This is a genomic window from Streptomyces sp. NPDC050147 (genome assembly GCF_040660195.1).
Taxonomy (GTDB): domain Bacteria; phylum Actinomycetota; class Actinomycetes; order Streptomycetales; family Streptomycetaceae; genus Streptomyces.
Genome location: NZ_JBFALJ010000008.1, coordinates 1 through 57,540, shown reverse-complemented (window position 1 = coordinate 57,540; position 57,540 = coordinate 1). Strand labels below are relative to the sequence as shown.

At 70.9% G+C, this 57,540-nt stretch carries 49 protein-coding genes (1 of these 49 only partly in view); 22 read left to right on the top strand and 27 right to left on the bottom strand.

The features are described 5' to 3' along the window. The 3 genes from AB0I94_RS14850 to sph form a co-directional block, all read left to right on the top strand. Positions 1-269, top strand: the end of a protein-coding gene (locus tag AB0I94_RS14850) for a Cmx/CmrA family chloramphenicol efflux MFS transporter (protein WP_363309955.1). The gene continues 937 nt to the left of window position 1, outside the view; only the last 269 of its 1,206 coding nucleotides appear in the window; the start codon falls outside the window, past its left edge; it ends in the stop codon at positions 267-269. 71 nt (positions 270-340) lie between these two features. After that, the gene (locus AB0I94_RS14845; protein WP_363309954.1) at positions 341-919 is read left to right on the top strand and encodes a TetR/AcrR family transcriptional regulator; all 579 of its coding nucleotides are present in this window, start codon (positions 341-343) and stop codon (positions 917-919) included. A 211-nt stretch (positions 920-1,130) separates the two neighbouring features. Beyond that, positions 1,131-2,126 (top strand): sphingomyelin phosphodiesterase, encoded by a 996-nt coding sequence (gene sph / locus AB0I94_RS14840; protein WP_363309953.1) that lies wholly within the window; start codon positions 1,131-1,133, stop codon positions 2,124-2,126. Positions 2,127-2,181: 55 nt separating this feature from the next. Here sph and AB0I94_RS14835 read toward each other — a convergent pair whose 3' ends face one another. Then, positions 2,182-3,546: an alkaline phosphatase PhoX gene (locus AB0I94_RS14835; RefSeq protein ID WP_363309952.1), complete on the bottom strand. Its 1,365-nt coding sequence runs from the start codon at positions 3,544-3,546 to the stop codon at positions 2,182-2,184. A gap of 94 nt (positions 3,547-3,640) precedes the next feature. Next, positions 3,641-4,735 (bottom strand): cell division protein ZapE, encoded by a 1,095-nt coding sequence (zapE, locus tag AB0I94_RS14830; RefSeq protein WP_363309951.1) that lies wholly within the window; start codon positions 4,733-4,735, stop codon positions 3,641-3,643. Positions 4,736-4,772: 37 nt separating this feature from the next. On the opposite strand from zapE, the gene AB0I94_RS14825 reads away from it, so the two are divergent. From AB0I94_RS14825 to msrB, 4 genes are all read left to right on the top strand, one after another. Then, positions 4,773-5,537, top strand: coding sequence for a pyrimidine reductase family protein (locus tag AB0I94_RS14825; RefSeq protein WP_363309950.1), 765 nt, complete (start codon positions 4,773-4,775; stop codon positions 5,535-5,537). Positions 5,538-5,682: 145 nt separating this feature from the next. Beyond that, positions 5,683-6,156, top strand: a complete 474-nt coding sequence (locus tag AB0I94_RS14820) for an indole-3-glycerol phosphate synthase (RefSeq protein ID WP_363309948.1) — start codon at positions 5,683-5,685, stop codon at positions 6,154-6,156. A 148-nt stretch (positions 6,157-6,304) separates the two neighbouring features. Continuing rightward, a complete protein-coding gene (murC, locus tag AB0I94_RS14815; protein WP_363309947.1) occupies positions 6,305-7,699 on the top strand; it encodes a UDP-N-acetylmuramate--L-alanine ligase in 1,395 nt (464 codons plus the stop codon). Positions 7,700-7,712: 13 nt separating this feature from the next. Next, positions 7,713-8,120 carry a peptide-methionine (R)-S-oxide reductase MsrB gene (msrB, locus tag AB0I94_RS14810; protein ID WP_363309946.1) on the top strand — a complete coding sequence of 136 codons (408 nt, stop codon included), beginning with the start codon at positions 7,713-7,715 and terminating at the stop codon, positions 8,118-8,120. A gap of 76 nt (positions 8,121-8,196) precedes the next feature. On the opposite strand, the gene AB0I94_RS14805 is transcribed toward msrB, so the two are convergent. The 3 genes from AB0I94_RS14805 to AB0I94_RS14795 form a co-directional block, all read right to left on the bottom strand. Further along, a complete protein-coding gene (locus tag AB0I94_RS14805; protein ID WP_363309944.1) occupies positions 8,197-9,525 on the bottom strand; it encodes a M28 family metallopeptidase in 1,329 nt (442 codons plus the stop codon). 228 nt (positions 9,526-9,753) lie between these two features. Continuing rightward, the gene (locus AB0I94_RS14800; protein WP_363309943.1) at positions 9,754-10,215 is read right to left on the bottom strand and encodes a hypothetical protein; all 462 of its coding nucleotides are present in this window, start codon (positions 10,213-10,215) and stop codon (positions 9,754-9,756) included. A gap of 91 nt (positions 10,216-10,306) precedes the next feature. After that, positions 10,307-10,717 carry an organic hydroperoxide resistance protein gene (locus tag AB0I94_RS14795; RefSeq protein WP_363309942.1) on the bottom strand — a complete coding sequence of 137 codons (411 nt, stop codon included), beginning with the start codon at positions 10,715-10,717 and terminating at the stop codon, positions 10,307-10,309. Positions 10,718-10,841: 124 nt separating this feature from the next. Between AB0I94_RS14795 and AB0I94_RS14790 the strand changes: the two genes are divergently transcribed. Next, positions 10,842-11,363 carry a MarR family transcriptional regulator gene (locus AB0I94_RS14790; RefSeq protein WP_363309940.1) on the top strand — a complete coding sequence of 174 codons (522 nt, stop codon included), beginning with the start codon at positions 10,842-10,844 and terminating at the stop codon, positions 11,361-11,363. 22 nt (positions 11,364-11,385) lie between these two features. Here AB0I94_RS14790 and AB0I94_RS14785 read toward each other — a convergent pair whose 3' ends face one another. The 6 genes from AB0I94_RS14785 to AB0I94_RS14760 all read right to left on the bottom strand — a co-directional run bounded on the left by AB0I94_RS14785 (position 11,386) and on the right by AB0I94_RS14760 (position 17,789). Beyond that, positions 11,386-12,387, bottom strand: coding sequence for an ABC transporter substrate-binding protein (locus AB0I94_RS14785; protein ID WP_363309939.1), 1,002 nt, complete (start codon positions 12,385-12,387; stop codon positions 11,386-11,388). Positions 12,388-12,477: 90 nt separating this feature from the next. Then, complete coding sequence (locus AB0I94_RS14780) at positions 12,478-13,257, bottom strand: ABC transporter ATP-binding protein (RefSeq protein WP_363309938.1); 780 nt, start codon at positions 13,255-13,257, stop codon at positions 12,478-12,480. Between the two features lies 1 nt (position 13,258). Beyond that, on the bottom strand, positions 13,259-14,398 hold the full coding sequence (locus AB0I94_RS14775) for an iron ABC transporter permease (RefSeq protein WP_363309937.1): 1,140 nt from the start codon (positions 14,396-14,398) through the stop codon (positions 13,259-13,261). Between the two features lie 180 nt (positions 14,399-14,578). Continuing rightward, the gene (locus AB0I94_RS14770) at positions 14,579-15,943 is read right to left on the bottom strand and encodes an MFS transporter (RefSeq protein ID WP_363309936.1); all 1,365 of its coding nucleotides are present in this window, start codon (positions 15,941-15,943) and stop codon (positions 14,579-14,581) included. Further along, on the bottom strand, positions 15,940-16,767 hold the full coding sequence (locus AB0I94_RS14765) for a DUF364 domain-containing protein (RefSeq protein WP_363309935.1): 828 nt from the start codon (positions 16,765-16,767) through the stop codon (positions 15,940-15,942). The genes AB0I94_RS14770 and AB0I94_RS14765 overlap by 4 nt, the downstream gene beginning before the upstream one ends. Before the next feature lie 32 nt (positions 16,768-16,799). Next, the gene (locus AB0I94_RS14760; protein ID WP_363309934.1) at positions 16,800-17,789 is read right to left on the bottom strand and encodes a pyridoxal-phosphate dependent enzyme; all 990 of its coding nucleotides are present in this window, start codon (positions 17,787-17,789) and stop codon (positions 16,800-16,802) included. Positions 17,790-17,924: 135 nt separating this feature from the next. Here AB0I94_RS14760 and AB0I94_RS14755 point away from each other — a divergent pair, with 135 nt between their 5' ends. Beyond that, positions 17,925-18,875, top strand: coding sequence for a kinase (locus AB0I94_RS14755; RefSeq protein ID WP_363310140.1), 951 nt, complete (start codon positions 17,925-17,927; stop codon positions 18,873-18,875). Here the strand turns inward: AB0I94_RS14755 and rbsD are convergent. From rbsD to AB0I94_RS14710, 9 genes are all read right to left on the bottom strand, one after another. Next, positions 18,872-19,261: a D-ribose pyranase gene (gene rbsD / locus AB0I94_RS14750; protein WP_363309933.1), complete on the bottom strand. Its 390-nt coding sequence runs from the start codon at positions 19,259-19,261 to the stop codon at positions 18,872-18,874. The genes AB0I94_RS14755 and rbsD overlap by 4 nt on opposite strands. Further along, on the bottom strand, positions 19,258-20,253 hold the full coding sequence (locus AB0I94_RS14745; protein WP_363309932.1) for a ribokinase: 996 nt from the start codon (positions 20,251-20,253) through the stop codon (positions 19,258-19,260). Before AB0I94_RS14745 ends, rbsD begins: the two co-directional genes overlap by 4 nt. A 54-nt stretch (positions 20,254-20,307) precedes the next feature. Then, a complete protein-coding gene (locus AB0I94_RS14740) occupies positions 20,308-22,254 on the bottom strand; it encodes a substrate-binding domain-containing protein (protein ID WP_363309931.1) in 1,947 nt (648 codons plus the stop codon). Continuing rightward, complete coding sequence (locus tag AB0I94_RS14735; RefSeq protein WP_363309930.1) at positions 22,244-23,815, bottom strand: sugar ABC transporter ATP-binding protein; 1,572 nt, start codon at positions 23,813-23,815, stop codon at positions 22,244-22,246. The genes AB0I94_RS14740 and AB0I94_RS14735 overlap by 11 nt, the downstream gene beginning before the upstream one ends. Next, a complete protein-coding gene (locus AB0I94_RS14730; RefSeq protein ID WP_363309929.1) occupies positions 23,812-24,828 on the bottom strand; it encodes a LacI family DNA-binding transcriptional regulator in 1,017 nt (338 codons plus the stop codon). Before AB0I94_RS14730 ends, AB0I94_RS14735 begins: the two co-directional genes overlap by 4 nt. Before the next feature lie 196 nt (positions 24,829-25,024). Next, positions 25,025-26,299 (bottom strand): DUF1266 domain-containing protein, encoded by a 1,275-nt coding sequence (locus AB0I94_RS14725; protein WP_363309928.1) that lies wholly within the window; start codon positions 26,297-26,299, stop codon positions 25,025-25,027. 76 nt (positions 26,300-26,375) lie between these two features. Continuing rightward, complete coding sequence (locus AB0I94_RS14720) at positions 26,376-27,665, bottom strand: cytochrome P450 (protein WP_363309927.1); 1,290 nt, start codon at positions 27,663-27,665, stop codon at positions 26,376-26,378. Next, positions 27,662-28,567: an alpha/beta hydrolase gene (locus AB0I94_RS14715; protein ID WP_363309926.1), complete on the bottom strand. Its 906-nt coding sequence runs from the start codon at positions 28,565-28,567 to the stop codon at positions 27,662-27,664. The genes AB0I94_RS14720 and AB0I94_RS14715 overlap by 4 nt, the downstream gene beginning before the upstream one ends. A 277-nt stretch (positions 28,568-28,844) precedes the next feature. Then, positions 28,845-30,065, bottom strand: coding sequence for a hypothetical protein (locus tag AB0I94_RS14710; RefSeq protein WP_363309925.1), 1,221 nt, complete (start codon positions 30,063-30,065; stop codon positions 28,845-28,847). Between the two features lie 276 nt (positions 30,066-30,341). On the opposite strand from AB0I94_RS14710, the gene phsA reads away from it, so the two are divergent. The 3 genes from phsA to AB0I94_RS14695 all read left to right on the top strand — a co-directional run bounded on the left by phsA (position 30,342) and on the right by AB0I94_RS14695 (position 34,490). Then, a complete protein-coding gene (gene phsA / locus AB0I94_RS14705) occupies positions 30,342-32,255 on the top strand; it encodes an O-aminophenol oxidase PhsA (protein ID WP_363309924.1) in 1,914 nt (637 codons plus the stop codon). Positions 32,256-32,361: 106 nt separating this feature from the next. Continuing rightward, the gene (locus AB0I94_RS14700; RefSeq protein ID WP_363309923.1) at positions 32,362-33,156 is read left to right on the top strand and encodes a S1C family serine protease; all 795 of its coding nucleotides are present in this window, start codon (positions 32,362-32,364) and stop codon (positions 33,154-33,156) included. Between the two features lie 209 nt (positions 33,157-33,365). Next, a complete protein-coding gene (locus tag AB0I94_RS14695) occupies positions 33,366-34,490 on the top strand; it encodes an aminopeptidase P family protein (protein ID WP_363309922.1) in 1,125 nt (374 codons plus the stop codon). Positions 34,491-34,519: 29 nt separating this feature from the next. On the opposite strand, the gene treZ is transcribed toward AB0I94_RS14695, so the two are convergent. Continuing rightward, a complete protein-coding gene (gene treZ / locus AB0I94_RS14690) occupies positions 34,520-36,265 on the bottom strand; it encodes a malto-oligosyltrehalose trehalohydrolase (protein WP_363310139.1) in 1,746 nt (581 codons plus the stop codon). 162 nt (positions 36,266-36,427) lie between these two features. Between treZ and AB0I94_RS14685 the strand changes: the two genes are divergently transcribed. Next, on the top strand, positions 36,428-36,979 hold the full coding sequence (locus AB0I94_RS14685; RefSeq protein ID WP_363309921.1) for a DUF1707 and FHA domain-containing protein: 552 nt from the start codon (positions 36,428-36,430) through the stop codon (positions 36,977-36,979). Positions 36,980-37,017: 38 nt separating this feature from the next. On the opposite strand, the gene AB0I94_RS14680 is transcribed toward AB0I94_RS14685, so the two are convergent. Both AB0I94_RS14680 and treY read right to left on the bottom strand, forming a co-directional pair. Continuing rightward, positions 37,018-38,268: a M14 family zinc carboxypeptidase gene (locus tag AB0I94_RS14680; RefSeq protein WP_363309920.1), complete on the bottom strand. Its 1,251-nt coding sequence runs from the start codon at positions 38,266-38,268 to the stop codon at positions 37,018-37,020. 246 nt (positions 38,269-38,514) lie between these two features. Continuing rightward, on the bottom strand, positions 38,515-40,941 hold the full coding sequence (gene treY, locus AB0I94_RS14675) for a malto-oligosyltrehalose synthase (RefSeq protein WP_363309918.1): 2,427 nt from the start codon (positions 40,939-40,941) through the stop codon (positions 38,515-38,517). An 81-nt stretch (positions 40,942-41,022) separates the two neighbouring features. Between treY and AB0I94_RS14670 the strand changes: the two genes are divergently transcribed. Beyond that, on the top strand, positions 41,023-42,345 hold the full coding sequence (locus tag AB0I94_RS14670) for an MFS transporter (protein WP_363309917.1): 1,323 nt from the start codon (positions 41,023-41,025) through the stop codon (positions 42,343-42,345). On the opposite strand, the gene glgX is transcribed toward AB0I94_RS14670, so the two are convergent. After that, positions 42,320-44,428: a glycogen debranching protein GlgX gene (glgX, locus tag AB0I94_RS14665; RefSeq protein WP_363309916.1), complete on the bottom strand. Its 2,109-nt coding sequence runs from the start codon at positions 44,426-44,428 to the stop codon at positions 42,320-42,322. The genes AB0I94_RS14670 and glgX overlap by 26 nt on opposite strands. 157 nt (positions 44,429-44,585) lie before the next feature. On the opposite strand from glgX, the gene AB0I94_RS14660 reads away from it, so the two are divergent. From AB0I94_RS14660 to AB0I94_RS14645, 4 genes are all read left to right on the top strand, one after another. Further along, positions 44,586-45,371, top strand: a complete 786-nt coding sequence (locus AB0I94_RS14660; protein WP_363309915.1) for a Tat pathway signal sequence domain protein — start codon at positions 44,586-44,588, stop codon at positions 45,369-45,371. A 64-nt stretch (positions 45,372-45,435) separates the two neighbouring features. Further along, positions 45,436-46,752, top strand: coding sequence for a copper amine oxidase (locus tag AB0I94_RS14655; RefSeq protein ID WP_363309914.1), 1,317 nt, complete (start codon positions 45,436-45,438; stop codon positions 46,750-46,752). 102 nt (positions 46,753-46,854) lie between these two features. Then, on the top strand, positions 46,855-48,096 hold the full coding sequence (locus AB0I94_RS14650; protein ID WP_363309913.1) for an SAV2148 family HEPN domain-containing protein: 1,242 nt from the start codon (positions 46,855-46,857) through the stop codon (positions 48,094-48,096). A gap of 125 nt (positions 48,097-48,221) precedes the next feature. Next, on the top strand, positions 48,222-48,947 hold the full coding sequence (locus AB0I94_RS14645; RefSeq protein WP_363309911.1) for a 3'-5' exonuclease: 726 nt from the start codon (positions 48,222-48,224) through the stop codon (positions 48,945-48,947). A gap of 21 nt (positions 48,948-48,968) precedes the next feature. On the opposite strand, the gene AB0I94_RS14640 is transcribed toward AB0I94_RS14645, so the two are convergent. Further along, positions 48,969-49,823 carry an aminoglycoside phosphotransferase family protein gene (locus AB0I94_RS14640; protein WP_363309910.1) on the bottom strand — a complete coding sequence of 285 codons (855 nt, stop codon included), beginning with the start codon at positions 49,821-49,823 and terminating at the stop codon, positions 48,969-48,971. 181 nt (positions 49,824-50,004) lie between these two features. Between AB0I94_RS14640 and AB0I94_RS14635 the strand changes: the two genes are divergently transcribed. Genes AB0I94_RS14635 through AB0I94_RS14625 form a run of 3 tightly spaced genes read left to right on the top strand, consistent with a single transcriptional unit; the run spans position 50,005 to position 53,056 of the window. Continuing rightward, positions 50,005-50,928, top strand: coding sequence for a sugar ABC transporter permease (locus tag AB0I94_RS14635; protein WP_363309909.1), 924 nt, complete (start codon positions 50,005-50,007; stop codon positions 50,926-50,928). Further along, entirely contained in the window at positions 50,925-51,767 is an 843-nt protein-coding gene (locus tag AB0I94_RS14630) for a carbohydrate ABC transporter permease (RefSeq protein ID WP_363309908.1), read from the top strand. The genes AB0I94_RS14635 and AB0I94_RS14630 overlap by 4 nt, the downstream gene beginning before the upstream one ends. Next, complete coding sequence (locus AB0I94_RS14625) at positions 51,767-53,056, top strand: sugar ABC transporter substrate-binding protein (protein ID WP_363309907.1); 1,290 nt, start codon at positions 51,767-51,769, stop codon at positions 53,054-53,056. Before AB0I94_RS14630 ends, AB0I94_RS14625 begins: the two co-directional genes overlap by 1 nt. Here AB0I94_RS14625 and AB0I94_RS14620 read toward each other — a convergent pair. Beyond that, entirely contained in the window at positions 53,037-53,795 is a 759-nt protein-coding gene (locus AB0I94_RS14620; protein WP_363309906.1) for a response regulator transcription factor, read from the bottom strand. The two genes, AB0I94_RS14625 and AB0I94_RS14620, sit on opposite strands and share 20 nt — an antisense overlap. Continuing rightward, a complete protein-coding gene (locus tag AB0I94_RS14615) occupies positions 53,795-54,934 on the bottom strand; it encodes a sensor histidine kinase (protein ID WP_363309905.1) in 1,140 nt (379 codons plus the stop codon). Before AB0I94_RS14615 ends, AB0I94_RS14620 begins: the two co-directional genes overlap by 1 nt. A 281-nt stretch (positions 54,935-55,215) precedes the next feature. Between AB0I94_RS14615 and AB0I94_RS14610 the strand changes: the two genes are divergently transcribed. Beyond that, a complete protein-coding gene (locus AB0I94_RS14610; RefSeq protein WP_363309904.1) occupies positions 55,216-57,441 on the top strand; it encodes an MMPL family transporter in 2,226 nt (741 codons plus the stop codon). Positions 57,442-57,540 lie beyond the last annotated feature (99 nt).

Here is a 57,540-nt window from a genome sequence, read left to right as displayed (position 1 = left end):
GGGTGTTCACCCTCGCCCCGGCCGCCCCGACGCTGGTGGGCGCCACCAGTACGGCCGCGTTCAACGTCGGCAACACCCTGGCCCCGCTCTTCGGTGGCCTGGCCGTCGACGCCGGGTTCGGCTACGCCTCCGTGGCCTGGGTCGGCGCCGCGCTCGCCACCGCGGGGACGGTGACCGTGCTCTGGGCGTGGCGGCTCCAGCGGGCGGAGCGGGGCGGCGTGACGGGGCCCTTGGAACACACACCAGCCCCTATGGCGCCGGCCCGATGAGACAGGCAGGAGAGGCGAGTCGTGGCCGCCGCATTTTGTACGCGTATTCCAAAACCCGTACTGTGGGGTCCATGGCCAGGCCACGAGAGTTCGACGAGGACCGCGTCGTCACCGCCGCCATGGAAACGTTCTGGCGGCACGGCTACGAGGGCACCTCGACGCGCGCGCTGTGCGACAGCACCGGCCTGGGGCCCTCCAGTCTCTACAACACCTTCGGCGGCAAGCGGCAGCTCTATCTGCGCGCACTGCGGCGCTACCACGAGACCAAGACCGCCGAGCAGGTCGCGATCCTGCGGGGCGACGGCACGGCCAAGGAGCGGCTGCGGCACATGATGGTCCATGCCGTGGACGCCGATCTCGACGAGGCGGACGGGCGCGGCTGCTTCGCGATCAGCGCCGCCGTCGAGATCGCCGGGCTCGACCCGGAGGTCAAGGAAGCGGTGCGGCGCAACTTCGACCGGGTGGAGGAGGAGCTGCGCGCGGTCGTGGCCGCCGGCAGGCGCACGGGTGAGCTCCGGTCGACGGCCGACGCGCGGACCGTGGCCCGCCGGGTGCAGAGCACGTACTACGGGCTGCGTGTACTCGCCCGCGTGCAGGACGACCGGCAGGCGCTGCTCGACACGGTGGAGAACACGCTCGCCGACCTGTGATCGCCAGGACGCCCCGAGCGGTTCACGTCCCGGCGGGTCGCACAAAATCGTCGCGTTCCCGACGCGGGTTCTTTGTTCACGTGACGTATCCCCAGAAGTAATCGCGGCTGATTGGATGTGCGGCGCCCCATCAGCCACACCGCACGTGCAACGCGTACATCGCGCACATCACGCGCATTTCCTCAACAGCCCCCCACTCCCAGGAGATTCAGTGCCGCACCCAGCGCTGCGCAGGACCCACGCCGCCGCGATCAGTACGGTGCTCGCCGCGGCCACGCTCGCCGCCGTCGCTCCGTCCGCGACCGCCGCCGACGCGCCTGCCGCCTCTGTCGACACTCCCGCACTCGAGGTGCTCTCGTACAACGCGTTCCTCTTCAGCAAGAACCTCTACCCGAACTGGGGCCAGGACCACCGCGCCAAGGCCATACCGGCCGCGGACTTCTTCCAGGGCAAGGATGTGGTCGTCCTCCAGGAGGCCTTCGACAACTTCTCGTCCGACGCCCTGAAGGCCAACGCCGCGGACCGCTACCCGCACCAGACCCCCGTTATGGGCCGGAGCAAGGACGGCTGGGACGCCACCGGCGGCGCGTACTCGTCGGTGACCCCGGAGGACGGTGGCGTGACGGTCCTGAGCAAGTGGCCGATCCAGCGCAAGGAGCAGTACGTCTACAAGGATGCCTGTGGCTCCGACTCGTACTCCAACAAGGGCTTCGTCTATGCCCAGTTGGACGTCAACGGCACGAAGGTGCACGTCGTCGGCGTCCACGCCCAGTCCACCGACCCGGGCTGCGGCTCCGGTGAGGCGGCCGCGACGCGCGCCCTGCAGTTCAAGGAGATGGACGCCTTCCTGGATGGCAAGAACATCCCGGCGGGTGAACAGGTCGTCGTGGCGGGCGACTTCAACGTCGACTCCCACAGTGGTGAGTACGCGTCCATGCTTGCCAACGGCGGATTCGCACCCGCCGACAGCCGCGGCGGCCACCCGTACTCCTTCGACACCCAGGACAACTCCATCGCGTCCGAGCGCTACCCGGACGACCCCCGCGAGGACCTGGACCACGTCCTGCACCGCAAGGGCCACGCCCGCCCCGCCACTTGGCACAACGAGGTGGTCAAGGAGCGGAGCGCGCCCTGGACGGTCTCCAGCTGGGGCAAGCGGTACACGTACACCAACCTGTCCGACCACTACCCGGTGGTCGGCTCCTAGCGGTCGGCAGGGGCGGGGCGCGCGACGGACCGCCGCGCACCCCGCCCGGCCACGGTCAGGTCCGGTGCCAGGGCCCGGTCACCGCGAACGTGGTGCCCGGGGTGTAGCAGTTGACGTACATCGTGTCGTGGTCCGGTGAGAACGAGACGCCCGCGAACTCGCCCCACTCGGGCTCCTGAGGGGTGCCGATGTTCTGCCGGTTGCGGGCCATCGTGTAGACCTCGCCGCGCCGCGTCAGGCCGTACACGTGCTGGGCGCCGCCGCCGTCCTCGGCCACCATCAGGCCGCCGCTGGGCGCGAGGCAGATGTTGTCGGGGGACTCGCCGGGCAGCTGGATGTCGGTGCTCGGGCCGAAGACGATCACCAGGGTGAGGCGGCGCTTCGACGGTTCGTAGCGCCAGACCTGTCCGAAGTGGTCGGCTGCCGAGCCCTCCGCGCTGTGCGCGAAGGACGACACGAAGTAGACGGAGCTCCCGCCCCAGTAACAGCCCTCCAGCTTCTGCGCGTGCGTGATGCCCTTGGGGCCGAAGTCCTGGAGGCGGATGGGGGTCTGGGCCGCGAGCGGGTCAGGTACGTCGACCCACTCGACGCCGTCGAAGCACGCGCCCGTCTCCTGGACCGCGGACAGGTCGGGCACGCCCGGCACCCGCATGGCCTGCAGCTTGCCGCCCGCGCGGAGCGAACCACGGCCGCCCTCGGGCTTCTTGGGCAGGAAGCGGTAGAAGAGGCCGAAGGGCTTCTGGAAGGCGTCCTCGGTCTCGTAGACGACGCCGCGCCGTGGATCGACGGCGATCGCCTCGTGCTGGAAGCGGCCCATCGCGGTGAGCGGCACGGCTCCGGTGCGGCGCGGGTCGACGGGGTCGACCTCGAAGATGAAGCCGTGGTCCTTGGTGTATCCGTTCGTGCCGGCCTTGTCCTCGTTCTCCTCGCAGGTCAGCCAGGTGCCCCACGGGGTGGGACCCCCCGCGCAGTTGACGGCGGTCCCGGCGATCGCGACGCGCTCGCTCAGGACGTTGTTGTGGCGGTCGAGCGCGAGCGCCGTACAACCGCCCTTGGCCATCGGGTCGTAGGTGAGGCCCTTGACCGTGGGCACGGGCGTTCTTCCGTTGTGGCGGTTCTCGTGGTTGCGCACGAGATGCACGCCCCCGCGCTTGCCGCGGAACGCGTCCATGCCGTCGAAGTTGCTCGGGACCTTGCCCTCACCGGAGGACAGGTCGCCGCCCTCCCGCGAGAGGACCTTGTAGCGGAAACCTTTCGGCAGATCGAGCAGACCGGCGGGGTCGGGCACCAACGGCCCGTATCCTGCCTTGCCTTGCGCGGCAGCGCTCCCGGCGAAGAGCTCCGAGAGCGCGCCGGTGAACGCGATACCCGCACCCACCGCACCGGTACGTGCGAGCACCTGACGTCGTGTCGTGGACATAAAAGGTCGACCTCCTGCTGGCGGACAGGAACATGACCGGATGTGTGTACCACGCGCCTAGGCGTGCGGGAACCACGCGCGTAGCGGTGAGTCGCTACGGCTTGACGAGGCTCTGTGCGTCCCGCGCGAGTGCCGTGAGCCGGGAGATCGCCCGGAAGTACTTCTTCCGGTAGCCGCCGTTGAGCATGTCCTCGCTGAACAGCTGGTCGAAGGGCACACCCGAGGCGAGCACCGGGACCTCGCGGTCGTACAGGCGGTCGGCGAGCACGACGAGGCGCAGGGCGGTCGACTGATCGGGGACGGGCGTCACGTCGGTGAGGCAGACGGCCCGGAGCTCGTCGGTGAGCGCTCCGTACCGGCTGGGGTGGACGCGCGCGAGGTGGTCGAGCAGATGCGGGAAGTCGTCGAGGCTCGCGCCCTCGGTCGCGTACGCGGTCTTGGTGACCTGCTGCTCCGAGTACGGAGCGGGTGCTTCCGGAAGGCCCCGGTGGCGGTAGTCGTCGCCGTCGATGCGCAGCGACTTGAAGTGGGTGGCCAGGCCCTGGATCTCGCGCAGGAAGTCGGCGGACGCGAACCTTCCCTCGCCGAGCTTGCCCGGCAGCGTGTTCGACGTCGCGGCGAGCGCCACGCCCTCGTCGACGAGCCGCGCGAGCAGCGAGGAGACGAGCACCGTGTCGCCGGGGTCGTCGAGTTCGAACTCGTCGATGCACAGAAGCCGGTGGCCGCTGAGGGTGCGCACGGTCTGCTGGAAGCCGAGCGCCCCGACCAGGTTCGTCAGCTCGACGAAGGTGCCGAACGCCTTCTGCTCGGGCGCCGCGGGCGTCGCGTGCCACAGGGAGGCCAGGAGGTGGGTCTTGCCCACCCCATAGCCGCCGTCGAGGTAGACACCGCGGGGGCCCGTGGGGGGCGCGGGCTTGGCGCGGCCGAACCAGCGCTTCTTGCCCGCGCCGGAGGCGTGCGCCCCGCCGAGCCCGGCCGCGAAGCCGCTCAGGACCCGCACGGCCTCGGTCTGGCTCGGCTGGTTCGGGTCCGGAATGTACGTATCGAAGCGGACGGAGTCGAAGCGCGGCGGCGGCACCATCTCGGCGACCAAGCGGTCGGCGGGTACGTGGGGCTCGCGGGCGCACAGCGACAGGGGAGCCGCTTCGGCTATGGGGCTCTGCCCGGGGGCGGCGGTGGAGGACGACACGGTTCATAACTCTAAGCGCCGTGCAAGACTGCTGGACATGCGACGCCTGTTCCCTGTGACCGACCAGACAGACGAAACATCAGTACGAGAGTGGGGGCTGGGGGAGCTGGCCGACGCGTACGCCTACCCCTCGGGCGAGACCTCCTGGCTGCGCGCCAACATGGTGTCCACGCTCGACGGGGCGGCTCAGCACGACGGCCGCTCACACCCCATCTCGAACGACACGGACATGCGGATCTTCGGCACCCTGCGCGCGGTCGCCGATGTCGTGGTCGTCGGTGCCGAAACGGTCCGCCAGGAGGGTTACCGCCCGGCACGCGCGCGTGAGGCCTTCGCCGAACGCAGAGCGGCGGCCGGGCAGACGGTGGTGCCCGCGATCGCGGTCGTCAGCGCGAGCCTCGACCTGGATTTCTCCCTTCCGCTTTTCACCTCCCCCCTGGTGCCGACGCTCGTGGTGACCGGTGCCGCGGCGCCCGCGGACCGGGTCGCGGCGGCCGAGAAGGCGGGCGCCGTGGTGGTGCTCGCGGGGGAGGGTGCCGCGGTCGAGCCGGAGCGGGTCGCGCCCGCCCTGGCCGAGCGCGGCCTGACCCGGCTGCTCACGGAGGGCGGGCCCCGGCTGCTTGGTCAGTTCGTGGCGGCGGGGGCCCTGGACGAGCTCTGTCTGACGGTGTCCCCGATGCTCACCGCGGGGGACGCGCAGCGGATCGCCTGGGGGTCGGCGCTGGCGGTGCCGGAACGATTCACCCTGGCTTCCGTACTGGAGGAGGCCGGGTTCCTCTTCACCCGATACCGTCGGACCTGACAATCAGCGGAATCAGCCGTTCCGTTTCGCTTCCGTTGGGCACACTAAAAGTCGCAGACCCCGTGCGGCCACGGGGCAGGATGGTTTCCGCAGGGGCCTGTCGAGACAGATTCTCGGCGGCCCACGGATGAGAAGGGCGCCTGTCGTGTTCACAAGCGTATTGATGATCGAGAAGGCGCTGACCTCCGCCGACGTGGAGTTCGTCACCACCTTGCACGGTGACGAGACGGTCAGTTTCCGGGTCCTGCTCCAGCCTCGCGGCGATCAGGCGGACCGTCTCCTTCGAGCCATCGACGACGTGGCTCTGGGCGAACTCGACGAGGCGGCGAAGGAAGGCGACGTGCCCGAGGGGCAGGACGCCACGGCCCCCGCGCAGAAGGCCCTCGAGGTCTCGCTGACGGCACTGCACGCGGCGGGCTGTGAGGCAACGGGACAGCTGATCGAGGACCACCCCCTCGACGCGCTCAAGCAGCTGGTCGACGAGTCGGACGCGGACGAGGTCATCGTGCTGACCGACCCGCACTACGTCGAGGAGTTCTTCCACCGGGACTGGGCTTCGCGGGCGCGGCACAAGGTGGGCGTACCGGTCCTGAAGCTGTTCTCACACGCGAAGGACTGAGCGCGCTGGTCGCACGGCTCGCGACGGGGCTGGTCGTGAGGTTCCCCGTGCCCCTCACGGGGCGCGGGTGTGCTCGCTGTCCGGCCGAGGCAATAGTCTGGGCCCTGCTCATCTGCCGTAACTCTTGGACCCTTGGGGAGACACACGTATGGCACCCGGCCTGCCCACCGCCATGGACCGACCGCACTTCATCGGCATCGGCGGCGCCGGAATGTCGGGCATCGCCAAGATCCTGGCCCAGCGCGGCGCCAAGGTCGCGGGCAGTGACGCGCGGGAGTCGGCCACGGCCGAGGCCCTGCGGACCCTGGGCGCCACGGTCCACATCGGCCACGACGCCGCGCACCTCGCCTCGGACGCGACCTGCGTGGTCGTCTCCTCCGCGATCCGCGCCGACAACCCCGAGCTGGCCCGCGCCACGGAGCTGGACATTCCGGTCGTCCACCGCTCGGACGCGCTCGCCTCCCTCATGGAGGGCCTGCGCCCGATCGCGGTGGCCGGCACGCACGGCAAGACGACGACGACGTCGATGCTCGCCGTCACGCTCTCCACCCTCGGCCTCGACCCGTCGTACGCGATCGGCGGCGACCTGGACGCGCCGGGCTCGAACGCGCTGCACGGCGACGGCGACATCTTCGTGGCCGAGGCGGACGAGAGCGACCGCAGCTTCCACAAGTACGCGCCCGAGGTCGCCATCGTCCTGAACGTGGAGCTCGACCACCACGCCAATTACGCGTCGATGGACGAGATCTACGAGTCCTTCGAGACGTTCGCCGGCAAGATCGTCCCCGGTGGCACCCTGGTGATCGCGGCGGACCAGGAGGGCGCGGCCGAGCTGACGCGGCGCGTGCGCGACCTGGGCGAGCTGAAGGTGGTGACCTACGGCGAGTCCGAGGGCGCCGACCTCCGCATCCACAAGATCACTGCGCGCGGCCTGACCAGCGAGGTCACGGTGATCCTCAACGGCAAGTTCCTGACCTTCATGGTCTCGGTCCCCGGCCGCCACTACGCCCACAACGCGGTGGCGGCCCTGGCCGCGGGCATCGCCCTCGGCATCCCGGCGCACAACCTCGCGTCGGCCATCGGCTCGTACACCGGCGTCAAGCGCCGCCTCCAGCTCAAGGGCGAGGCGGCGGGCGTCCAGGTCGTCGACTCGTACGCGCACCACCCCACGGAGATGACCGCTGACCTGGAGGCGATGCGCTCCTCCGCCGGCGACTCACGCATCCTCGTCCTCTTCCAGCCCCACCTCTTCTCCCGCACGCAGGAGCTGGGCAAGGAGATGGGCCAGGCCCTGGCCCTCGCGGACGCCTCCGTGGTCCTCGACATCTACCCCGCACGCGAGGACCCGATCCCGGGCATCACCAGCGCTTTGATCATCGACGCGGCGGTCGAGGCCGGCGCGGAGGTGCGGGCCGTGCACGACAAGGCCGAAGCCGCCCAGGTCGTCGCGGGAATGACGCGGCCCGGCGATCTCGTTCTCACCATGGGAGCGGGCGACGTCACCGACCTCGGCCCGCAGATCTTGGCAGCGCTTTCGAAGTAAGGGGTTCAGTCTCATGTCGTACGACGTCGAGAAGCCGGACGAGCAGTGGCGCGCGGAGCTCAGCCCCTCGGAGTACGCGGTGCTGCGCCAGGCGGGCACCGAGCCCGCGTTCGTGGGTGAGTACACCGACACCAAGACCAAGGGCGTCTACTCCTGCCGCGCGTGCGGCGCGGAGCTTTTCACCTCGGAGGAGAAGTTCGAGTCGCACTGCGGCTGGCCGAGCTTCTTCGACCCCAAGGACACGGACGCGGTCGAACTCCTCCAGGACGCCTCGCACGGCATGGTCCGCACGGAGGTCCGGTGCGCGCGCTGCGGCTCGCACCTCGGCCACGTATTCGAGGGCGAGGGCTACGCGACACCGACGGACCAGCGGTACTGCATCAACTCGATCTCGCTGACGCTGACGCCCACGGAGGGCTGAGCAGCGGTTCACTTCGTCGGGGCCCGGCAGCGGAAGAACGCTGCCGGGCCCCGACGCGTGTCAGGTCCGGAAAGCCTCAGAACGTCAGCTTCCAGCTGTTGATGTAGCCCGTGTCCTGCGCCGCCACATCCTGCACCCGCAGCTTCCAGGCGCCGTTCGCCGGTTCGCTCGACGCGTTGACCGTGTACGTCGCGATGACGTTGTCCGCCGAGTCGTTGCCGCTGGAGTTCTTCAGGCGGTATGCCGTGCCGTCGGGGGCGAGCAGGTCGACGACCACGTCGCCGCGCCAGGTGTGCCGGATGTCGACGTCCGCCTTGAGGGTGGCCGGGGCGTTGCCCGTGCGGCCGGTCACGTTCACCGTCGAGGTGACGGCCGCGCCGTTGTCGGGGATGGCGACGTCCGCGGTGTTCTCGTACGAGTCGCCGGGCGGGACGGGAGTGTCCGTGCCGAGGGTCCAGACGGCGTGGGCGATGGCGTCGCTGTTGCGGTCGAGGGCGGTGTCGTTGATGTTCGACGTCGTGTCGCACGAGGAGTGGTAGCAGCGGTCGAAGGCCTGGCCCGCCGTGCCGCCCCACTTCTGGGCCTGGGCGCTGGTCTTCGTGCGGCTCGCGCCGGTGAAGAGGCCGCCGACCGGGATGCCCACGTTCTTGAAGCTGGCGTGGTCGGAGCGGCCGTCGCCCTCGGTCTCGATCTCCGTGGGGACGTTCAGACCCGCGTAGTAGTCCTTGAACGTCTTCTCGATGACCGGGTCGTCGTCGTAGACGAAGTAGCCCGGGTTCGGGGAGCCGATCATGTCGAAGTTGAGGTAACCGGCGACCTTGGCGCGCTCGGTGGAGGGGAGGTTGTTGACGTAGTACTTGGAACCGATCAGGCCCAGCTCCTCCGCGCCCCACCAGGCGAACCGCAGGTGCTTCGTCGGCTCCAGCTGTGCGCGCGAGACGGCGAGGGCGGTCTCCAGGACGCCCGCCGAGCCCGAGCCGTTGTCGTTGATGCCGGGCCCCGAGCTGACGCTGTCGAGGTGGGCGCCCGCCATCACGACCTTGTTCGGGTCGCCGCCCGGCCAGTCCGCGATGAGGTTGTAGCCGGTCGCGCCGCTGGAGGTGAACTGCTGCACGGTGGTGGTGAACCCGGCCGCGTCCAGCTTGGCCTTCGCGTAGTCGATGGAGGCCTTGTAGCCGGGGCGCCCGTGGGCGCGGTTGCCGCCGTTGGCCGAGGCGATGGACTGGAACTGGGAGAGGTGCGCCTTGACGTTGGCGAGCGGGATGTCGGGGGCCGCGAGCGTCGGAGAAGGGGCCGCGAGGGCCGCGGGCGCGGCGGTGGCGAGCAGTCCGGCGGCGGCGAGCGTGGCGACGCCCGCGGTGGCCCGTCTCAGGGTGCGGGGTATGGCGGGTCTGGAGATTTTCATGTGGGGCTCCGAATTCCGAACAGCGAGGGGGACGGAACGTACTGACGCCCTGCGACGCGGATGCCGCAGGGCGCTGGAGCTGTACTGAGCAGAGGTGGGGCGCGTGGTGCGTTGCCTGATGTTGGGGGCGGGGCGGGGCGGCGTCAAGAGGGGAAACCGGTCAGAAGCCGGTCAGCCAGTTTCGGATATCGGACGGCCTCTCGTCCCGCCGCCGCGCCGGGCCTTGGCTCAGTCTTCTTCCGGGGTCTCCGGACGCAGCAGCGGGTGCTTCACGCCCGGGAACACCCGGGCCTTGATCACCGGCTCGGTGGCCGCGCCCTGGATCACCGTCTCGGTGACGCCCCAGGGGCGGCCGGGCAGGACGACGAGGATGGTGTACGTGGAGGCGCAGCCCATGCAGTCGTAGCGGTCCGCCCAGGTCTCGACCTCGGTGCGGCTGCCGGGGTAGCGGGCCACGTGGCGGTGGCGGGCATGGCAGCGGTCGCACTTCTCACCCGGCTCGCAGGTGCCGCCGCAGGGGCACGGCACGTCCAGGGTCTCGGCGGGCTGCCAGCGCTGCGTGAGGACCGCCTCGCGGGTGGCGCCCATGTCCTTCATCGCCTTGAGATTGCGGGCGGCGACGTTGTACGACTCGCCGGTCGAGGTCATCCGGTTCCGGATGACGTCCTTGCGTCCGCGGTTCGTCGTCATGCTGGGCCTCCTGGGGTTCACGCAGCCCACCAGGAGGCCCATGAGATCGGTCCTCCTACGGTACCTGCCGCGGGGCACCGTCCTTGAACGTCTACTCGATGACGAGCTCGACCTCGATGTTGCCGCGCGTGGCCTTCGAGTACGGGCAGTACGCGTGCGTGGCCTCGACCAGCTGCTGCCCTGTCTCGCCGGCCAGGTGGTCCGGCAGCTCCACGCGCATCACGACCGCGAGCCCGAAGCCCGCGTCGTCCTTGCCGATGGAGACCTCGGCGGTCACCGAGACGTCCTTAGTGTCGACCTTCATCTCTCGGGCGACGGCCCCCATGGCGCTGGCGAAACAGGCCGCGTACCCGGCGGCGAAGAGCTGCTCGGGGTTGGTGCCCTGTCCGTTGCCGCCCAGGGCCGGGGGCATGGCGAGCGCGAGGTCGATCTGGCCGTCGGAGCTGACGGCGCGGCCCTCGCGGCCGTTCGCGGTGGCGACGGCGGTGTACAGCGCGTTCATGGGGTGCCTCTTCCCTCGGTCGAAGAACGGAACGTGACGAACGGGGTGCGTTCGCTCCGCAGTTATGGTTGCACACGGTTTAGTTGTGCACAACTAAATCGTGTGGGCGAGGTACGCTTGACCCATGACGTCATCGCCGACCGCCGTACCGCCGCCGCCCGGAGGCGAGCTGCCCGCCGTGCTGCCCGGAGGCGAGCTGCCCGACGTGCCCGACGCCGAGCTGCTCCGCCTTGATCACCAGGTCTGCTTCTCGCTGCACGCCGCCTCGCGCGCCTTCGGCGGCGTCTACCGCGATGCCCTCAAGGACCTCGGCCTCACGTACCCCCAGTACCTGGTCATGCTGGTGATCTGGGAACACGGCCCGCAGCCCGTCAAGGCCATCGGCGAGCGGCTGCGCCTCGACTCCGGCACGCTCTCGCCGCTCCTCAAGCGGCTGGAGAGCGCGGGGCTCGTGCGGCGCGAGCGCAGCGCCGCCGACGAGCGTTCCGTCACTGTCGAGCTGACGGACTCCGGGGAGGGGCTGCGCGAGCGGGCGCTTCCCGTGCCGCGCCGGATTCTCGCCGCGACCGGGATGACCGTCGAGGAGGTCCTCACCCTTCAGGGACTCCTCGCGCGCCTGACGGGCTCTCTCGACCAGGCTCAGTGAGGTGGGGCGGGCGCCGCCCGCGTCACCGCTTCAGCTCCCGCACGTACTTCCCGAACTTCTCCAGGCCGTCGATGTTGCGCGGCCCGCTGATGCCCTCGTTGTAGTCGAGGACGAAGAAGTTGTTCTTCTTCACGGCGGGCAGTTCCTTGGTGTGCGGGGACTTCTTCAGGAAGTCGATCTTCTTCTTGGCGGGCATGTCGCCGTAGTCGAAGATGATGATGACCTCGGGCTCGGCCTCGGCGACGGCCTCCCAGTTCACCTGGGTCCAGCGTTCGTCGAGCCCGTCGAAGATGTTCTTGGCGCCGGCCGACTTGATGATGTCGTTGGGCGGGACCTGGCTGCCCGCCGTGAAGGGCTGGTCCGTGCCGGAGTCGTAGAGGAAGACGGGGACCCGGTCGCCCTTGGGGGCCTTGGACTCGACGGCCGCCACGCGCTTCTTGAGGCCGCTCACCACCTCGTCCGCCTTCTTCTCGACCTTGAAGATCTTGCCCAGGCGGTCCAGGTCCGAGTACAGGGCCTTGAACGGGGTCACTTTCTCCGGGTACTTGGGGTAGTTGAAGCAGCTCTCCGTGTGCATGAAGCTCTGGACGCCGAGCTTGTCCAGGATCTTCGGGGTGATGCCGCGCTGGTCGCTGAAGCCCGAGTTCCAGCCCGCGACGACGAAGTCCGACTTGGCCTCCACGACGAGCTCCTTGTTGAGCAGGTCGTCGCTGAGCATCTTCACCTTGGCGTACTCCGACGCCCAGGGGGACTCGCTCACCGGCGGGTTGGCCGGTGGCATCACGTAGCCGTGGACGTGCTCGGTCAGGCCGAGGCTGAACATCTTGTCGGCGCTGCCGCCTTCGTAGACCACCGCGCGCTGCGGGGTCTTGTACGTGACCGGCTCACCGCAGCGTTTGACGGTGACCTTCTTGGACTCGCCCGCGGTCTTGGAGTCCGAGTCGACCTCCGCGCCGCAGCCGCCGAGCAGCAGGGCTGCCGCGATGGCCGATCCGATGGTGGTGCGTGTTCCGCTTCTGGGCATGGCCTGGTGGCGCCTTTCGGATGTCAGGGGTGTCAGAGAGATGTCAGAGGTGTCAGAGAGGTGTGGGAGGTGTACGAGGTCTCGGATTTGTCAGAGGGGCATGGGCGGGCTCAGCGCGTAGAGAAGCTGGGGGTCGCCGGTCAGGGGGTGGCTGATCACGCTGGCCTTGACGCCGAAGACCTCGTCGACGAGACCCGTGGTGAGGACCTCTTCCGGCGTTCCCGCGGCCACCAGCGCACCCCGGGACAGCACACCGATGCGGTCGCAGGCGGCCGCGGCGAGGTTGAGGTCGTGCAGGACCACGAGGACGGTCAGGCCCGAGCCCTTCAGGAGCGACAGAAGCTCGATCTGGTGGCGCACGTCGAGGTGGTTGGTCGGCTCGTCGAGGACCAGGATGCGCGGCTCCTGCACCAACGCCCTTGCCAGCAACACGCGCTGACGTTCGCCGCCCGACAGGGTCAGTACGCCGCGGTCCGCGAGGCGGGTGAGGTCGAGTCGGGCCATGATGCGCGCGCACAGCTCGCGTTCGCGCTCGCCGAGAGCCTGGTTGCCGCGCAGATGGGGCGCGCGGCCCAGGGCGACGACCTCCTCCACCGTGAAATCCAGGTCCACCGCGCCGTCCTGGGCCATCGCCGCGACGACCTGCGCACTGCGGCGCGGCGTGAGGCGGGAGAGGTCGTCGGTGCCCACCCGGACTACGCCGGAGCTCGGACGCAGTGCGCGGTAGACGCACTTGAGCGCGGTGGACTTGCCGCTGCCGTTCGGGCCCACCAGGCCCACGATCTGGCCGCTGCCCACCTCCAGGGACAGGTCCCGGACGAGGAGCTTGCCGTCGATGGTGACGGACAGGCCGTCGAGTGCGAGTTCCATCTCAACGTCCCCCGAACATATAGGCCTTGCGGCGCATCAGCGCGACGAACACCGGCACCCCGACCAGCGCCGTGATGACTCCGAGCGGCAGCTCGCGCGGCGCCACCAGGGTGCGCGACACCAGGTCGACCCAGACCATGAACACCGCGCCGACCAGCGGTGCGACGGCGAGCACCCGGGCGTGGGTGGCGCCGACCACCATGCGTACGAGGTGGGGCATCACCAGGCCGACGAAACTGATCGCACCGCTTACGGCGACCATCACCCCGGTGATCAGCGAGGCGAGCAGCAGCAGGCCCTTGCGGTGCCGGTCGGGGCTGATGCCCAGGCTCGTCGCGGTCTCGTCGCCGAGCGCCAGGACATCCAGCGCCCTGCTGTACCGGTGGAGCACGGTGACACCGAGCAGCACGCAGGCGGCCACGACGGGCAGGGTGCCCCAGCTCGCGGCGCCGAAGCTGCCCATCGTCCAGTAGAGGACCATGCTGGTCGCCTCGCTGTCCGGCGCGAAGTAGATGATCACGCTCATCACGGCCTGGAAACCGAGGGCCATGGCTACGCCGGTCAGAACGAGCCGCAACGGGGAGAGCCCGCCTCCGCGGCTCGCCGATGCGACGTACACGAGCAGGGAGGCGACGAGCGCCCCGATGAACGCCCCCGCCGACACCGCGTAGATGCCGAGAGCCGCGAGGCCGCCGGTGACCGTGACGGCGACCGCGCCGACCGAGGCGCCCGAGGAGACGCCCAGGACGAACGGATCGGCGAGCGCGTTGCGCACCAGCGCCTGGATGGCGACGCCGACCGCGCTGAGTCCGGCGCCCACAAGTGCCGCCAGGAGCACGCGAGGTGTACGTATCTGCCAAATGATCTGATACGTCGTCACCTCGTCGGCATCGATGCTCCCGCCGCTCAGCGCCGCCCACAGCAGCCGGGCGGTGTCGCCCGGCGAAACGACGGCGGAGCCGAGGCCGATGGCCACGACGACGGAGACGAGAAGCAGGAACAGGAGCACGGCGCAGGTCGCCGCCAGTCCGGCGCGGGAGGCGACCCGGCTCCGCACGCCCTTGGCCGCCGGGTCCGGTGGCGGCGCGCCGGGCACCAGGGCAGTGGCTGCCGTCGGGGAGATCGCGGGCGGCGGGGGCATGGGGGTCGGCCTCTCAAGTCGGTCTGGGAGCGGTCTGGTTGGGGCTGACGAATTGATGTCGGTGGGCGGCTGGGGGGCGGGAGCGGGGGGCCGCCCCACCGCCCGGCGTCGTGGCGGCGACTTGCCCGCTCCCGCCGGGCGGGCGTGGACGCGCAGGTGCGGACGGCCGGGTGCGGGGCGCTAGGTGGCGGCCCCGGCTCCCTTCGCCGAGCCGTCGCCTGCCGGGTCTGCGTCTGCCGCGCCAGCACCCCCGCCCGTCGGCAGGTTCTCCTCCTCGGCCTCGCCCTCGTCCTCGCCCATCGGCCCCGCCCGTAGCACGAGTGCCGCCGCTGCCAGTGCCGCGATCACCAGCGTTCCGAAGGCCGCGGCGATCCCCGGATAGCCGGCGAGGCCGAGGCCCAGGCCGCCGAGGCCGGCGCCCAGGAAGACGCCGAGGCTCATTCCCGCGGCGTTCACGCTCAGGGCCGCGCCGCGCTGGGTGCCGCAGCGTCGGACGAGCAGGCTGACCACGCACGCGGCCACGACGGCGTGGCTCGCGGCGTGCAGGGACGTCATCGCGAGCGCGAGCGGCAGCCAGTGCGTGAAGTAGAAGCCCACGACCGAGACGAGCGCGGCGACCAGGCCGATGGCCAGCATCCGCTCGGTGCCGATCCGCGGCTCCTCGGAGTTCGTGATCCGCCCGGTGAGGAGGTTGCTCACGAAGAACGACGCGCCGCTGAGCGTCCACACGAACGCGAAGAGCCCGGGGTCGAGTTGGAACCGGTCGTCGTAGTAGGCCGCCAGGTAGGAGAGGTAGCCCATGAAGACAGCCGTGCGCAGCAGGGCGATGAGGAGCAGGGGTACGACGCCGGGGATGGAACCGAGAGCCTTGAAGGAGGCTATGTAGCCCAGGCGCTGGGTCTCGTCCTTCTCCTCCACCGGCTTGTTCTTGCCCCGCATGAAGAAGACGGCGGCGAGCAGCAGCGACACCCCGGTCACCGCGAACAGATCGCCCTGCCAGCCCCAGAACAGCGCGGGCAGCGCGATGACCGGCGCCGCCAGCATCGCGGTCATCGACTGGGTCGCCGTGACGAGCGTCGCCGCGCGCCCCGCCGCCTTTCCGGAGCCGAAGCGGTCGGCGGCGGCCGCGGTCAGCGCCGGGTTCAGCACCGACGTACTGGCGCCGACCAGCAGGCAGAACACGGCGAGCAGGATGAAGTCCCCGCTCGCGCCGAGGGCGGCGGAGACGCCGAGCGCGGCGAGGCCACCCGCCGCCGCCCACTCCTTGCGCACCCGGTCGATCAGCGGGGCGAGCGCGGTGCCCACCAACAGGGCCGCGAGGCCGCCGAGACCGCGCAGGCCGCCCAGCGTGGCGACGCTGCTGTCGGCGTCCTCGGCCATCGGCACCAGATACGTGCTGAAGATCGTGAACGGCAGCAGACCGACCGCGGACGCGACGAGGACGGGCCACAGCGTGCGAGCCATCCGCAGGTCACCCGGCAGCGCTTCGTCGGCGGTGGCCGCGGGCCGGGAATCCACCGCGGGCCCCTTGGAGTCGACGCTCACGCCGCCTCCTTGTAGCGGTAGAGCGGCGTCTCGTCGGCGCTGAACTGCGAGAACGCGAAAGGCTCGGCACAGAGCCCGGTGACTCCGGCGGACAGGAACGCGCGGGCCACGGCGCTGCCGCTCTGCGCGTACACCACCAGCGGCACCCCGTGCTCGCGGCAGTGCGCGAGGATCAGGTCGAAGGTGCCGTTGCTCAGCGTCATGCCGGTGGCGACCACGGCGTCGGCCTCCTCCAGCACCTCCGTCATGTCGTCGGTGATCCGGTCGCCCCACTGGGTCGTACGGAGGTTGAGATCGCAGGGCAGGCAGACGCCGCCCCGCTCGCGTATCGCCGCGACGAGCGGGTTGACCACGCCGATGAGCGCCACTTTCGCGCCCGGCTCGATGTCGAGCAGCCCGGCGATGGCCGCGTCGCGTGCCTCCGCCCGGACCTCCGGGGTACCGGTGGGCAGCGTGACACGCTCGGCGTCGGCGGCGTCCCGGTGCGGGCTCACCTGCGCGAGGTAGGCGTCGAGCGCGGCGATGCGGACGGGCGTGGACTCGGCGCGCAGCAGCTTGTCGAGGGTGTGGCCCGAGGCGTTCTCGCAGAAGTCCGGGGTGAGTTCACCGGCCTCGAAGGAGCAGGCACCGAAAGCCGTGCCGACGCGGAGCAGCAAGTAGTGGTTGTGGTAGGTCACTTGGCTGCCGGCGAGGCGGGTGGTGTTGTACAGCCAGAACGCGCTGGTGACGGAGAGGTCCTTGGGATGGGGGCCGTATTCGCCCGCCAGGACGGCGTCGATGAGCTCCGCGACGTTGTGGGGCGTGCGCGGCTCGGGGTGTGACATGTGGAGTTCTCTCCGTGTGAGGGTGGACGTTGTCAGGGGAGGTCGGGCCAGGATGTGGTCGACCAGGGGTGCCTCAGCTCGTCGAGCGAGGTGATTTCGTGAGGCTTCAAGGTGTCGATGTCCGGCGCGTCGGCGTGTTTCGCGTAGGCGCTCTCGACATAGCGGTGGCCCGTGTCCGCGGCGATGAAGACGTACGTACGGGAATCGTCGCGGCGCTGTTCCCACAGAGCGGTCAGATAGGCGGCGCCGGTGGACAGACCGGCGAAGATTCCGCTGTTTCTGAGGAGTGAGACCGCGCCGGACACCGCGCAGTCGAAATTCACCCAGTGCACGCGGTCGTACGCCTCGTGCCGGACATTCTTGAATTCGATGGCGCTGCCGATCCCGGCGATGATCATGTCCGGGTCGGCCACGTGCTCCGAGCCGAAGGTGACGCTGCCGAAGGGCTGCACGCCGACCAGTGACACATCGCGTCCCGCGTCCCGCAGATACCCGGCGATGGCGCCGGTCGAGGCCCCCGAGCCGACCCCGCCCACCAGGGCGAGCGGTCCCTCGGGCACCTCGGCGTCGACCGTCTCGGCCACGTCGCGGTAGCCGAGATAATGGATGCTGTCGTGGTACTGCCGCATCCAGTGGTACGAGGGGTTCGCCTCGAGTATCTCGGCGATGCGCCGCACTCTCAGCTCCTGGTCGAGCCGGAGATTCTTTGACGGCCGCACCTGTTCCAGCGTGGCGCCGAGTATGTCCAGCTGGACACGCAAGGTGTGGTCCACGGTCGTGGAACCCACGATGTGGCATTTCATTCCGTAGCGGTGACAGGCGAGCGCGAGGGCTTGTGCGTAGATGCCGCTGGAACTGTCGATGAGGGTGTCGCCGGGTTTCACGGCACCGGAATCGAGAAGGTGACGGACCGCCCCCAGAGCCGAATAGATCTTCATCGTCTCGAACCGGAGGCAGACCAAGTCCGGCTCCAGGGATATGAGATCGGGTTTCTTCACCGCTTCGGCTATGTGGTCGTACACGCTGCCCCCTGTGTTCCCGTGTCGGTCGACGAGCCGAGAGCATCACACTAGATGAAAATGATTGTCAAGACGCATTGGGTTGTGGGAGCCTGTGGGCGCTGGAGGCGTCGGGATGTCGGGAGGAGACCTGTGAAGCTGTCCCAGAAGGCCGGGCCGCGGCCCCGCGTGGCGGGTGCGAGATCGGCCGGGATCGGGGTGGGCACCGCCTTCGGGACCTTCGGTGAGCTGCTTCAGGGCGTGCTGCCGGAGGAGGACGGGGACTTCCTGGTGACGCTGCCGGTCGCACGGTGGACGATGGCCACGTTCCGGCCGGAGCCCGACTTCGGGGATGTGGTGGTCCGGCCCGGCGGCAAGACCAAGGCGCTCCAACTGGCCCGTACGATCGGAGAGTTGGCGGAGAAGCGAACAGGCGTGCCGAGCGGGGGGACCCTCCGCGTCAACAGCGTCATCCCCGAGGGCAAGGGCCTGGCGAGCTCATCGGCCGACCTGGTCGCGACCGCACGGGCGGTCGGGCAGGCGCTGGGTGTCGAGATGCCGCCGGCGCGGATCGAGCGGCTGCTCGCGGACATCGAGCCGACGGACGGGGTGCTCTACCCGGCGATCGTGGCCTTCCACCACCGCACCGTGCGCCTGCGCGGCATCCTCGGATCGCTCCCGGTGATGGCCGTCGTGGGGATCGACGAGGGAGGTTCGGTCGACACGGTCGACTTCAACCGCATCCCCAAGCCGTTCACCCTGGCCGACCGCCACGAGTACGCGCGCCTGCTCGACCGGCTCTCGTGCGCCGTCCGCCGCCGCGACCTGGCGGAGGTCGGCAGGGTCGCGACCCGCAGCGCACAGATGAACCAACTCCTGCGCGACAAGTGGTCGTTGGAGCCGATGCGGGAGATCTGCCGGGAGGTCGGCGGGCTGGGCGTCGCCGTCGCCCACAGCGGCACGACGCTGGGCATCCTGCTGGACACCGCCGACCCCTCGTACACCCAGCGCGTCAGCGCCGCGGCGCAGGCGTGCGGGGAGCTGGCGGGCGGGGTGACGGTGTACCGGACGCTGAGCTTTCCCGGCGCGGCCGGGGCTGCCCGAGGTTAGAAGAACACCCCGCACCGCAGGAGCACGTTCGCGTACGGCGTGGCCTCTCCGGTGCGCACCACCAGGCGGGCCGCGGCCGTGCGGCGCTTGAGTTCCTCGTGCGGGACCAGGGTGAGGGGCGTGACGCGGGCGGACAGGAGGCGGGCCGTGGCGGGGTTCGCCTCCTGGACCTCCGTCGCCGCCGTACCGCCCTCCGTCACCAGCTCGGCGAGCAGCCCGTCCAGTACCTCGGCGAAGGACGGGACCCCCGCCCGGAAGGCCAGGTCGACGACCCTGGGCCCCGGCGGTACGGGCATGCCCGCGTCGCAGATCAGGACCGTGTCCCCGTGGCCCAACTCGGCCAGCGCGCCGCAGAGATGGCGGTTGAGGATGCCGGACTTCTTCACGCGGAGGCACCTTCTTCCTGGGTCGGGACCTCGCCCTCTTCACGAGGCGGAACCTCGTCATCTTCCTGAGGCGGGACCTCGTCCGCCGTCGGGTACGACTCCTGCGCACCGCGCCGGGTGACCGAAGCGGCCCCCACCCGCGCCGCGTACGCCGCCGCCGTCGGGAGGTCGTCGCCCAGGCCGAGGCGCCAGGCCAGGGCAGCGGTGAACGCGTCGCCCGCGCCGGTCGTGTCCACCGCTTCCACCTTCGGGCTCGGCACCGTGACGGGGGAGCCGCCGCCGTCCGCCGTCAGTGCTCCCCGCGCGCCCAGGGTGACCACCACCGAGCGGGGGCCGAGGGCAAGCAGTTCGCGGGCCCAGTCCTCGGGGAGGTCCGAGGGCGTCCCGCCCAGGATGTAGCGCGCCTCGTGCTCGTTCACCACCAACGGATCGCATGCCGCGAGGACTTCGTCCGGCAGCGGTGCGGGTGGCGACGGGTTGAGGACGAAGCGGGCCGTGGCCGGCAGGGTACGTACGAGCTCCGTCACCGACTCGACGGGGATCTCCAACTGCGTCGAGACCACCCGCGACGCGGCGAGCAGACCGGCCGCGGCGCGGATGTCCTCGGGCGAAAGACGGGCGTTGGCGCCCGGCGAGACCACGATGCTGTTGTCGCCCGACGGGTCGACGGTGATCAGCGCGACGCCCGTGGGCGCCCCGCCGACCAGGACGCCGACCGTGTCCGCTCCCGCCGCGCGCTGCGAGTCGAGCAGGAGCCTGCCGTGCGCGTCGTCGCCGACCCGCGCGAGCAGGGCGGTGCGGGCGCCGAGGCGGGCCGCGGCGACCGACTGGTTCGCGCCCTTGCCACCGGGATGCGTGGCGAGATCGGAGCCGAGGACCGTCTCGCCGGGGGCGGGGCGGCGCTCGACGCCGATCACCAGGTCGGCGTTGGCCGACCCGACGACCAGCAGGTCGTACATGGCGTCATCGGCGGCGCGGTCGTGGTCGTTCATCCGTGGATCCAGCTCCTGTGTTCGTTCATCCGGCGGGGGCGCGAGGGAGTCGGGTCAGGAGAAGTCGGCCACGTTCTTCTCCGTTACCACCTTCACCGGGACCTTCACCATCGTGTCGACGTCCTTGCCGCGTACCGCCTTCACCGCGTTCCGCACAGCGATCCTGCCCAGCTCCTTCGGCTGCTGCGCCACGGACGCGTACAGCGCGCCCGACTCGACAGCCTTGAGCCCGTCGGGGGTTCCGTCGAAGCCGACCACCGAGACGGACGTGCCCGCCTTGCCGCCGAGCGCCTTGGCGGCGCCGAGGGCCATCTCGTCGTTCTCGGCGAAGACGCCGTCGATGCCGGGATTGGACTGCATGAGGTTGGTCATGACGTCCAGGCCCTTGGTGCGGTCGAAGTCGGCCGGCTGGGACGCGACGACCTCGATGCCGGGGTACTCCTTGATGCCCTCGGCGAAGCCCTTGCCGCGCTCGCGGCTGGCCGACGTGCCCGCGACCCCCTGGAGCGTGACGATCTTGCCCTTGCCGCCCAGCTTCTCGGCGAGGGTCTTCGCCGCGAGCTTGCCGCCCGCGACGTTGTCGGAGGCGACGAGCGTCGCCGCCTTCGCCTTGTTCACCCCGCGGTCGGCGGCGATCACCGGGATGTCCGCCTTGTTGGCGCCGCGCACGGCCGGTCCCACCGCGTCCGAGTCGACGGGATTGACGATGATCGACTTCATGCCCTCGCCGGTGAAGTTCTGCAGCTGGTTGGTCTGCTGCGACGCGTCGTTCTGCGCGTCCGTGACCGTGAGGTCGATGCCGGCCTTCTCGGCCTCCGCCTGCGCACCCTCCTTCATCTGGACGAAGAAGGGGTTGTTGAGGGTGGAGAGCGACATGCCGATCTTGGTCGTCGTGCCCGAGGAGCCGTTGTTGAAGAAGGAGACGGCGCCCACGACAGCGGCCACCAGCACGGCCGCGATCCCGAGCTTCAGCGCCTGCGGCCCCTTCTTCCCGCCACCGGCAGCCGCGCCGGTCGACGCGCCCGGGGTCGCCCCCGCCTTGCGGCGCAGTGTGTCGAGGAGGACCGCCAGAGCGATGACGACACCGATCACGACCTGCTGCCAGAAGGCGGAGACGGAGAGGAGGTTGAGGCCGTTGCGCAGGACCGCAAGGATCAGCGCGCCGATCAGGGTCCCGGACGCCTTGCCGACACCGCCCGCCAGGCTGGCGCCGCCGATGACGACCGCGGCGATCGCGTCCAGCTCGTACCCCTGCGCGGCCTGCGGCTGCGCCGAGACCAGACGGGAGGCGAGGACGATGCCCGCGACCGCGGCGAAGAGGCCGGACAGGCCGTAGATGACGAGCTTCTGCCGCTTCACGCGCAGCCCGGAGAGGCGTGCCGCCTCTTCGTTGCCGCCGATCGCGTACATGGAACGGCCGATGTACGTGCGGCCCAGGATGACGGCCGTGACCAGACCCATCACGATCATCACGATGACCGGGACCGGCAGCCAGCCGCCGATGGTGTCACCGAGGTTGGAGACCGAGTCGGGGAACGGGATCGGGCTGCCCTGCGAGATGACCAGGGAGAGGCCGCGGGCCACCGAGAGCATCGCCAACGTCGCGATGAACGGCGGGAGTTTGCCGTACGAGACGAGCAGGCCGTTGACGAATCCGCACGCGATGCCGGTGCCGACGGCGAGAACGATCGCGAGCCAGACCGGCAGCCCTTCGGACGTCGCCGACCAGGCGAGGACCGTCGCGGAGAGCGCGGCCACCGAGCCGACCGACAGGTCGATGCCCGCCGAGACGATGACGAACGTGACGCCGAACGCGAGGATCGCGGTGACGGCGGCCTGCACGCCCACATTGAGCAGGTTCTGGGTGGTGAGGAAGTCACCGGAGAGCAGCGACATCGCCACCAGGAGGACTACCAGGGCGCTCAGGGCGCCGTTGTCGAGCAGCACGCGGCGCAGACCGGTGGCGCCACCCGCGTTGCTCTTCAGCGTTTCAGTGGCCACGGGAGGCCTTCCCTTCGGTTGCTTCGTCTGTCTGAACTGCCGTACTGCTGACGGCGAGTGCCATCACCGCGTCCTGCGTCGCTTCGTCCGCCGCGAGTTCGCCCGCGATGCGGCCCTGCGCCATGACGAGCACGCGGTCGCTCATGCCGAGGACCTCGGGCAGATCGCTGGAGATCATCAGGACCGCGTGGCCGGAGGCCGTCAGTTCGTTGATGAGCTGGTAGATCTCGACCTTCGCGCCCACGTCGATGCCGCGCGTCGGCTCGTCGAGGATCAGGACCCTGGTGTCGGCGAGCAGCCACTTGCCGATGACGACCTTCTGCTGGTTGCCGCCCGAGAGCGTGCGCACGTGCTGGCCGAGCCCGGCCATCCGCACGCCGAGCTGCTCGGCGATCCGGGCTGCCGCGACGCGCTGGCCCTTGAGGTCCACAAGGCCGGAGCGGGTCGCCGAACGCAGCGTCACCAGGCCGAGGTTCTCCTGCACGGAGGCGTCGAGCAGCAGCCCCTGGCCCTTGCGGTCCTCCGGTACGAGGCCGATGCCGGCGCCCATCGCGGCGATCACGTCATGCCGGGGCAACCGTTCACCGCGTACGTCGACGGAGCCCGCGTCGTACGGATCGGCGCCGAAGACGGCACGCGCCACTTCGGTCCGCCCCGCGCCGACGAGCCCCGCGAGGCCGACGACCTCTCCGGCGCGCACCTCGAAGCTGACGTCGTGGAAGACGCCGTCACGGGTGAGGCCCTCGACGGTGAGCAACGCGGGCCCGGCGTCGGGCCGTTCACGCGGATACTGCTGCTCGATGCTCCGTCCCACCATCAGGCGTACGAGCTCGTCCTCGGCGGTCGACGCGGGCACTTGGTCGACGCTGCGGCCGTCGCGCAGGACGGTCACGCGGTCACCGAGCGCGGCGATCTCTTCCAGGTGATGGGTGATGAAGACGACGCCGACACCGTCCGCCCGCAACTGCCGCACGATCGCGAAGAGTTTGTCGACCTCCTCGCTCGTCAGGACGGCCGTCGGCTCGTCCATGATCAGGACGCGGGCCTTCAGGCTGAGTGCCTTGGCGATCTCCACCATCTGCAGTCGCGCGATGCCGAGTTCACGCACCTTGGCGCGTGGCGACACCTGCACGCCGACGCGCTGGAGGAGTTCCTCGGCGGCCGACTCCATCGCCTTCCGGTCGATCATCCCGAAGCGGCGTGGCTGGCGCCCCAGGAAGATGTTCTCCGCGACGGTGAGATCGGGTACGAGGTTGAACTCCTGGTAGATCGTGGCGATGCCGAGCCGTTCGGCGTCCTGCGCGCCGTGGATGCGGGCTTCCTTCCCGTCCACGAGGATGCGGCCGCTGTCGGGGCGGTAGGCGCCGGAGAGCATCTTGATGAGCGTGCTCTTGCCCGCGCCGTTCTCGCCGAGCAGGACATGGACCTCACCGCGGCGCAGGTCGAAGTCGACCGAGTCGAGCGCGACCACACCGGGGAAGGTCTTGCGTATCCCCTCGATGCGCAGCAACTCGTCGGGCCCGCGGTCGGCGCCGCGCGGCAACTGGTCCGTGTCGCTCACGTGTTGCTCCTCAGGTCGGTGGGGGACGCGCCGCAGGAGCGGCGTACGACGAGACGGGCGGGCAGGGTGACGGACCGGGGGCGCCTGCCCTCGATCAGGTCGACCAGGGCCTGCACCGCGGCCCGGCCCAGATCGCCGGTCGGCTGCGCGATGGCGGTGATCGGCGGATCGGTGTGCACGAACCACGGGATGTCGTCGAAGGCGGCGAGCGCGATGTCGTGCGGCACGCGAAGGCCGCGGGCACGGATCGCGTCGAGTGCGCCGAGCGCCATCAGGTTGTCCGCGGCGAAGACGGCCTGGGGCGGCTCGGGCAGTGCGAGGAACCGCTCGGTGGCCCGGCGTCCGCTGTCGGCCTGGAAGTCGCCCTGCCCGATGTGGTCGTCGGGCAGCGGGAGCCCGTACGCGGCGAGCGCCTCGCGGAAGGCCTCGACGCGCTCGCTGCCGGTGGTGGTGGCCGCGGGCCCGGCGATGATCGCGAGCCTGCGGTGGCCGACCGTGTGCAGGTGGGCGACCAGGTCACGGACGGCCTCGCGGCCGTCGGCGCGGACGACGGGGACGTCCACGCCCGGGATCCAGCGGTCCACGAACACCATCGGAGTGCCGGAGCGCGCGGTGTCGAGCATCAACGGGGAGCCGCCGTCGGTGGGGGAGACCAGGAGTCCGTCGATCCGGCGGTCCAGGAGTGTGCGCACATGGTGGTCCTGCAGCTCGGGCCGCTCGTCGGCGTTGCCGATGATCACGCTGTAGCCGAGCGCGCGGGCCGCCTCCTCGACGGAACGGGCCAGGGCCGTGAAGTACGGGTTCAGTACGTCGCTGATGACCAGGCCGAGGGTGCGGGTCTGGTCGGTGCGCAGTGAGCGGGCGACGGCGTTCGGGCGGTAGCCGAGGCTCTCCACCGCGGCGACGACGCGGGCGCGGGCGGCCGGGCTGACCGAGGGGTGACTGTTGAGGACGCGCGAGACCGTGGCGACGGATACGCCTGCCTCGGCCGCGACGTCCTTGATGCTCGCCATCGCCGGTCCACCTCCTTGTGGAATCGATTACACGGAGGATTGGAATCGATTACACGGGCGGGTGGCAAGCCCCTGAGGGGTCAGCGAGACCAGATTGTGATGCGAGACGCTCAGGTGAGCGGAGTGGCCCGAGTGGCCACCGGAGTGGCCCGAGTGGTCGCCGTCCCCACGGCGTCACGCGAGGACGGCGGCGGGATCACGCGAACGGCACCGTCAGCCACGGGCTGTCCGGATCGGAGACCAGCTCGCGGTGGGCCCTGAGCACCGTCGTGTACCAGTCGCCGAACTGCTCCTCGTCGAAGTGGAGGCAGCGGCCGAGGACGTAACCCGCGGAGAATTCCTCCCACGAGGTGTACGCCGACCGGGCCGCGTGGCTCGCGCGCTCGACGGCCGTCGCCAGCTCCGCATGGGTCGCGTAACGGGCGCCGCGCCCCCAGCGGGCCATCTTGGAGGCCCGCCCGATGTCCCAGGCCGCGACGGTGCGGACATGGCCGTCGGGCGCCAGGAGCTCGTCGGCGCGGAAGCGGGACTCGTAACGGATGATCTTGCCGACGAGGCCGCGCAGCGCGGCGACGAAGTCGTCCAGGTCCGGGTCGTCGCCCGGCTTGTGCGGGGAGTCGGGGCCACCGGACTCGGCTATGCGGTCGCGGATCGTCACCTCCACGCTCCGGCGCCACAGCTCGGGGTCGACGCGAGGGCCGAACCGCTCGATCAGCGACGTACGGGCGCCGAGCACGAAGTCCCAGTGCCAGGGACTCACTTCACGCTTCAGGAGCCGCTCCTGCGTGTCGAGCCAGTCCTCGCGGTTGTGCACGTCCCACCACTGCGCCAGGCGCTCGACCTCGGAGTTGTACCCCGCGCCGTGCCAGTCCAGGGTGTTCCAGGCGTCGCCGTTGGCGAAGCAGAGGTGGGCGCCGCAGGCCAGACCGTGCAGCAGGGCGGGGGAGTCCGGTGCGCCGGTGCGGCGGGTGTCGATGCGGTCGTGCAGGCGGCCGTCGACGTAGAGGTCCGCGTGCAGGTCCGCCCAGACGTCCCGCTCCTCCTCGGTCGTCAGGTAGAACTGCTGGCAGGGCGTGGCCGCGTTGACCACCAAGATGTCGATGTCCTGAGGCAGTTGGTCCGCGAGCGTGCCGAGCGTGACGAACTCGTAGACCACTTCCGGGTGCGGGCGCGGGAGCAGTCCGACGGTGTACATCTGTGCGATCCGGCGGCCGTCGGGGAGGTCGACGGTGAGAATCGGGCGCTCGGTCGCGCCCGGCTCGATGTCGGCCGCCGACACCGGGCGGTACAGGCCGGTGACGGCTATCGCCCGCAGGTAGGTGTACGCGTCGTCGGCCTCGCACAGTTCGTACAGGTGTTCTTCGAGGTCGGCCGGTGCCTGCCAGGGAGTGCCGTCTTCGGGGGCGTCGACGCTGGGGAAGACGTCGTCGTGGTACTCGTCCTCGGCTGCGGGGACGGCTGCGCCGTGCATGCGGGGGTCTCCGTGGTCGGTGGCGCGCGGGCTCGCGCGCGGGGGCTCGCGGTAGATCTTGAACCGTATCGGATGGCTACCGCGCCCCCGGCGCCTGGACCGGCAGCGCTTTCAGGCCGTTGATGAAGTTGGAGACAAGACGCCGCGGTGGACCGGCGAGTTCGAAAGGCGCGGCTCCGGTGGCGCGGAACTCCTCGTACAGGACGCATAGTTGGAGCCGGGCGAAATGTGCGCCCAGGCAGACGTGCGGGCCCTCGCCGAAGGAGACGTGAGGGTTGGGGGAGCGGGACAGGTCCAGGCGGTGCGGGTCCGTGAAGGCGCGTTCGTCGTGGTTGGCCGACGCGTGGAAGACGACCACCTTGTCCCCGGCCCGGACGGATCGGCCGGCAAGAACCGTGTCCTGGGCGGCCGTTCGTCGGAACGTGAGCACGGGCGGATGCCGACGCAGGAGTTCCTCCACCGCCGTGGAGACCGGAACATCGCCCTCGCGCAGGCGGCGGTACTCCCGCGGGTGCTCCATGAGCGCGAGGAGGCCGCCGGGCGCCGCGCCGCGCACGGTGTCGTTTCCCGCGACGGTGAGCAGGAAGAAGAACATCTCCAGCTCGGGGAGCTCGAGTTCGGGGTCGGTCGCCAGGGTGGTCATGATGTCGTCGGCGGGCACGCGCCGCTTGTGTGCCGCGAGGTCCTGCGCGTAGGCGAACATGTCGCGCAGCATCGCGGGGGAGCGTGGATTGAGCGGTTTGCCGTCCGGGCCGATGGTCGGCTCGCCTGCCTCGTCCGGGTCCTGGTAGCCGATCACGCGTCGCGTCCAGTGCAGCAGCAGACCGCGGTCGCTCTCGGGCACACCGAGGAGGTCGGCGAGGTTGAGCAGGGCGTAGTCGTCGGTGACGTCGACGACGAGATCGCAGGTGCCGTCGCCGTCACGGGCGCGGGCCACCGCCGCGTCGAGCAGGGTGCGGGCCCGGCCGCGGGCCAGGGACTCGAAGCGCTCCACACGCCTGGGTGTGAAGGCCCGGCTCACCAGGCGTCGCAGCCGGCCGTGTCGGGGCGGGTCCTGATTGAGCATCATGCGGCGGATGAACGGGAGGTCCGCCGGGTCGGGATCGCGGATCTGGGTGGCCCCCAGATGGGAGGAGTAGGTGGCTGAGTCCCTGAGCACGCGGACGACGTCCGTGTGCCGGGTCACCGCCCAGAAGCCGGGCCCCGCGGGCCAGTCGAGCACCTGCGGTTCGTGCTGCCAGGCGACGGGGTACCGGTCGCGGAGCACGCGGTAGCGCTCGTGCGGCACCCCGGCCGCGTACTGCCTGGGGTCGAAGACGTCGGGTACGCCGGGCAGGCCGGGCCCGGCGGCGAGTCCGACGCTCACGACGAGCCGTCGCGGCTTTCGCCGGCACTCTCGCCGCCGGCACTCTCACCGTCCGCGCGCTCGCTGTCCGCACTCTCACCGTCCGCGCGCTCGCTGTCCGCACTCTCGCCGTCCGCCCGCAAGAAGTCCTCCACGGCGCTCAGGAGGGCGAGCGGCGTCTCGTCCATCGCGTAGTGGCCCGCCTGGCTGAGTTCGGTGAGCTCGGCGCGGGCGTACCAGCGCAGCCAGGTCCGGCGCATCAGATCCACGCCCAGCGCGGGGTCCAGCGCCCCGACGACCGCGAGCGCCGGGACGGTCGAGCCCTCGACCCTGTCGTGGAAGTCCTCACGCGCCCAGGAGTCGAGCCAGGCCCGGAACGCCTTCGCGTCGCTGACGTCGAGCGAGCGCTCCACCATGCGGTCGAGCCAGGCCGCGGGCCGTGTGCCGCCGGTGGTGATGTCGATGATCGCGCGGCGGTTCCCCGGCAGCCGGTCGGCCTCGGCGAACAGCTCCCACTGCTCCGGCGGCAGGTCGAGGCCGGAGGCGGGCACCGGGGAGACGCCGACCAGCCTGCGGACCCGGTGCGGCGCGATCGCAAGGACCCGCTGGGCGACGCAGGCACCCATGGAATGGCCGATCAGCGAGAAGCGGTCCCAGCCGAGGCGGTCCGCCAGAGCGACGACGTCGGCGGCCCCCTCGGACGTCGAGTACGCGCCCGCCGCGTCCTTCGCCTCCCCGTACCCGCGCAGATCGACCACCGCGTACTGGAACGAGGCGCGGTCGAGGTCCGCGAGCACCGGCGCGTACGCCGAGCGGTCGGCGAACCAGCCGTGCACGGCGATCACCTTGTGAGGGCCGTCGCCCAGGAGAGCATGGGGGAGCTGGAAGGAGGGGGAGGCAGGGGAGAGGGGGGAGGAGGCCACGTCGACTCCGATCACCTTGAGGGAGGGCCGTTCGTGGCGGCCCGGGACCACGTTGACCCCAACACTGCGGGGCCGCAAGGGTGCAGTGCACGCTGACGACGGAGAGCGGGGCGTGAGCGGTGTGGGTCCCGGTGGAGGTGAGAACTTGGCGGACGGCCTGCGGCCGAGGCGCGCGGGTGGTCGCAACGTGGCATGGCCATCCGCCGACTCAGCTATGGCTCGACGAGGAGCCGGTCACCGGAGGCGTCCCGGCGGCAACAACACGGCGCGGGGAAACCTACGATTCCGCGGCCGGAGCGTCCACGGCCTTCCGCTCCAGCTCGGTCAGCCGTGCGTCCGCGGCCGCCCGGCCCTGGTCGGTGTCCTGCAGCGACCGGTGCAGACGCGCTGCCCGTATCGCCTGGGTGTAGTCGCCGATCAGCGCCAACTCATCGCGTAGTACGGCTAGTTGAGCCGCATCGGGACCAGTGTCGTCGAGCTGGCGGATCAGGTAGACACGGGCCGCCTCCACCATGCCCTGGTCCCGGGCGAGCTCCAGCCAGGTGGATTCCGGTTCGTCGTCGGGATCCGTCCCATAGTTGGAATCGTCGAACGAGCGCGCCCATGCCTGGACTTCACCGGCCTCCTCCGGAAGCCCGGCCAGACCGCACCAGGTGTCGTACGTCGTCTCGTGCACCTCGCGCAGCAGCGGCAGGTCCTCCGCAAGGCCGTAGAGCCCCACGAGGACGACGGCGAGCCGCAGTTCGTCGGACATGGAGGCGTCCGCCTCGTGTTTGAGGAGGTGGCGCAGGAGGGCGCGGTCCGTGTTCCGTCGGTCGTACTGCGCGGCCCGCAGTGTCGCCACCCTGCGCGCCCGGTTCTCCGCCACGCCGTCCCAGACCGTGCGGTCGCCCGTCCGCAGCAGGGCCAGGTCGGTGCGGCCCTTGGCGAGCACCTGTTCCCACAGGGGCGGGCGCGGATGCGGATCGAGGCGCCTGTACGCCAGGTGTTCGACGGCGTTGAGGAGGAGGTGGTCCGGTTCGGTACGCAGGAGCGCGGCGTGCAGGCGCGCGACGAGCTGCACGGGGGAGCGCTCGGGAAGCCCGAGCGCGGTCCGCAGTTCGGTGCGGCGCGCGTCGAGGTCGGGCACGCAGTCCTCGCGGAAGTCGCCCTCCGTGGCGGCGATCTCGGCGAGGATCCGCGCCTCGCCGTCGGTCGGCGACAGGCCTACGTAGTCATGCCAGCCGGGCAGGCCGACGAGGATCTCCAGGGCTTCGTCCACGCTGTCCCCGATGGTCCCGGCGGACCCCTCGGAATCGGCGTACAGCACGGAGCCGTCGCCGCACACGAAATACGTGCCCCCGGAATCGTCCCCCGCGATCGGTTCCAGCGGGCCGCCCGACGCGAGGCGGACTTCTTCGACGTGGTCCGCGCGGGACAGGTCGAATGCGAAAGGGAACGCGGCCAGCTCGGCCAGGTGCGGGTCCTGGCGCAGCAGACGGAGTGCACGTTCGGTCATGCTTCGAAAGTAACAGCGGTCACTGACAGCAGACCCACAACAGGACTCCCCGATTCCTACGGGCTTTCCGATACTTTTCCTGCGGAATGGGGGATTCGTGGAACTTCGCCGGGGCGCCGGGAGTCCTCTGGAGTGAGGGGCCGGCCACTGACCGGGCCGCCCAATCAGCCCCAGACAGGGGCCATTCGACCTCTGGGCAGAGGTCATTGCATTTGCATTGATCAGCGGAACTGGTCAATGCGACGGATCGACACGGGGGTGTTCATCTTGACGGACATGATCGAGCGCATCACGGACCGGCCGCCGGGTACGGACGCGGTGGCGGACGCGACAGGCGCGCAGGGGGAGCTGACGCCGTATGTCACGCCGTTGCCGGTGCCGCCGGTCCTGCGGCCGGACTCCGTCGACGTACGCGACGAGACCGATGTGCCCGCGGAGACCGAGATCGCGCTGCGCCCGGCCTGGATCAGGCTGCACCCGCAGCTGCCGCCGACCTTGATGTGGGGGTACGACGGCTGCGTGCCGGGCCCGACGATCGAGGTGCGCCGTGGCAGGCGCGTCCGGATCGCGTGGACGAACCGCATCCCGAAGGACAGCGAGTATCCCGTCACCGCCGTGGAGGTCCCGCGGGCCGTCCCGAGCCCCGGCACCCTGCCCGGGCGCGCGGGCGTCGAGCCGAACAAGGACGTGGCCGCGCTGCCGGCCTGGTCGGTGACGCATCTGCACGGCGCGCAGACCGGCGGGGGCAACGACGGCTGGGCGGACAACGCGGTGGGGTTCGGCGACGCACAGCTGTCCGAGTACCCGAACGACCACCAGGCCGTGCAGTGGTGGTATCACGACCACGCCATGAACATCACCCGTTGGAACGTCCAGGCGGGGTTGTACGGCACGTATCTGGTGCGGGACGACGAAGAGGACGCGCTCCGTCTCCCCTGTGGGGAGCGGGAGATCCCGCTGCTGCTCGCCGACCGGAATCTGGACACGGACGAGGACGGCCGTCTGAACGGCCGCCTGTTGCACAAGACCGTCATCGTCCAGGCCAAGAACCCGGAGACGGGCAAGCCGGTCTCGCTGCCCTTCACGGGTCCGTACAGCACGGTGAACGGCCGCATCTGGCCGTACGCGGACGTCGACGCGGCGTGGCACCGCTTCCGCCTGGTGAACGCGTCGAACGCCCGTATCTACGACCTCGTCCTCGTCGACGAGGACAACATCCCGGTGCGGGGCGTCCTGCACCAGATCGGCAGCGACGGCGGCCTGTTGCCGCGGCCGGTGCCGGTCGACTTCGACGAGGCGCTGCCCACGCTCACGGTCGCCCCGGCCGAGCGGATGGACCTCCTGATCGACTTCCGTGCGCTCGCGGGCAAGCGGGTGCGTCTGGTGAACAAGGGGCGCGGCCAGGCTCCCGGAGTGCCGGACCCGGCGAACGACGTGCGCTATCCGCAGGTCATGGAGTTCCGCGTGCGGAACACCGAGATCGATGACCCCTTCTCGCTTCCGGAGGTCCTCTCGGGCTCGTTCCGCCCGCTGAGCCACGACATCCCGCACGGTCACCGACTGATCGTCCTGACGCCGCCCGCCACGAAGGGCGGCGGAGGCCACCCGGAGATCTGGGAGATGACCGAGATCAAGGACGCGGGTGACATCCGGGTCCCCGCCGAGGGGATCATCCAGCTGCGAGGCGCGGACGGGAAGACCAAGACCTACCGAAGGACGGCCCGTACGTTCAACGACGGCCTCGGATTCACCGTCGCCGAGGGCAGCCACGAACAGTGGAGCTTTTTGAACCTCGCGGTGAACCCGCCCGTGACCCACCCGATGCACATCCACCTGGCCGACTTCCAGCTCCTCGGCCGCGACGCGTACGACACGTCAGGCTTCGACGTCACCGTGGGCGGCACCCTGGCCCCGATCGCCTTCGACCCGAAGACGGAGATCCCGCTGGCCCCGAACGAGCGCGGCTGGAAGGACGTCTTCCTGGTCCCCGGCGGCCAACTGCTGCGCGTGATGGGCAAGTTCGACGGTGCGTACGGCCGCTTCATGTACCACTGCCACTTCCTGGAGCACGAGGACATGGGCATGATGCGCCCCTTCGTGGTCATGCCTGAGGAGGCCCTGAAGTTCGACCACGGAGCGGGGCACGGCGGCCATGACGGCGGTGGCCACGAAGGGGGGCGCACGGGCTGACAGAGCCCCGGGCGGACAGCCAGTTCCGGCCGCACATCTGGACGTCACTCGTTCGTGAATCGTCGCGCCGCATCACGCCGGGTAGGGCTGTGGCCGGAGGCGAGCCATGGAACAGACTGCGTTGCGTCCCAAGCCGATGCCCGGACAGGAGCCCGGCGGCGGTAAGTCCGGTGACGGTAAGTCCGGCAGAGGCGGCAGATTCGGTGTCGGCCACAGACTCGGTGTCGGCCGGAGGCTGGGCATCGGGCGAAAGGCCCGCGCCGGGCTGACATCCGGCACGGGCCGCGGACCGGGGCCCGGCCACCGCCCGCACGCCGCGCGGCGGCGCGGCCGGCGGCTGATCACCCTGCTCTTCGGGCTGCTCTTCTCGGTGGTCCTCGTGCTGGCGGGGGTGGGGCTCGGCACCGTGAGCGCCACTGTCATCGGCATGAGCAAGCTCGCCGACATGCAGAAGCAGGCGCAGGCGCAGGGCGGCGCCAAGGGTCAGGGCGGGCAGGCGGCGCCGGGCGGGCAGGCGCCACCGGGCGGCCCCACCGGGCCCGGCACGCCGGCCGCTCCGGACCAGGCGTCCAAGCCCACCGCCCCGCCGGAGCCGCCGCGGAAGGAGCCGGGCAGAGCCGGGGAACGCCCCGCTCGCCCCACGCTCGGCGTGGAGGCCGTCGACGCTCCCAAGGGCGCGGGGGCCCTGCTCGTCGGCGTGCACAGCCCGGGGCCCGGCTACACCGCGGGTCTCGTACGCGGCGACGTACTGCTCGCCTTCGGAAGGACCCGCATCGCGTCGGCCAAGGCCCTGGCCGCCGCGGTCGCCGCCGCGGACCCGGGAAGGAACATCACGGTGACCGTCCGCCACCAGAGCGGAGGGCGGCAGTTCCTGTCGGTGACACCGGGCTTCGTGACATGACGTGACGGGGGGCCGCCCCAGGGCCCTTCCGACGGTCTCGGTGGCGTCGCGACGCCCGGCACGCACCCTCGCCGCGAACGCTGCTCCCTCGCCCACGGAGACCCGTCAGAAGGGCCTTAATCGGCTCGCGCACGCCCCGGGGCAGGGGCAGGATCGGCACCACCGGCACCGCGCCGTATCCGCCGCAGCGAGCAGCCCTGGAGGCCCCCATGACCGGCACCCCCGCGCCCTTCACCGCCGACGACTACAAGTCCCGCATGGACCGAGCCGCGTCCGGCGCCGCCGACGCGGGGCTCGCCGGACTGCTCGTCGCGCCGGGCCCCGACATGGTCTGGCTCACGGGGTACCAGCCGACCGCGGCCACCGAGCGGCTCACCGTCCTGGTGCTCGCCGCGGGCCAGGAGCCGGTGCTCGTGGTGCCGGCCCTGGAGGCCGCGGACGCGGAGTTGGCCGCGGGCGCGCCGGCGCTCTCCCTGCAGGACTGGACCGACGGCAAGGACCCCTATGCCGCGACCGCACCGCTCCTGGACGTCGACGGCCGCTTCGGGATCAGCGACAACTCCTGGGCCATGCATCTCCTCGGCTTCCAGAAGGAGCTGCCGAACACGTCCTACGTGTCCCTCACCGAAGCGCTCCCCATGCTGCGCGCCGTCAAGGACACCGCGGAACTGGAGCGCCTCTCGGCGGCGGGCGCCGCCGCGGACCGCGCGTACGAGGAGATCAAGAAGGTGCCCTTCGCGGGCCGTAAGGAGACCGACATAGCCGCCGATCTCGCCGACCTGCTGCGACGGTTCGGGCACTCCCAGGTCGACTTCACCGTCGTCGGATCCGGCCCGAACGGCGCCAACCCGCACCACGACGCGGGCGCCCGCGTCATCGAGAACGGCGACATGGTCGTCCTCGACTTCGGCGGCCTGCTGCACGGCTACGGCTCGGACACCTCGCGCACGGTGCACGTGGGCGAACCCGCCGCGCAGGAGCAGCGGGTCCACGACATCGTGCGCGAGGCGCAGGAAGCCGGCTGCGACGCGGTGCGGCCCGGCGCCGCCTGCCAGGACGTCGACAGGGCGGCACGGGCGGTGATCACCGATGCCGGGTACGGCGAGAGCTTCATCCACCGCACCGGGCACGGCATCGGCGTCACCACCCATGAGCCGCCCTACATGATCGAGGGCGAGGAACTGCCGCTGGTGCCCGGCATGTGCTTCTCCGTGGAGCCCGGCATCTATCTGCCGGGCCGCTTCGGAGTGCGCATCGAGGACATAGTGACGGTCACCGAGGACGGCGTACGGCGCCTCAACTCCACGCCGCGCGAGCTGGCGATCGTCAACTGACGGCCCCGGCCCGGTGCGCCGCTCGGGCCTCAGGGCGTCGCGAGCACCGCGCACGACTCGGCGGGCAGCCGCAGCAGGCCGTCCGCTCCGGGCGCGGTGACCGGCTCCCACGCCGCGAGCACCCGTGCGCCCCGGCCGCCCAACGGGACGTCGGCCGCCTCCTTGCCGATGTTCACCGCGATCCGCAGGTCGCCGCGCCGGACCGCGAACCAGCGCTCCTGCTCGTCGTACGCGACCCGGAGCGCCGCCAGGTCGGGGTCGCGGAGGTCACCGCGGGTGCGGCGCAGGGCGATCAGTTGGCGGTACCAGGCCAGCACGCGCGCGTGGGGGTCGGTCAGGGGCTCGGCCCAGTCGAGACAGGAGCGGTCCCTGGTGGCCGGGTCCTGCGGATCCGGAATGTCACCCTCGGCCCATCCGTGCGACGCGAACTCCCGCCGCCTGCCCCGCCGTACGGCCTCCGCGAGCTCCGGATCGGTGTGGTCCGTGAAGAACTGCCAGGGCGTCGAGGCGCCCCACTCCTCACCCATGAACAGCATGGGCGTGAACGGTCCTGTGAGGGTGAGCGCCGCCGCGCAGGCGAGCAGGCCGGGGGAGAGGGTGGCGGAGAGCCGGTCTCCTTGTGCGCGATTGCCGATCTGGTCGTGGGTCTGCGTGTAGCCGAGGAAGCGGTACGCGGGTGTCCGGGCGCGGTCCACGGGGCGGCCGTGCCTGCGCCCCCGGAAGGTCGAGTACGTTCCGTCGTGGAAGAAGCCGCCCGTCAGCGTCTTGGCGAGCGCGGCGAAGGGGGCTCGGGCGAAGTCTTCGTAGTAGCCGTGTGCCTCACCGGTCAGGGTGGTGTGCAGTGCGTGGTGGAAGTCGTCGTTCCACTGCGCGTGCAGGCCGAGACCGCCCTGAGCGCGCGGGGTGATGACCCGCGGATCTCCCTGGTCGGACTCGGCGATCAGCGAGAGCGGCCTGCCGAGCTCGTCGGACAGCTCGTCCACGGCCGCCGAGAGCTCCTCCAGGAAGTGACGCGCGCGCGTGTCCCGCAGCGCGTGCACCGCGTCCAGACGCAGCCCGTCCAGACGGTAGTCGCGCAGCCAGGCGAGCGCGCTGCCGATCAGGTACGCGCGCACCTCGTCCGAGCCCGGGGCGTCGAGGTTGACCGCCGCGCCCCAGGGAGTCTGGTGGGTCTCGGTGAAGTAGGGCCCGAACGCGGGCAGATGATTGCCGGAGGGGCCGAGGTGGTTGTGGACCACGTCCAGCACGACGCCGATGCCGTGCGCGTGCGCGGCGTCGACAAATCGTTTCAGCGCATCGGGCCCGCCGTACGGCTCGTGCACGGCCCACAGGGAGACACCCTCGTACCCCCAGCCGTGCCGCCCCGGGAACGGGCAGAGCGGCATCAGCTCCACATGGGTGATGCCGAGCTCCGCCAGGTGGCCGAGCCGCCCCGCCGCCGAGTCGAGCGTGCCGTCCGGTGTGTACGTGCCCACGTGCAGCTCGTACAGGACCGCGTCCCGCACTCCGCGCCCCGCCCAGGGCGCGCGCCACGCGTACCGGTCGTGGTCGACGACGGCGCTGAGCCCGTCGGGGCCGTCCGGCTGGCGCCGGGAGCGGGGATCGGGCAGTACGGGGCCGTCGTCGAGCGAGAAGCCGTACCGCGTCCCGTCGGCGGCGTCCGCCTCCACCGTCCACCACCCGGCCCGGCCGTCGGCACGCCGCAACGCATGCGTGGCGCCGTCGCACAGCAGTGCGACACGTTCGGCTCCCGGTGCCCACACCTCGAACTCCACCGACAGTTCCCCCTTGTCTGCCATCCGCTGTCGTCCGTCCGTCCGTCCTCATCCGTACGTCATCCGTGGTGACGTCGGTTCCATCGTGCTGCAGAAGTGATCGGTTCGCGGTCGTTACGCGTTTTCTGGACACCCCGGCCGAGCTGACCGACAATCACCAGGGTGACGTCGTCCTTTGAGATCCACACGTACCCCGCGCGGCTGACCGACGCCGAGCGTGACAGGGCGCTGAAGGTGCTCAGGGAGGGCGCTGCCCTCGGCAAGCTGTCGCACGACACATTCGTGCGGCGCATGGAGCTGGCGCTCGCCGCCCGGCAGCCCGATGAACTCGCGGCGCTCACCGCGGATCTGCGGACCGAGGGTCGTCTCTCGCGGGCGGTGTTCGGCACCGTCGGCGCGGTCTCAGGGTTCACGGTGCGGCTGCGCAGGGCCTGGCAGGCCGAGAAGCTCCCGAAGCTGCTCCTGCCGGCGCAGGGGAACCCCTGGCCGCTGCGGATAGGCCGCGATCCCGCGAACGGCCTCAGGCTCAGCCACGAGACGGTCTCCCGGGTGCACGCCGAGCTGAGCAGGCAGGGCGGCATGTGGGTGCTGCGCGACCTCGGGTCGACCAACGGCACGTCCGTGAACGGCCGCAGGGTGATCGGCGCGGCCGTCGTCCAGGACGGCGATCAGGTCAGCTTCGGGAAGATGGGCTTCCGCCTCTCCTCCTCGTGAAGGCTGCTCCAAGGAAGGACGCGTGCCCGTACGTGCGGTCAATCGCCCCCCGCGCGCGCGTGGCGCGCGGCGGCGACCGTCGTCCGTGACTGGTGCTCGACCTGGTTCTCCAGCGGCACCCACCGCGCCCCGAAGCGCTCGGCGAACGCGTCGCTCCAGTCCAGCACGAGCTGCTCCAGGCGGGGCGCGGCCCGGTCGCCCGCCGCGTCCAGGACCCGCAGCAGCATCGCGGCGGCCCGCAGCGGAAGGCGGCGTCCGAAGGCGTCGACGCTCCCGATGTACGCCATCGACGTCCCCGCGGGCGGCAGCCCGGCCCAGTCGTCGGCGAGGCCGGGCACCAGGTCGAGCGCCCAGCGCGCCGCGCGCAGCAGGGGTCCTTGCGCCTCCGGGAGGCGCGGCAGCGCCTCGCCGAGGATGTCCTCGACCAGGGCCGCGTCGTGGCGCAGCCGCCGCGAGAAGCCGCGCAGGGCCAGGGCCGGGGAGGGATGGGCGGCCGCGTCGCCCACGAGGTCGCTGGCCCACATCGGGACCTCGACGATGGCGGTCAGACCGCCGTATCGGTGGGCGTGGTGCCAGGTCGTGTGCCGGGCGTCCTCGGGCAGGCTCGGATAGGCGGCCGCCGAGCCGGGGCCCGGCAGCACGTGCACCCCCGGCCCCGAGACCGGCCAGCCCGCGGCGTCCGAGGCCCCCGTTTCCACCGGGATGCGCAGCTCGGCCGCGGACTTGGCGAACGGCTCCGCGAGGCCCGGGATGTCCCGTGTCAACTGCACCCAACTGCCGCCGAGATCGGTTCCGTGCAGCGACACCTGCAAGTAGGGCCGCAGTTCGTCGATGACGCCGGTCAGGGCGCGGGTCTCGGGAGGCAGCCGGTCCGGCGGCAGCACCGAGGGGGACCACTCCGGCTGCTCGGGGCCCGCGGGACGGAAGAAGTGCCGGTGGTAGTCGAACAGGGTGCTCGGGGCGGGCGTGCGGTGCAGGTTCGCGCCGTCCGGGTCGGCGCACAGGAGGAAGTGCCAGGAGGTGTCGGCACGCAGGTCCTCGTCCCGCAGGGCCCATTCCGCGAGGTGCAGCAGTGTCGAACCACCGGTCGGTTCGTTCGAGTGCGCGCCGGCGACGACCAGGACGGCGCGCGGGGAACGGCCGACGGACAACAGGTGCAGAGGTCTTCCGGCGCGCGAGGCGCCCACTTGGCGCAAGGTGCTGAGCTCAGGACGGTTGGCGGCCAATCCACGGGCGCGGAGCACGAGTTCGGCCACATTGGGATAGCGCTGGTCCGCCAGTTGGCTCACCCCCGTCTTGTCCGCCGGCGCAATCCGCAGTACGCCACGGGGCCGGGCACGTGTCAAGCGTGCGACCGGGCGGACCCGGCACCCCTGGCCTGCGGCGCAGGGCGGCACTTCGGCCCGGCCGCCGCCCTGGCCGCGCTCGCCGCCGAGAGCGGCCTGCGGGCCCTGCTGGACGCCATGCCGGGCCTGCGCCCGGCACCCTGCTTCGGACCCGCGCCGCAGGGCCTCCCAGCACGGGCCTCACGCTGCCTACTCGTCAACCCTGGTTGAGACCCTCTCCAGCAGCACCACCGGCAGCTCCCCGAAAAGCTCCTCCACGCGTGCGTGCCCCGTGAACTCCCGCCCCCGGGTGAGCAGATCCGCCCAGCGCCCCTCCGGCAGCCCCAGTTCCGTGGAGCGCCAGCCGCCTGCCTCCGCCAGGCGCAGGGAGAGCCGGGTGACCGCCGCGATCACCTCCCCGGAGCGCGCGAAGGCCACACAGTGCGCCGCGCCGGGGCCCCGCGCCGCCAACGGCTCGTACGTCGTCGCGCCGCCGAACAGCTCCGGGCGGCGCCTGCGCAGCCGCAGCGCGGTCGCCGTCAGCGCCAGCTTCTCCTCGGAGAGGTCCCAGCGGTCGCGGTGCTGCTCCAGGTACTCAAGGACGTGCGGCTGGAACCGCACGGGCCGCCGGTTGTCAGGGTCGACCAGCGCCCGGTACTCGCCCTCCGTGCCCTGGTAGAGGTCGGGCACTCCTGGCATCGTCAGCTGGAGCAGCGTGGCTCCCAGGACGTTCGCCCGCACATGAGGCCGCAACCCGTCGGCGAACTCCGCGACGGTGTAGAGAGGCGGCCCGCAAGGCCCCGCCTCCACGAACGCCGTCACGGCCTTCTCGTACGCCTCGTTCGGCTCCGTCCAGCTCGTGTGCAGACCCGCCTCGCGCACATGCTTGAGCAGGGCCTTCTGCAGCCGTTCGTCGTAGGGGAAGCCGAAGCCGACGGCCGTCTGCCAGGCCGCCCAGGCCAGTTGGGGGTCCGGCGCGCTGGCGCCGCCCATCCGCGCGGTCTGCTCGGTCACGTCGACCAGGAGGTCGGCCCACCGCTGTGGGCACTGCGTGAGGACGGCGATGCCCGCCCGCACGTCGGCGCTGCGCTTCGTGTCGTGCGTGGTGAGCACCGTCCCCGCGTACGGCCAGTCGCGCTGCACGCGCGCGCAGTAGGCGTGAAAGGCCTCCGGGGACACCGCGGGGCGCTCGGGAGAACCGCCCACCTCGGCGGCCGAGAGGAGCGGCGCGTGCCGGTAGAACGCCGTGTCCTCGACCGCCTTGGCCCGCAGCGCCGACGAGACCTGCGCGAACCGCGCGCGGAAACCGTCGACCGCCGGCCCCGGCCCCAGCCGCCCGAGGACCAAGTCCCGTACGACATCGACCGCCTCGGCCTCCTCCCGCACCGCGAAGGCCGCCTTCGCCTCCTCGGCGGCCCCCACCGTGAGCACCGAAGCCGGTTCGGCGCCCCCGGTGACGTAGGGCCGGTAGACGGGAAGCCGCACGAGCAGCTCGAGGAGGGCGGTGCGCAGGGCCCACGGCGCGTGGTCGCGCAGCGCGGGGTCCGCGGCGCACAGGGCGGTCGCCTCGCGCGTGAGGCGGTCGGTCTCGGCGGCCAGCTCATGGGTGAGCACCTTGTACGCCGCACGCCGCACCGTCGCGTCCCAGTCACCGCCCCGGTCCACCGCGGGGGCCGTGAACCGGCGGTACTGGCCGAGGAGCTCACCGGCCCCCGCCGGGTCCGTGAAGAGGCCGTCGAGGTGCCGCAGCGCGTCGTACCCGGTGGTGCCCGCGACGGGCCACGCGGCGGGCAGCTGCTCCCCGTCGGCGAGGATCTTCTCGACGACCGTCCAGCGCCCGCGTGTGGCCTCCTGGAGCCGTTGGAGGTACGCCCCCGGGTCCGCGAGCCCGTCGGGATGGTCGATCCGCAGCCCCTCCACCACCCCTTCCCGCAGCAGTTCGAGGATCTTCGCGTGGGTCGCGTCGAACACCTCGGGGTCCTCGACGCGCACCCCGATGAGGTCCGAGATGGTGAAGAAGCGCCGGTAGTTGAGCTCCGTACGGGCAAGGCGCCACCACGCGAGCCGGTACCACTGGGCGTCGAGGAGCTGGGGCAACGGCAGCTCACCGGTGCCTTCCCGCAGGGGGAACGCGTGTTCGTGGTAGCGCAGCACGTCGCCGTCCACCCGCAGGCGCTCCAGCTCGTCCCCGATACCGCGCCCGAGCACCGGAAGCAGCACGCGCCCCTCGCCCGCCTCCCAGTCGATGTCGAACCACCGCGCGTACGGCGAATCGGGGCCCTCCCGCAGCACCTCCCAGAGGGCGCGGTTGTGGCGCGGAACCGCCGCCATGTGGTTCGGCACGATGTCCACGACCAGGCCGAGCCCGTGCGTCCGCGCGGTGCGCGAAAGGGATCTCAGCCCCTCCTCGCCCCCCAGCTCGTCACGCACGCGCGCGTGGTCCACGACGTCGTAGCCGTGCGTGGACCCCGGGACGGCCTCAAGCACCGGCGACAGGTGCAGATGCGAGACCCCCAGCGATGCCAGGTACGGGACGGCCGCCTCGGCGGCGTCGAACGGGAACTCCGGCTGAAGCTGCAGTCGGTACGTGGCGGTGGGCGGCGGCGGGACCGCGGGCTCTGAGCGCTCAGGCGTCATGCGAACGTACGTACCCGCCTGGCGGGCTTTCGTGCCATCGACTCATGCTTCTGGGGGGCACGGTGTCGCTAGCTTCGGACGATGGCTGCAAAAGCACAGGTCGCGCGGAACGGGCTACGGGGGGACCGGGAGGGCCGGGAGGCCGGGGACAACCGGGACGCGCTCGGTCTCCTGGACACCTACCGGGAGGTGATCGGGCACACCGGAGCCCTCCTGCCGGTGATCTCGTTCCTCGGCAGGCTCCCCGTGGCCATGATCCAGTTCGGCAGCGTCCTGCTGGTCACCGAGACCAGCGGTTCGCTCGCCACGGGCGGCGTGGTCGCCTGCGCGCTCGCGCTCGGCCAGGTGACCATGGGCCCGCTCGTCGGCCGCCTCGCCGACCGCCGCGGTCAGCGCCCCGTCGTCCTCGCCTTCTCGCTGCTCAACGCCGTGGCCATCGCCGTCTACACGCTCGGCGCCCTCCTCGGGCTGCCCACGCCCGCGCTCGTCGCCCTCGCCGTGTTCGCCGGGGCGAGCATCCCGGGGATCGGCCCGCTGGCCCGCGCACGCGCCGTCCCGCTGGTCCGCAGAGCGGGCGGCGACGACCGTCTGGTCAACACCGTGCTCTCCCTGGAGAGCACCATGGACGAGCTGTCCTTCGTGCTCGGGCCCGCCTTCGTGGGCCTGGCCGCCGTGGCGGGCCATCCGGCGTACGCCTTCGGCGCGGCCGCGCTCCTGGTCGCCGTCTGCGGCTCCGGCTTCGCGCTGCACCCCACGGGCCGGACGGTGCGAGCGGCTCAGGCGGAGAACCAGGCGCCACGCGCGCGTGGCGGCCGGCAGCGCCTGCCGCGCGAAGTCGTCGTCGTACGCGTCGGGCTCGTCTTCCTCGGTGTCCTGCTCGGCGCCTGTGGAGCGGGCATCACGGCACTCACCGAGGAGTTGGGGCAGCCGGGCCAGGCGGGCCTCGTCTACGCCGCCATGGGCGTCATGAGCGCCGTGGTGGGGCTCGCCATGGCCGCGCTCCCCGAGCGCTTCGGCCTGTACGCGCGATGGCGCGTGGCGACGGCCGCCGCCACGCTGCTCTCGCTGCCGCTGGTGTGGACGCACAGCATGACGGCCCTGTACCTCGTGGTGACCGTCTTCGGCGCCGTCTACGCCCCGAACTTGATCACCGGCTTCGCCCTCACCGAGCGCTCCTGTCCGCCGCGGCGCCTCGCCGAGGGGATGACGTTCGCCGCCAGCGCCTTCGTCGGCGGCCAGGCGGTCACGCTCGCCGTGGCGGGACGACTGGCCGAGGTCCACGGCCCCGCGGCGGCGTTCGCGCTCGGCAGCGCGGCCGCCGCCGTCGCGTTCCTCGTGGCGCTGGTGGCCCGCCCCCCGGCAGAGGGCAGGCCTCAGGTCACGCGGGGCGCTGTAGGACAGTAAGGCTCCGGTCGGCGAGCGTCAGGCGCTCACCGGCCGCCGCCTTCGGCCCCGAGTCCGGCGGCACCCCCTCCGCCCGCGAGGTGTCCACGACCACCTGCCACTGACGGCCGTGATTGACCGGGACGACGAACTCCAGGGGCCGAGCCGACGCGTTGAACATCATCAGGAAGGAGTCGTCGGAGATCCGCTCGCCGCGCGTGCCCGGCTCGGAGATCGCGTTGCCGTTCAGGAACACCGTCAGCGCCCGTGCGTGCGACGCGTCCCAGTCCTTCTGCGTCATCTCCTCGCCCTTCGGCGTGAACCAGGCGATGTCGGAGAGCTCGTCGTGCGTGCCCTCGACCGGACGGCCGTGGAAGAAACGCCTCCTGCGGAAGACGGGGTGGTCGCGCCGCAGCCACGCCATCGCGCGCGTGAACTCCAGCAGGGAGCTCTCGCCCTGTGGCCAGCGCACCCACGCGATCTCGTTGTCCTGGCAGTAGGCGTTGTTGTTGCCTCCCTGCGTGCGGGCGAACTCGTCGCCGTGGCTGAGCATCGGGACGCCCTGCGAGAGCATCAGCGTCGCGATGAAGTTGCGCATCTGCCGTTCGCGCAGCTCCAGGACGTCCGGGTCGTCGGTCTCGCCCTCCGCGCCGCAGTTCCAGGAGCGGTTGTGGCTCTCGCCGTCCTGGTTGTCCTCGCCGTTTCCCTCGTTGTGCTTCTCGTTGTACGAGACGAGGTCGTGCAGGGTGAAACCGTCGTGGCAGGTGGCGAAGTTGATCGACGCCAAGGGACGCCGCCCGTCGTCCTGGTAGAGGTCGGACGAGCCGGTGAGCCGGGACGCGAACTCCGCGAGGGTGCGCGGTTCGCCCCGCCACAGGTCGCGCACGGTGTCGCGGTACATGCCGTTCCACTCGGTCCACAGGGGCGGGAAGTTGCCCACCTGATAGCCGCCCTCGCCGACGTCCCAAGGCTCGGCGATCAGCTTCACCTGGCTGACGACGGGGTCCTGCTGCACGAGGTCGAAGAACGACGACAGGCGGTCCACCTCGTGGAACTGCCGGGCGAGCGTCGCCGCGAGATCGAAGCGGAAGCCGTCCACGTGCATGTCGGTGACCCAGTGCCGCAGTGAGTCCATGATCATTTGGAGTACGTGCGGCGACCGCATCAGGAGCGAGTTGCCGGTCCCCGTGGTGTCCATGTAGTAGCGGGGATCGTCGGTCAGGCGGTAGTACGAGGCGTTGTCGAGGCCCTTGTAGGAGAGCGTCGGGCCCAGGTGGTTGCCCTCGGCCGTGTGGTTGTAGACGACGTCGAGGATCACCTCGATGCCCGCCTCGTGCAGCGCCTTCACTGCCTGCTTGAACTCCAGGACCTGCTCGCCCCGGTCGCCCCAGGAGGCGTACGCGTTGTGGGGCGCGAAGAAGCCGATCGTGTTGTAGCCCCAGTAGTTGTTCAGGCCCATGTCGACCAGGCGGTGGTCGTTCACGAACTGGTGCACCGGCATCAGCTCCAGGGCCGTCACCCCCAGCCGCACGAGGTGATCGATGACCGCCGGATGCGCGAGCGCCGCGTACGACCCGCGCAACTCCTGCGGCAGGTCGGGGTGCAGCATGGTCAGGCCCTTGACATGGGCTTCGTACAGCACTGTTTCGTTGTACGGGGTGCGTGGAGGCCGGTCGTCGCCCCAGTCGAAGTACGGGTTGACCACCACGGAGGTCATCATGTGCGGCGCCGAGTCCATGTCGTTGCGCTTGTCCGGCGCGCCGAAGCGGTAGCCGTACACCTCCTCGCCCCAGTCGATCCGGCCGCTGACCGCGCGGGCGTACGGATCGAGCAGCAGCTTCGCCGAGTTGCAGCGGTGCCCCCGCGCCGGTTCGTACGGACCGTGCACACGGAAGCCGTACCGCTGGCCCGGCATCACGCCGGGCAGATACGCGTGGAGTACGAACGCGTCGGACTCACGCAGCTCGACGGCTGTCTCCGAGCCGTCGTCGTGCAACAAACAGAGCTCTACGCGGTCAGCGGCCTCGGAGAAGACCGCGAAGTTCGTGCCGGCGCCGTCGTACGTGGCACCGAGTGGATACGCCTGCCCTGGCCACACCTGCATGCATACGACTCTTCCACTACCGCCCCCTCGGCTCGGGGTCACTTCGCTCAAGGTTCCCCGAAAGTGGGGCAACCACCCAGGAGTTGAGTCCGTCTAACCGACCGACCACATACTCGGTATGCCCCTTCTTGGGGCTCGTGGGGGAAAAGGGGAGTAAGTGAGAGAGCTAGTCAGACGCCACCTGGGGAAGGTGATGGCGGGCGCGGCAGTCGCGACGGCTGCCACCGCCGTGCTGGTGGGCGTCACACTGCCGGGGGCGGGCGAGTCGGGGGACCGCCAGGCCAACGCGGCGGCAGCGAAGCAGAACGCGATCGCGAAGGACGGCGTCGTCGAGGCCGCGCCCGACGAGGGCGAGAAGGGCATAGGCAGCGACCCGCTGACCGACGCCGAGATAGAGCGCGCCGAGAAGGCCTCGGTGACAGGCGGCATGCGCTCCAGCGCCAGGGACGTCGAAGGAGACCGCGGACCGCAGCTCCTTTCGACGAACCTCAGTGAGCCGGACCCCGGTGCCGAGGGTGCCGCGGCCCCGCGCAGCGCGGAAGTCGTCTACTACGACTACAAGAAGGACGCGGTCATCACCAAGACGGTCAACGTGGAGACCGGCAAGGTGGAGGACACGAACACCGCACGCAACGTCCAGCCGCCGCCCAGCCAGGAAGAACTCGTCGAGGGTGCGAAGCTGCTGATCGCCGACCCGCTCGGCAAGGGCCTGAAGCAGGACTTCAAGCACGCCACGGGCAAGGTGCTCACCGGCCCGGAGCAGCTGCAGCTGAGCGGCATGGTCTTCCGCAAGGAGACCGTCGAGCGGGTGCCGTCCGACCTCACCGAGTGCGGCAAGCACCGGTGCCTCCAGGTCGTCACCAAGGTCAAGAACGGCCCGTGGATCGATACCCGGTCCCTCGTCGTCGACCTGAGCACCCGTTCGGTGGGCCGCCTCGGCTGATTTGGGCCGCTCGCGCACGACACCACACTTCTGCTTCTCCTCGTACGAGGGAGTTCACACCGCAATGCACGTCAACAGACTTTCGCGCGCCCGCAAACGGGCCACCATGGCCCTCGCGGTCTCCGCGCTGATCGGCGGCGCCGTCACCGTCGCCTCGCCCGCATCGGCCGCACCCCAGGCGCCGAGCGCCCCTGCGGCGGCGGCCGACTGCAGTGACGCCTACAAGATCGAGCAGACCGTCGACGGCGGCACGACCTGGCGCATGTGCTGGCACTACAACAGCCTCTCCGGCCTGATCCTCGACAAGATCAGCTACCAGCCCAAGGACGAGGCGAAGCCGATACCCGTCCTGACCAGCGCCCGGCTCGCGCAGGTCCACGTCCCCTACGACGACGGCGAGGCCGAGTACGACGACGTCACCGGCACCGACTTCGGCCAGGCCCTGCAGAACCTGAAACCCGGCGAATGCCCGGGCGGCACCATCAAGACGGTGAAGGTCCCGCAGCGGGGCAACGTGAAGGGCCTTTGCACCACCACGCGCGCGCGTGGGCACGCGTACCGCCTCAACGACGACGCGAGCACCGGCGGCAACGGCAAGGTCTATACCGGCCAGGGCAAGGACCTGCTCGTCTACACCGTGAACAAGGCCTCCTGGTACGAGTACATCACCGAGTGGCGGTTCTCGTCGGACGGCACCATCACCTCCCAGGTCGGCGCGACCGGCAGCCTCTCGCCGTACGACTACGACGGCGGCGACAGCCGCGGCTGGCCCATCGGCAAGGGTGACCAGGCCAAGGCCGAGAGCCACGCCCACAACGTCTTCTGGCGGCTCAACTTCGGCCTCGACGGCTCCCCGAAGGCCAAGGTCGAGCAGTACGACTCCAAGGTCACCGCGCCCGCCGGCCAGGGCAGCCCCACCACGAAGACCACCCGCACCAAGGTCACCAAGGAGCTCGCCGGCGACCGCAAGGACATGCGCTGGTGGCGCATGGTCAGCGGGGCCGGCAAGAACAAGGACGGCCACCCCCGTTCGTACGAGTTCGTGCCCGGGGCCAGCACCAAGCATGCCGGACGCCCCTTCACCAAGCACGACGTGTACTTCACCGAGTACAAGAAGTGCGAGCAGTACGCGAGCAACAACATCGGGTGCCCCGACGGAGCACCGACCAGCGTCGACAAGTGGGCTGACGGCCAGACCCTCAAGCACCCGATCGCCTGGGTCAACATCGGCTACCACCACATCGCCCGTGACGAGGACCAGCAGCCGATGCCGGTCCACTGGCAGGGCTTCTCGCTGGCCGCGCGCGACGTCACCGCTATGAGCCCGCTCACTCCGCAGGACCTCGCCGGGCAGAACGGCCAGCCGCCGCTGGGTGGTTGATAATTGCCCTCCCCATCCGGCTGCACCGGCCGCCGCTCCCGGAGTACCCTTCCTTGATCGTTGAACGGGGGAGTGCTCGGGGGAGCGGAAGGGGTGCGCTGAGTGAGCTCGGGAGGGCGGGAACTGCCCCCTGGTGACGAGGGTCACGAGGGGAGTTCCGCGGACGGCCCGCCCGGAGCGGTGTCCCTGGCGCGGCCGATGGAGATGGGATCTCAGATCGGACCCGAACTGGACTGGGGCGCCGACGCCTGGCGCGAGGTGCGCACGCGCGCCCAGCGCGCCGGGCGGGCCTACATCTGGCTGAATCTCGTGGAGCAGCGGCTGCGCGCGGTCGTGGCCGCTGTCCTGCGCCCCATCTACGAACCGGTCCACGCCGACGACTGGGTGGTCGCCGCCGCCGGACCCGCCGGGCAGGAGTGGGTGCAGCGGGCCGTCGCCGTACGCGAGGTGAGCCGCCGCAAGGGGTACTTGCTGGACCCCGCCGACGACAACGTCCTGAGCTTCCTCACGCTGCCCCAGCTGCGCGAGCTGATGGTGCAGCACTGGCCGTGCTTCGAGCCGTACTTCGACGACCGCAGGGACGTCGAGCTCGCCCTTGACGAGCTGGAGGTCACCCGGAACGTCGTATCGCGCAACCGCGCCCTGTCCACCGCCGTGCTCGCCCAGGCCGAGCGGGCGTCCGCGAAGCTCCTGGACATGCTCGGTACGGGCACCGACACGCCGTCCGCGCGCCGGTTGCCCGTCGACGCCGTCGAGTCCCTGGTCGGCGACCGGTACGCCGACGTGGTGGGGGTCCACTCGGACCGGGTGCGGCTCCTGCGGCAGTTCCCCGCAGAGAACATCTTCGGCGGGGCCCGGCGCCTCGACGCGATCGGGATAGGCCTGAACCTCCTGGCCCAGAACTTCTCCGGACGCCGCCTCGTGCGCCTCGCCGAGTCCGGCTGCCGGGTGCGGCTGCTCTTCCTCAACCCGGCGAGCAGCGCGGTCAAGCGCAGGGAGCGTGAACTGGGCCTGAAGCGGGGCGAGCTGAGCCGCAGCGTGGAGATGAACATCCTGCACATGCGCAGGGTGCGGGCACGCCTGCGTGATCCGGGTGCCTTCGAGATCCAGGTCTTCGACGAGACGCCGCGCTTCACCGCGTATCTGGTCGACGGGGACGGCGCGGACGGCATCGCGGTCGTCCAGTCGTATCTGCGCAGGACCCGCGGGATGGAGGCGCCGGTGCTCGTGCTGCGCGGCGGCCGCCGGGTGGTGAAGCCGGACGAGCCGGACGAGAGCGGGCTCTTCGAGACATACCGGGAGGAGTTCGAACTGGCCTGGGCGGACTCGCGGCCGGTCTCCTGAGCCCGCTCTCCTGGCCGGTCTCCTGGGCCGGCCGGGCGGCAAGCGGAACGCGGACCTCGGATTGTCAGTGGCCCGTGGGATCGTGGTGGTCAATGGGGGAAAGCACCACAGAGAAGGGGGCCGCCATGGACTGGCACCGGGAGCTGCTGATCGGTTTCGACCTGGAGACGACCGGGACGGACCCGCGCGAGGCGCGCATCGTCACGGCGGCGGTCATCGAGGTCAGGGCCGGCGAGCCGCTGGGCCGCAAGGAGTGGCTGGCCGACCCGGGGGTCGAGATCCCGGCGGAGGCCGTTGCGGTGCACGGCATCACGAACGAACGTGCCGCGGCCCACGGCAGACCCGCCGCCGAGGTCGCCGACGCGATAGCGGCGGTGCTCGTGTCGTACTGGCAGACGGGCGTCCCGGTCGTCGCCTACAACGCCACCTTCGACCTGACCCTGCTCTCCGCCGAGCTGCGCAGGCACGGCCTGCCGTCCCTGCGCGAGCGCCTGGGGGGTGTGGAACCGGCCCCGGTCATCGACCCGTACACCATCGACCGCTCGGTCGAGCGCTACCGCAAGGGCAAGCGGAACCTCGAAGCGGTCTGCACCGAGTACGGCGTGCTCCTGGAGTCGGCGCACGACGCCACGTCGGACGCCCTGGCCGCGGCCCGCCTGGCCACAGCCATAGCCGAGCGGCACCCCAAGCTGGCCGCTTTCGGCCCGGCGGAGCTGCATCGCCGCCAGATCGACTGGTATGCGCAGTGGGCGGCGGACTTCCAGAGGTTCCTGCGCAAGAAGGGCGAGACAGACGCGGTGGTGGACGGCGTGTGGCCGCTCAAGGAGGAGTTCAGCGCGTCCGGGGTCTGATCCGAGGAAGGGGCGCAGCCCTCAGAAGGGGTACCACCGCACACTCGCGTCCCCGTCCCGCAGCGACGCCACCCTGCGGCGGAACTCCGCCAGCGCCTTCGGATTGCTGGGGGCATGCTGCGCGACCCACGCGCAACTGGCCGTCTCCCGGGCGCCGCGGAGCACCGCGCACCCCTCCCACTCCCGCACATCCCAGCCGTACTCCGCGATGAACCCGTCGTACGCCTCGGCCGGCAGCCCGTACCGATCCCGCGAGAGCGCCATCACCACCAGATCGTGCTCTCGCAGATCGGCGGAGAAGGTCTCCAGGTCCACAAGGACCGGACCGTCCGCGCCCACAAGGACGTTCCGGGGCAGCGCGTCGCCGTGGATGGGGCCGGGGGCCAGCCGAGGGGTGAGTGCCGAAGCCGCGGCCTCGAACCCGTCCCTGCGCTCCCGCAGGTAGTCCGCGTCCCGGGTGTCGATCGCGTCGCCCGCCAGCCGCAGCCACCGCTCGACCCCGCCGAGCAGCTCACGCCGTGGCAGTTCGAAGTCCGGTGCGGGAAGCGCGTGGACAAGGCGGAGGAGCGCGGCGAGGTCACGCGGCTCGGCCGGGCGCACGGCCTCCGGCAGCCGGTTCCACACCGTCACCGGGTGCCCGTCCACGAGCCGGGGCTCGCCCTCGGCCGCCCGGACCGCGGGCACGTCCGACTCCTCCAGCCAGCGCGCGATCCGCAACTCCCGCCGCGCGCGGTCGAGAAGTCCGGGCGCCGCGCGCCCGACCTTGACCACCGTCCCGCCACTGCCGAACACCGCGTTCTCGCCCAGCGCGAGCAGCGCCGCGTCCCGCTCGAGTCCCGCGGCGCCCAGTACGTCCCGTGCCCGCGCCTCGTCCATCCGTTGCCTCCCACACCGCTCGCTACGTTCGCCACGCAGACCGGCACAGTCTCCCATTCGCACAGGCCAAGCGGCTGCGAGGGATTGCGTAGCTGCTTGACGTAACAAGATCCCATCAGCACGATGACGGGGGCCGCCTGGGCGGCCAAACCCCGATGAGCCGCCCAAAGGAGCCGATTCCGTGACATTGGCGACCGCGACAGAGCGGTCAGCGAAAGGCGCGTCCGCCCGCAGAGGCACGGACCACGGCGCCTGGTTTCTGGTGCTGCCCGCGCTGATCCCGATTTTGATCCTGAGCGTGGGCCCGCTCCTCTACGGCATCACGCTCGCGTTCACCGACTCCCAGTCGGGCCGCACCGAGCCCACCGAGTGGATCGGCCTCCTGAACTTCCAGGACCTGCTGCACGACACCCTGTTCTGGGACTCGTTCCGCATCGGCCTGCTGTGGGCGGTCGGCGTGACCGTGCCGCAGTTCCTCCTCGCGCTCGGCCTGGCCCTCCTGCTCAACCAGAACCTGCGCTTCCGCTGGCTGGCGCGCTCGCTTGCGATCATCCCCTGGGCGATGCCCGAAGTCGTCGTCGGCATCATGTGGCGCCTGGTCTACAACCCGGACGCCGGCGTCCTGAACGAGACCCTGGGCAACCTGGGCTTCGGCGACGGCCGCGACTGGCTCACGGGCCTGGGCACCGCACTGCCCGCAGTGATCGTCGTGGGCATCTGGGCGGGCATGCCGCAGACCACCGTGGCGCTGCTCGCCGGACTGCAGAACACCCCGCGCGAACTGCACGAGGCCGCCGAGATGGACGGCGCGGGCGCCTGGCGCCGCTTCCGCACGGTCACCTGGCCCGCGCTGAAGCCGGTCGCCCTCGCCATCACGGCGCTCAACTTCATCTGGAACTTCAACTCCTTCGCCCTCGTCTACGTCCTGACGAACGGCGGCCCGGGCGGCCGCACCCGCCTCCCCATGCTCTTCGCCTACGAAGAGGCGTTCCGCTACGGCCAGTTCGGCTACGCGGCGGCGATGGGCTGCGTGATGGTCGCGGTGATCTCGGTGATCCTCGCGTTCTACCTCGTGGGCCGCCTGAAGGGAGGCGACGACAAGTGAGCACGACGCGCACCGGCAAGCCCGCCCGCGCCGGGCAGTACCTCGCGCTCCTGGGCTACCTCGTCTTCCTCGCCTTCCCCTTCCTCTGGCTGATCTCCACGGCCTTCAAGCCGCCGCGCGAGCTGGCAAGCCTGCACCCCACCTGGATTCCCAAGGACCCGACCTTCGCCAACTTCCGGCAGGCTTTCGACGAACAGCCGCTCCTGCGCGCCGCGGGCAACTCGCTGATCGCGGCCGTCTGCGCGGCGCTCATCGCCGTCGCCATCGCGACCCCGATGGCGTACGTCATGGCACGCCACCGCACGCTCCTCGCGCGGGCGGCCACCGGCTGGGTCGTGGTCAGCCAGGCGTTCCCCTTCGTCCTGGTGATCATCCCGCTCTTCCTGGTCCTGAAGAACCTCGGCCAGATCAACTCCCTGCCGGGGCTGATCATGGTGTACGTCGTGTGGGCGCTGCCCTTCGCGCTGTGGATGCTGGTGGGCTACGTGCGCGCCGTACCCACGGAGTTGGAGGAGGCGGCGGCGGTCGACGGCGCGGGCAAGCTGCGTACGCTCGTCTCGATCACCGCTCCGCTGCTCGCACCCGGCATCGTGGCCACGATCCTCTTCGCCTTCATCACCGCGTGGAACGAATTCTTCTTCGCGCTCGTCCTGCTCAAGACCCCGGAGAAACAGACGTTGCCGGTCGTCCTCACGCACTTCATCGGCGCGGAGGGCGCCGCCGACCTCGGCCCGCTCGCCGCGGCGGCGTTCCTCGCCACCCTCCCCTCGCTCGTCATCTTCGCGATCATCCAGAAGCGGATCACGGGCGGCATGCTGACCGGGGCGGTGAAGAGCTGATGCGCGCACGGCTCGCCACCGCGGTGACCGCGGCCCTGGCGCTGCTGCTCTCCGGATGCGGCGGTGACTCCGACGGATCCGACGACGGCAAGGTCACCCTCCGCTTCCAGTCGCTCGCCTGGCAGAAGGAGTCGGTCGACGCCAACAAGCAACTGGTCGAGGAGTGGAACGCCATCCACCCGGACGTCAAGGTCGAGTACGTCCAGGGCAGTTGGGACAGCGTCCACGACCAGCTGCTCACCTCCTTCGAGGGCGGCGAGGCGCCGGACATCATCCACGACGCGTCGGACGACCTCGCCGACTTCGCGTACGGCGGGTATCTCGCGGACCTCGACGAACTGCTTCCCGACCGGCTCAAGTCGGACATTCCCGAGCGGAGCTGGCAGACGACGACGTTCGGCGACGGCGTCTACGGCGTGCCGTTCCTCCAGGAACCCCGCGTCCTGATCGCCAACGCGACATGGCTGAAGGAGTCGGGCGTACGGATCCCGACCCCCGACAAGCCCTGGTCCTGGGAGGAGTTCCGGGCGGTCACCAAGGACCTGAGCGACGGCAAGGGCAAGTACGGCGTGGCCTGGCCGCTCAAGGAACCGGTCTCCGCGACGCTCAACCTCTCGCTCTCCACCGGCGGCCGGATGTTCCACCGGGGCGACGACGGCAAGGTCGACATCCGCTTCGACAAGGCCGACGAGATCATGCCGCGCACGGTCCACGACCAGGTCAACACCGACAAGAGTGCGTCAAGCACCACCCTGGGCATGGGCGGCTCCGACACGCTGCCGGGGTTCTTCGGCGGCAAGTACGCGATGGTCCCGCTCGGCTTCTCCTACCGCCAGCAGATCGTCCAGCAGGCGCCCAAGGGCTTCGACTGGCAGGTCCTTCCCGCTCCGGCCGGAACGGAAGGGCTCGCGCAGGGCGTCAGCCCGCAGACGCTGTCGGTGTCCGAGGACACGGAGCACAAGAAGGAGGCGGTCGAGTTCATCGACTTCCTCCTCCAGCCGAAGAACATGGTGCGCCTCGCGCAGGGCGACTGGATGCTCCCCACCGGCACGGAGGCCTTGAAGGATCCCGCCCTGCACACGAAGAAGAACGACTGGGCGACGGGCACCGCCCTGGCCAAGGACCTCCGCTCGGCCCCCGCCCAGTCGGTCCGGGGCTACGCGGAGTGGAAGGACAAGGTGGCGACCCCGGCGCTCCAGGAGTACTACAGCGGGGCGATCGGCCTGGAGGAGCTGCGCAAACGCCTGGTGAAGGACGGGAACCTGGTGCTCAAGAGGTACCAGCGCTAGGTCGTCCCTGCCCGGCCCGCACGAGCCCCGACTCGTACGCGGCGATGACCGCCTGCGCACGGTCACGGACGCCCAGCTTGGCGAAGACGCCGCTGACGTGGTTCTTCACGGTCTGGACGCCGATCTCCATGGACGCCGCGATCTCGGCGTTGTCGAGGCCCGCGGCGATCAGGCGCAGCACGTCGGCCTCGCGCGGGGTGAGCCCGGCGAGGTCCACCGTCGTCGGGTGCGCGGCAGGCGCCGGGGTCACGAAGGTGGCGAGCAGCCGGGTCAGGAGCCGCGGGGCGACGACGGCTTCGCCGCGGTGGACGGTGCGCAGCGCGGCCACCAGCTCCTCGGGGGAGACGTCCTTGGGCAGGAACCCCGAGGCCCCCGCCCGCAGGGCACCGACCACGTGTTCGTCCATGTCGAAGGTGCTGAGCGCGAGGACCCGGCAGCCGGGCAGCTCGGCGGCCAGGCGCTCGGTGGCCCTGACGCCGTCGAGCACGGGCATGCGGATGTCCATCAGGACGACGTCGGGGCGGAGTTCGAGGGCCGACGTGACGGCCTGCTCGCCGTCGCCCACTTCGCCGACGACCCGGATGGCGGGGTCCGAAAGCAGGATCAGCGACAGGCCCCGGCGCACCAGCGGCTGGTCGTCCGCGATGAGCACGGTGATGCCGTCGCGCTCGCCCCCGGGTTCGGTGCCGGTTCGGGGTTGGGCGTCGGTCCCGGAATCGGGTACAGAGGGGGATGTCATCAGATTCTGTCCTTCCCATACGTCTCGGTGGACAGTGGCACGCTCGCGCTCACCACGAATCCGCCTTCCTCGCGGCTGCCGACCCGCAAGCTGCCGTCATGCAGGGCGACGCGTTCCCGCATGCCCAGAAGACCGTACCCACCGCTCCCGCCCGCCCTGCCGTGCGCCCCGCTGTCTCCGGCGCCGTCGTCGGCCACTTCGACGGTGACGCGGCCCTGGAGATAGGCGAGCCGCACCGTGGCGCGGGCGGGGCCCGCGTGCTTGCGGGCGTTGGTCAGCGCCTCCTGGACTATCCGGTAGAGCGTGAGACCGACCGGCATCGGCAGCTCCACGGGCCGCCCGGTGACGTGGAGTTCGGCCGGCAGACCCGCGGCGGTCGAATCGGCGACGAGCCGCTCGATGCCGTCCACCCCCGGCTGGGGCTCCGACGGCGTCTCCTCCGGGGTGTCGGTGCTGCGCAGCACCCCGAGGAGCTGACGCATCTCGCGCAGCGCGGTGCGGCCGGACTCCTCCAGGGTCACCAGCGCCTCGCGGGCCGTGTCGGGGTCGCGGTCCAGGGTTGATCTGGCCCCGCCGGACATCAGGTACATGGTGGTGATGTGATGAGCCACGATGTCGTGGAGTTCGCGCGCGATGCGGCGCCGTTCGTCGGTCACCGCGCGGTCGGCGAGGAGCTTGCGGTTGATGTCCAACTGCCGTTGCCACTGCCGCACGCCCAGGCCCACGGCGACGAGCAGGCAGGGCGTGAGAGTCACGTCGATGATGCCCGGCCCCAGGAAGGGCACGTCGTTGTGCAGGTACCGCAGGAGCTGCACGGGCACGGTGGCCACGACGCTCAAGGCCACCGCGCGCCGCCCGCTGTGCCTGGCCACGGTGTACAGCGCCACCGCCACGGCGCCACCGTAGCTGTTCGACATCGGCGCGCCCGGATCGACGGCAAGACCCAGGTTCACGGCCGTCTGCACGCCGAGGACCGCGCCGAGCACCGGCACGGGGTGATGACGCCTGAAGAGCAACGGGATGACGGAGACGGCGACCAGCAGGACACCGAGCACGGTGACGGGCACCCCCGGGCCCACCTCGCCAGGGGCGAGATAGGCCAGCAGGTCGAGCCCCACCGCCACGACGGCGACCGCCATGTCACCCGGGGTCGGCCGCGCCCCGCCTGTGGGTGGTGCCGGGGGGAAGAAGTCACGGCCCATCCGGGCGCCTCCTGGTTGTGCCGGTGCGTCGGGCCCTGATGTTCCCGTCGTTCCGCCCCATTACATCCCGGCCTCGCCGGGCCGGTGATCGGCTAGGGGGCGGTTCTTTCACCCAGTACCGGAGTACTGCCCGCGACGGAGTACCGGACCAGGGTCACGGGTGCGTCCCCTTCCGGCGGCCGACGTGCTCAAGCGGCCCCGCGTGATGACCTGTGGACATGATCCGCAAGCTGACCTCTTTCTCCACCCGACATCGATGGATGACGATCGCCGTCTGGACCATCCTCGGAGCGGCACTGTCGTTCGTGGGGAAGGCGTTGATGTACGACGTCACCGACTCCCAGGCCGGGGACTTCCTGCCCAAGAAGTACGACTCGGCGGTGGCGCTGCGCATCGCCGAGGACGAGTTCGGCACCAAGCCCGACCCCAACGCCCTGACCGTGCTGGTCGGCAGGGACGACGGCGAGAAGCTCACACCGGGCGACCAGCGGCGGATCACCGCCACCGCGGACGGCCTGGGCCGGGAGCGGATCGCCGCACCGAAGCCCGAACCGCTCATGAAGGACCACTCCCAGACCCCGCGGGTGTCGCCGGGCGCCGTCGCCCCGGACAAGTCGTTCCGGCTCCTGACGGTGTCCCTCTCCGGAAACCCCGGTGACCCGGGTCTGCAGGACGTCTACAAGGAATTCCGTGACGGCGCGAAGGACGAATTCGCTGCCGCCGGCCTTCGCGTGGGATTCACCGGCGGAATAGCCTCGACGGTGGACGACACGGAGGCGGAGGAGCCCGCGGGGAAAGTCGTCGGCACTCTGACGATGGGCCTCATCGTCCTCCTGAACGTGCTGGTGTTCCGCAGCCTCGCGGCCGCGTTCGTGCCGCTGATCGCGGTGGCGCTGATCGGTGGAGTCGCGTCGGGAGCAGTCGTCGGCGCGGCGAAGCTCTTCGGCATCGACCTCGACCCGTCCACTCCCTCGCTGATCGGTGTCGTACTCCTGGGAATCGGCGTCGACTACTTCCTCTTCCTGATGTTCCGGTTCAGGGAGCAGCTGCGGAACCATCCCGAGCGGAACGCCCGGACGGTGGCGGCCGAGACGACCGGGCGAGTGGGCGGCGCGATCACGTCCGCGGCCCTGACGATCGTGGCGGCCTTCGCGACGCTCGGTCTGGCGAGCTTCGGGCAGTTCCGGGTCCTCGGGCCCGCGATCGCGATTTCCGTGCTCGTGATGCTCCTCGCCGCCCTCACGCTCATGCCGGCCCTCCTCGCCCTGCTCGGCCGCGGCATGTTCTGGCCCGCCCGCGCGTGGAAGAAGGAGCGCGCCGACGGGATCAGCGCACGTCTGGGGCGCGCGGTGAGCGCCCGGCCGGTGCGGTACGCGCTCGGCAGTCTGGTGCTGCTCGGTGCCCTCGGCGCCGGGGCGCTTGGCATGAGGATGAGCTATGACCAGCAGGGCCGGCACGAGACCGCCGCGGTCGAGGCCGCGGAGCAGATCGCCCGCAGCCTGCCCGCGGGTGTGTCGGACCCGCACAGCGTGTACGTACGGAGCACCGACGGCGGTGACATCGAGGAGAGTTCGCTCACCGGCATGACCCGTGCCCTCGCCGGGACCGAGGGCGTCGGCGAAGTGGGCAAGCCCGTGCTCGGCAAGGACCGCACAGCGGCGCGGTTCGATCTGTTCCTGAGCGTCAAGTCCGATACGCAGAAGGCGCGCGACCTGGTCTCGGGGCCCGTCAGGGACACGGCTGCGCGGACCACCCCGGCGGGCACCAAGGCGTATGTCACGGGAACGGCCGCCGTCTTCGCCGACATCTCGACGGCCGTGGAGAAGGACCTGCGCCTGGTGTTCCCGGTCGCGGCCCTGCTGATCGCGGTGATCCTCTTCCTGTTGCTGCGCTCCCTGCTCGCACCGGTCGTCCTGATGATCGCCGTGGGACTCGGGTTCGTGGCCACGCTCGGTGCGAGCACGCTGCTCTTCCAGCACGGCCTCGACCGGCCCGGGGTCTCGTTCACGCTGCCCCTGGTGCTCTTCCTGTTCGTCGTAGCCCTCGGCACCGACTACAACATCCTGATCACCGATCGGATCAGGGAGGAGATGGAGAAGCCGGTCCCGGCGCGGCACGCGGTGGCCGAGGCCGTGCGGCACACCGCCCCCGCCGTCGCCACGGCCGGGATCGTGCTCGCCGGTTCCTTCGCCAGTCTCGCCGCGAGCCCGGCCACCCAGGAGATCGGTTTCGCCACCGGCCTGGGGATCATTCTGTCCTCGCTCGTCCTCTCCCTCGTCCTGGTGCCCGCCCTTGCCGCACTCCTCGGCCGTGGGCTGTGGTGGCCGCGCAGATCGGGACCGGCCCGAGGCCGCCACCACACACCGGACGAGCCGTCGGCCCCCGAGCAGTACCAGCCGTACGCGGCGGCCACGGCGTACTCCGCACACCGGTCGGCGCGGTGACCTGACGGCTGTGGCCCCCGCGTACGGACCGGTCCGTACGCGGGGGGCCCCGCCCGCAGGGCGGGCGGGGCGCCCCCCGGCCCCCCCCCCCCACACCCC

Coding starts and splice junctions, on each gene's coding strand:
- AB0I94_RS14845 (WP_363309954.1), top strand. CDS start 341: ATGGCCAGGCCACGAGAGTTCGACGAGGACCGCGTCGTCACCGCCGCC.
- AB0I94_RS14835 (WP_363309952.1), bottom strand. CDS start 3,546: ATGTCCACGACACGACGTCAGGTGCTCGCACGTACCGGTGCGGTGGGT.
- AB0I94_RS14825 (WP_363309950.1), top strand. CDS start 4,773: ATGCGACGCCTGTTCCCTGTGACCGACCAGACAGACGAAACATCAGTA.
- murC (WP_363309947.1), top strand. CDS start 6,305: ATGGCACCCGGCCTGCCCACCGCCATGGACCGACCGCACTTCATCGGC.
- msrB (WP_363309946.1), top strand. CDS start 7,713: ATGTCGTACGACGTCGAGAAGCCGGACGAGCAGTGGCGCGCGGAGCTC.
- AB0I94_RS14805 (WP_363309944.1), bottom strand. CDS start 9,525: ATGAAAATCTCCAGACCCGCCATACCCCGCACCCTGAGACGGGCCACC.
- AB0I94_RS14800 (WP_363309943.1), bottom strand. CDS start 10,215: ATGACGACGAACCGCGGACGCAAGGACGTCATCCGGAACCGGATGACC.
- AB0I94_RS14795 (WP_363309942.1), bottom strand. CDS start 10,717: ATGAACGCGCTGTACACCGCCGTCGCCACCGCGAACGGCCGCGAGGGC.
- AB0I94_RS14790 (WP_363309940.1), top strand. CDS start 10,842: ATGACGTCATCGCCGACCGCCGTACCGCCGCCGCCCGGAGGCGAGCTG.
- AB0I94_RS14785 (WP_363309939.1), bottom strand. CDS start 12,387: ATGCCCAGAAGCGGAACACGCACCACCATCGGATCGGCCATCGCGGCA.
- AB0I94_RS14780 (WP_363309938.1), bottom strand. CDS start 13,257: ATGGAACTCGCACTCGACGGCCTGTCCGTCACCATCGACGGCAAGCTC.
- AB0I94_RS14775 (WP_363309937.1), bottom strand. CDS start 14,398: ATGCCCCCGCCGCCCGCGATCTCCCCGACGGCAGCCACTGCCCTGGTG.
- AB0I94_RS14765 (WP_363309935.1), bottom strand. CDS start 16,767: ATGTCACACCCCGAGCCGCGCACGCCCCACAACGTCGCGGAGCTCATC.
- AB0I94_RS14745 (WP_363309932.1), bottom strand. CDS start 20,253: ATGAACGACCACGACCGCGCCGCCGATGACGCCATGTACGACCTGCTG.
- AB0I94_RS14730 (WP_363309929.1), bottom strand. CDS start 24,828: ATGGCGAGCATCAAGGACGTCGCGGCCGAGGCAGGCGTATCCGTCGCC.
- AB0I94_RS14725 (WP_363309928.1), bottom strand. CDS start 26,299: ATGCACGGCGCAGCCGTCCCCGCAGCCGAGGACGAGTACCACGACGAC.
- AB0I94_RS14710 (WP_363309925.1), bottom strand. CDS start 30,065: ATGACCGAACGTGCACTCCGTCTGCTGCGCCAGGACCCGCACCTGGCC.
- phsA (WP_363309924.1), top strand. CDS start 30,342: ATGATCGAGCGCATCACGGACCGGCCGCCGGGTACGGACGCGGTGGCG.
- AB0I94_RS14700 (WP_363309923.1), top strand. CDS start 32,362: ATGGAACAGACTGCGTTGCGTCCCAAGCCGATGCCCGGACAGGAGCCC.
- AB0I94_RS14695 (WP_363309922.1), top strand. CDS start 33,366: ATGACCGGCACCCCCGCGCCCTTCACCGCCGACGACTACAAGTCCCGC.
- treY (WP_363309918.1), bottom strand. CDS start 40,941: ATGACGCCTGAGCGCTCAGAGCCCGCGGTCCCGCCGCCGCCCACCGCC.
- AB0I94_RS14670 (WP_363309917.1), top strand. CDS start 41,023: ATGGCTGCAAAAGCACAGGTCGCGCGGAACGGGCTACGGGGGGACCGG.
- glgX (WP_363309916.1), bottom strand. CDS start 44,428: ATGCAGGTGTGGCCAGGGCAGGCGTATCCACTCGGTGCCACGTACGAC.
- AB0I94_RS14655 (WP_363309914.1), top strand. CDS start 45,436: ATGCACGTCAACAGACTTTCGCGCGCCCGCAAACGGGCCACCATGGCC.
- AB0I94_RS14645 (WP_363309911.1), top strand. CDS start 48,222: ATGGACTGGCACCGGGAGCTGCTGATCGGTTTCGACCTGGAGACGACC.
- AB0I94_RS14640 (WP_363309910.1), bottom strand. CDS start 49,823: ATGGACGAGGCGCGGGCACGGGACGTACTGGGCGCCGCGGGACTCGAG.
- AB0I94_RS14625 (WP_363309907.1), top strand. CDS start 51,767: ATGCGCGCACGGCTCGCCACCGCGGTGACCGCGGCCCTGGCGCTGCTG.
- AB0I94_RS14620 (WP_363309906.1), bottom strand. CDS start 53,795: ATGACATCCCCCTCTGTACCCGATTCCGGGACCGACGCCCAACCCCGA.
- AB0I94_RS14615 (WP_363309905.1), bottom strand. CDS start 54,934: ATGGCGGTCGCCGTCGTGGCGGTGGGGCTCGACCTGCTGGCCTATCTC.
- AB0I94_RS14610 (WP_363309904.1), top strand. CDS start 55,216: ATGATCCGCAAGCTGACCTCTTTCTCCACCCGACATCGATGGATGACG.